The organism is Sphingoaurantiacus capsulatus (assembly GCF_042648405.1).
GTDB classification, from domain to species: Bacteria; Pseudomonadota; Alphaproteobacteria; order Sphingomonadales; family Sphingomonadaceae; genus Sphingoaurantiacus; species Sphingoaurantiacus capsulatus.
The window spans coordinates 1-57,076 of record NZ_JBHRXV010000013.1; the positions used below are offsets into that span (position 1 = coordinate 1).

Below are 57,076 nucleotides of genomic sequence, written 5' to 3' on the forward strand. Positions count from 1 at the left end.
AGCAGAGACCTTGAATCAACAACCAACAAACCGCGCAACCTTATTGGGTACGGAGCCTAGCTGGTCTGCGCGACCTTACTTGTCATGGCCTTCCTGACGCCGTCCCGAACGCCATTCTTGGTGAGTTCAGACCCTACAGCTTCTTCTCGATCCGGTCGGTCAGTGACTGGTCGGTCAGCGCCTCGTCCAGCCGGTTGAGCGCCCCGACCACGCCGCCGGCCGCCGCATCGAGCTCGGCGGCGGCTTCCGACATCGCTCGCCACACCGGCGCCAGCTTGTCGGCGAGGCGGCGGCCGTCGTCGGTCAGCAACAGGAAGCGCTTTCGCGCATCACTGGGGTCGGGGCTGGTGGTGATCAGCCCTTCCGCCTGCAAGCCGCTCGCCGCCTGGCTGACCGCGGCGTGGCTGATGCCAAGCGTGCGGGCGAGCGTACCGACACTCGCCGGGCCGTTGCGATAAAGCTGGTCGAGCGGGCCGAACCAGCGCTGCTCGAACTTCACGCCGAGCCGCGCGTAGACCTGCCCGGCCTCGCGGTCGATCCGCTCCGACAATTGCCGCAATCGCGCCCCGATCGCCGCGCCGCCCTGCATCCGGGGATAATTCACGTCACTTGACATACGTAAGCACTTACGGGATTTTCGGAGCCGGTGGAAGAACGGGAAATCTAGCATGGGTGCGCAGCTATCGCGCAGGCACTTTATCGGCGCGGCGACCAGCTTGGCGGCGGCCTCGGCGAGCGGCGCATTCGCTGCCGAAGCCGACCCGAAAGCCGCGTTGCTGAAGGCTGAGATCGAGCGGCTGGCGCGTGAGGAGGATTTCTCCGGCGCGGTGCTGTTCGCGAAGGGCAACAACGTTCTGCTGCAAGGTGCCTGGGGTCTCGCCGAGCGCAACTTCGCGGTGCCGAACCGCGCCGACCTGCGCTTCAACCTCGCCTCGATGGGCAAGATGTTCACCAGCCTCGCGGTGATGCGCCTCGCCGCCGCCGGCAAGCTCGACCTCGACGCGCCGCTGATCTTCGCGTGGCCCGACTACCCCAACCGCGTGGTGGCCGAAGCCGTGACGCCGGCGCAGCTGCTGTCGCACATGTCGGGCCTCGGCAACTATGTCGAAGCCTTCATGGCCTATGCCGGGCCGCCGCTGCTGACCAACGACGATTATCTGCGGCTGTTCGTGAACGACCCGCTGCCGCAGCCGCCGGGCCAGCGCTTCGTCTATTCGAATTCGGGCTATGTGCTGCTCGGCTGCCTCGTCGAAAAGCTGACCGGCGAGCCGTTGTTCGATCATCTGCGCCGGACCCTCTGGGCGCCGCTCGGCATGACCGCGACCGGCCCGGCGCGCGCCGATCAGTCGGAGCCGGGCCTCGCCTACGGCTATTCGCGCGCGCTCGACCGGCCGGGCCACTGGCAGTCGAACCTCGACCCGCGCGCGCCGGTCGGGAGTGCTGCCGGCGGCATCTATTCGACCGTGGCCGACATCGACCGCTTCGCCGCCGCGCTCGCCGCCGGCACCCTGCTGCCGCCCGCGCTCGACAGGCGCTGGACCACCGGCGCCTTCCCCTATCGGCGCGGCAAATATGCGCTCGGCATCAGCGAGACGACCATCAACGGCCACCGCATCATCGGCCACACCGGCGGCCATCCCGGCATCGCCACCGAGCTGATGGTGTTCACCGACCCCGGCTACCGGCTGACCATCCTCACCAACGGCGAGGTCGACGGCTATTTCGCGCTCGCCGCCTTTGCGAAGAAGCTGCTGACCGGTGGCAGCGACGATGTCACCCGCAACCAGGATTTCGCCCGGTCGCTGGTGAAGGCGTTCGCGGAGGGTGGCGAGACGGCGGCGAGTGCGCTGCTTGCTGCGAAGCCGGCGGGCGTCGTCCCGAGCTACAGCCTGCTCGAGGTGCTGGGCCAGCGTTCCATCCATCGCGGCCAGACCGACCTAGGCCTTGGCGTGCTGCGCTTCGGTATCAGGGTGTCGCCCGACGACCCCTGGGCGCGCTGGAGCCTGGCCGAAGCGCTACGCCTCGCCGGCCGCCGCGACGCCGCGCTGGCGGCTTATCGCGACTATCTGACGAAGGCGCCCGACGACGCCGACGCCAAACGCTGGATCGAACGGCTGAGCCGCTAGTCACCTCAGCGTCATCGCGCAGCCACTTCAGCGCAACGCCCGCTTGGTAAGCGCGACTCGCGGCTTAGGTAGCGAGGGGACAAGCGATGGCGGCGCAGGCCCGGCTGGAGACGATGCGACCCGAGATGCTGGCACGCGGCGGGATGCCGTGGGGCGAACTGCCGGAGTGGATCCACGAACCCGACCATGAACCGACCGAACGGCGCGCGCGGCAGCGCCACCGCACGGTGTGGATTTCCGACATCCACCTCGGCACCGCGGGCTGCAACGCCGACCTGCTCGTCGATTTCCTGAAGTCGATCGAGTGCGACACGCTCTACCTCGTCGGCGACATCATCGATTTCTGGCGGCTGAAGCGGGGCTGGTACTGGCCGCCGCGCCACAACGACGTCATGCGCTGCATCCTGAAGATGGCGAAGAAGGGCACGCGCGTCGTCTACATCCCTGGCAATCATGATGAGGCGCTGCGCGATTATTGCGGCCTCAGCTTCGGCGGCGTCGAACTGGCGCGCGAGGCGGTGCACATCACCGCCGACGGCCGCAAGCTGCTGGTGGTGCATGGCGACATGTTCGACAGCGTCGTGGTGTTCGCCAAATGGCTCGCCCACCTCGGCGACCATGCCTACGAGATCACGCTGAAGCTCAACATCATGCTGAACGCGCTGCGCCGCCGCCTCGGCCTGCCCTATTGGTCGCTGTCGGCGCACCTGAAGAAAAAGGTGAAGAACGCCGTCGAATATATCTCGCGCTTCGAGGAAGCGGTGGCGCACGCCGCCGCCGAGCGCGGCGCCGATGGCGTCGTCTGTGGCCACATCCACACCGCCGAGATCCGCCAGTTCGGCGCGGTCACCTATTACAATGACGGCGACTGGGTGGAGAGCTGCACCGCGCTCGCCGAGGCCGACGACGGCAGCTTGCGCATCATTGATTGGGCCGAGCATCACCGGCGCGCGGTGCTGGCGGAAACGTTGGTGCTGGCCACCGCCTGAAACAGCCCCGCCTGAAACAGGAACGTCACGCGATCTTCGCAAAGCTGTCGCTTGCCGGCGGTACCCAGCCTCCCTGACTCTGGAGGGACCGTCAGATGACCGATTCGCGCGTGCGTCGCATTCCGCCGGCCGTGAAGTCGCGGCTGAAAGTGATGTTCCTCGCCAAGCATGCGCTCGCCGGCGGCCGACTTGACGCCGAGGACGGCAGCCATGCCATCTACCATCACGAGATGCTGACGACGTTGCAGGCGATCGGCCTCGATATCGAGCCGGCGAACAGCTACGAGGCGCTGTGGGCGAAGCCCGACGTCGACTTCGTCGTCCCCCTGCTCAACCGCGGCGGCTTCCAGAACAGCGAGATGCTCGCGCCGTTGCTGTGTGAGCGGCACGGCCTCCCCTATCTCGGCGCCTCGCCGATCATCCGCGGGCTTGCCGACGACAAGCATCTGTCGAAGCTGGTGGCCAAGCGCCACGACGTGCCGACCACGCCGTGGGTCGCCTATCGCCGCGGCCAGCATATCAGCGCGCCGGGCTTCGGCTGGGAGCGGCTGGTGGTGAAGCCCAACGCCTCCTCGGCGTCATGGGGCGTCAAGGTGGTCGACAGCTGGTTCGAGGCGCTGGCGCATGTCCATGACCTGCACGCGCAGGGCCATGACGTGATCGTCGAACCGTGGGTGCCGCTGGTCGATGTCGCGGTGCCGGTTATCGGGGCCGACGGGCCGTGGATGCTGCCGCCGATGGCGTATCTTCCCGACGATCCCGGCCGGGTGCGCAGCTATGAGGAGAAGCGCAACCTCGTCGCCACCAGTGCCGACGATCCGCTGGAGCCGGTGCGCGACGAGGCGCTGCTCGAGCGGCTCGGCGCCTACACCGCCGCGCTGCTGAAGGAGCTGTGGCCGTTCGACTACGGCCGCTTCGAATATCGCTATGACCCGGTGACGGGCGCGCTGAAGTTCATGGAGGTGAACCTCAGCTGCAACCTCTGGTCGAAGAAAACGATTTCGCGCGCCGCCGGCACCCTGGGCATCAGCCATGAGGCGCTGGTCGAGACAATCGTCGCGCACAGCCTCGATCGGCAAGGTATCGGCAAGCCCGCGCGCCGGCTGGCGGTGGCGGCGTGAAGATCACCGCGCTGGTGCTGGCGGGCAAGCGCGACGGCGCGCTCGACCCGCTCGCGGCCGCCGCCGACGTCAGCCACAAATGCCTGGTGCCGATCGCCGGCCGGCCGCTGATCGCGCATGTGCTCGACGCGCTCGACCGGTCGCCCGAGGTCGAGCGCATCATCGTCTCGGTCGACTCAGTGGCGACCCTGGCCGGCGTGCCGGAAGCGCAGCGCCTGCTGGCGACTGGAAAGCTTCAGGTCGCCGAAGCGCAGCCCAATCTCGTCGACAGCATCATCGCCGCGTTGCGAGACAGCGCCTATCCCGCGCTCGTCACCACCGCCGACAATGTGCTGCTGACGCCGGCGGCCGTGGCCGAACTGGCGCGCCAGGGCTTCGACGCCGATGTGCTGGTGGCGATGGCGCGGCGCGAGGAAGTGCTGGCCGCGCACCCCGACGGGCAGCGGCGCTTCTACCGCTTTCGCAGTGGCGAATATTCCAATTGCAACCTCTACTGGCTGGGCAGCCGCAAGGCGCTCGATGTGGCCGAGGTGTTCCGGGGGGGCGGCCAGTTCGCCAAGCATCCGGCGCGCATCCTTGCCGCGTTCGGCGTGATGAACCTGCTGCGCTTCCGCTTTGGGTGGGATAGCATCGGGTCGATGTTCGTGCGGCTGTCGCGCCGCTTCGGCCTGAGCTTGCGCCCCGCCTTGATGACCGACGGCGCGCTGGCGATCGATGTCGACAATGAACGCACCCACGCCATTGCCGGCGAGCTGCTGCTCGCGCGTCAGGCGAAGGCGGGGAAGTCCACCGGCATCAGCGACACCTCGCGCATCGCCGCCGAATAGCCCGCCGCCACCGCCGCCTCGCAGTGGCGCGCCAGCGCCTTGCGGTCGGCAAAGTCGGCGGCACGTACCCCCGGATGCAGCCGCACCTGCGCTTCGACACGCCCGAGCCGCATGAAGTCGAAGGCGTGCGGCCCCAGGGTCATGTCGCCGGTCCAGGCGATATGCGGCAGCATCGCGCGGCGCAGCGGCAGGCCGTTGACGCGGGTGTAGGCGAGCGTCACCGGCTGGATCAGCACATCGTCGAGCCCGTCCGCCACCGCGAACAGCGAGGATTTGAACGGCAGCACACCGACGCCGTCGCCGGTGGTGCCTTCGGCAAACAGGATGACGTTGCCGCCCGCCGCCAGCCGCGTCGCGATGGCGTCGCGCTGTTCGCCCGTCGCCTGCCGGCGATCGCGCTCGACATAGATGGTGTTCTGCAAGCCGGCGAGCCAGCCGACCGGCCCCATCGCGCCGACTTCCGACTTGGCGACGAAGTGCCCGAGCAGCTTCGAGCCTAGCACGGGGATGTCGGCCCAGGACAGGTGATTGACGACGAACAGCACGCCCTGGCCGCGCACCGGCGTGCCGTGCATCGTCGTGCGGATGCCGAGCGCGCGCGACAGCAGCCGGTGGAACAGCTTCGGCAGCCGCGGGCTGCCATCGGGGCGCATCTTCAGCGCGACGAGCTGGGGCGGCACCAGCATCGACAGCGCCGCCGCCGTGCCCAGCATCGTCTTCGCCGGCCCGAAGCGCTGGTGGCGTTCCGGGGCCTCGGCATAGTCGCCAAAGTCCCCTGCGAGAGCAGGCGCGCGCGAGGCCATTATGCGGCGTCGTTCGCGCCGAAGCGGTCGGCGTAGCGGCTGGTGATACGATCGACCGGCATCACCACGAACACATCGACGGTGTTGAACTGGCGGTCGACGAAGGCGCCGTCACCGATCACCGCGCCGACGCGGAGATAACCCTTCACCAGCGGCGGCAGCGCGCGCGAGGCGAGGCGCTGGTCATAGGCCGTCGCCGCGAGCCGGTTCATCTCGACATGATGCTCGGGCAGCGCGCGGGCGCGCATCTCGGGCGGGGCGAGATGATTATGGTAGAGGTAGGACAGCTCGGCGGCATGCACCTCGGGATCGGCGCCGGTCAGCGAGGCGCAGCCGAACAGATGGCTGATGCGGTGCGTCTGCAGATAGCTGGCGATGCCGCGCCACAGCAGGGTGATCGTGGTGTTGTTGCGATATTCGGGTGCGACGCACGACCGGCCGAGCTCGAGAATCTGGCCGCCGGCGGGCGCATTCTCGATCAGCGGGGTGAGGTCGAACTCGCCCGCCGAATAGAAGCCGCGGTGCGCCATCGCCACCGACTGGCGCAGCAGCCGATAGGTGCCGACCACGCGCGGGTTGCCGTCGAAGCCGTGGTCGACGACGAGCAGATGGTCGCAGACCATGTCGTAATCGTCGATGTCGCGGCGGGTGGCGAGGTGGCGGGCGGAGGGCTGGGCGCCCATCTCGTCGTAGAAGATTTCGTAGCGCAGCGCCTGCGCCGCCGCGATCTCTTCCTCCGACCGGGCCAGCCGCACATCGAGCTGGCCGACACGGCAGATATAGGGCGCGTCCGCCAGCGTGCGCGCCGCGACGGCCGTCGAACCGATGGTTTCCAAAAAGCTCATGTCCCGCCTCCTGGCGCGGGACGGTGAGGACCGCCGAATGGGCAAGCGGTACTGCCCCGCGTCCTCGCGGCATTTACGTGACAGAGATGACAGCGGCGGGTCCGAACGATTGCAGTTGCGCGACGGTGGAGCGAAGCGCAGTTTCCCGCGTTGCATTGACATGACGAAACGATTCTCCCTTTTCGCCCTCGGGCGGCGGACGCGCGCGGCCCTCGCCGCCGGCGCGGCGCTGCTGCTCGCCGGCGCGGGGGTGACGGCGTTGCGCGCCGGCGACGGCGCCATGCCGACACCGGGACGCTTCGTCGCGGTCGGGGACGACGCGCTCTATCTCGACTGCCGCGGCGCGGGCTCGCCGACGATCGTGCTGGAGGCCGGCGCCACCGGCTTCGCCGAGACCTGGGCGTGGGTGCAGAAGGATCTCGCGCGCGATCACCGCGTCTGCGCCTACGACCGTGCCGGCATGGGCCGCAGCCCCGGCGGCGCGACGGCCTTCCATCCGGCGGAAAGCGCCGACCGGCTCGACGTGCTGCTGAAGAATGCGCGCGAGCCCGGCCCCTATCTGATGGTCGGCCATTCGCTCGGCGGTGCGCTGGCGCTGGTCTATGCGGCGCGCCACCCTGAGAATACCCGCGCGGTCGTCATGGTCGACCCGCCGCATCCCGACCTGCTGAGCCGCATCCCGCGTGCCGCGGCGGACGATTATGTCGATTTCGCCGCCAAGCTGCGTCTCGCCTCGCGGCTGGCCCCGCTCGGCGTCATGCACGCGGTACGGCCGTTCAGCGGCCCGGCGGCGACCTTGCCCGAGGAGGCGCGCCACGCCGCTGCCATCGTCGAGGTCAGCCCCGACCACCTCCGCCGCTCCTACCGCGAGCTGGCGGCCTGGCCCGAAGTCGAGACGGCGTTCCGCGACGCGATGCGCGACAACCGCCGGCCGCTGATGGTGATCGCCGCCGGCACGCCGACCGACGGGCGGACGCCCGAATTCCTGCAGTCGATGCAGGACATGCAGCGCGAGATCGCGGGCGGCGGCGGCTTCGCCATCGTGCCGCGCGCCGACCATTATTCGATCATCCTCGACCCGAAAAGCGCGGCGACCGTCGCGCATGCCGTTCGGGTGTTGGGCGTTAAGAGCTAACCTCGCGCGAACGCCGCGATGTCGGCATTCAGCCGCGCAACGTGCGTCACGAACAGCCCGTGCGGCGCGCCTTCATAGACGCTGAGCTTCGCCCCCCTCACCAGCTTCGATGCCGGGCCGGCGCTGATCGGCAGCGGCGCCGACGCATCCTTGTCCCCGTGAATGAACAGCACGGGAATCGACAGCTTCGCCAGTTCGGCACGGAAGTCGGCGGCGGTCATCGCCCTGTTGAGCTCGATCGCCGACTGGAGCGTCGCCGACAGCATGATCGATTTGATCCACGTCCGCATCAGCGGCGAGGTCGCCGGCACGACGAAGGGATCGGCATTCCCTTCGATCCAGGCGGGGAAGTCGGTGGCGAACTGGCCGCGCAACTGGTCGAAGAAGGGCGCGGGCACGCCGGTCGGATTGTCGGCCTTCTGCGTGAGGCAGGGCAAGGTGGTGGCGAGGAAGATCACTTTCGCGATCCGGCCCTTGCCGCCATGGCGGCTAAGGTAGCGCACCACCTCGCCGCCGCTCATCGAGTGCGCGACCACCGTCGCGCCCTTCACGTTGAGCGCGTCGAGCACGGCGGCGAGATCGTCGGCGAGCGTGTCATAGTCGTAGCCGGCGCCGGGATCGTCCGAGCGGCCCTGGCCGCGCCGGTCGTAGGCGATGCAGCGGTGGCCGGCGGCGGCGAGCGGCGCCATCTGGTAGGCCCAGCTTTCCGAGGTCAGCGTCCAGCCGGCAAGGAAGACCACCGGCGTTCCCTCGCCCCAGTCGCGCATGAACAGGCGGTGGCCGCTCGGCAGTGTCACCCAGTTGCCCGATGTCTTCGGTTTGGCGGGCGCTGCCACCGCCGGCTGCGCGGCGGCCATCATCACCGTTCCGAGAAGGGCGCCCGCCCCCAGCATGTCGCGTCGGTTCATCTCATCCTCCCGAGTTGCGGGAGGAGAGGTAGCGGGGCCTGCGAGGCGAAGCGATTACCTCGGAGGTAAGGCTTCCTATGCGAGGCTGGTGTCGATGCCGATGCCGCCTTTGAGCGTCAGCGTCACCGGCGTGCGTTCGGCGATGTCGGCCATGCGGGCGCGCTGCGCGTCGTCGACACCCTCGATGTGGAGCTGGCGGATGATGCGCGCGGTATCGCCATCCCGCTGCAACGCGAGATCGACCTCGATGCGCGTCGGGTTCCAGCCCTTGCGCTCGGCATACATGCGCAGGGTGATCGCGGTGCAGGCCCCCAGGCTGCCGAGCAGCAGGTCGTAGGGCGCCGGCCCCTTGTCGCCGCCGCCCAAGGCTGGCGGCTCGTCGGCGGTGAAGCGGTGGGCGCCGACCTCGATCTCGGTGAGGTAGTTCTCGCCCGTGCCGCGGGCCCACACATGCTTCATCGCGTCTCTCCTATTTCGCGCTGGCGAAGTCCGGTTTCCTTTTACCAAGGAACGCGGCGATGCCCTCGCGGCTTTCCGCGCCGGCGCCCGCGGCGGTGATGCCGCGCGCCTCGCGCTCCATCTGCGCCTCGAGGCCCGAGGTGAAGCTGTCGCCGAGCAGGTTGCGCGCGACGCCGAGCGCCGCCGTCGCCGAGGCGGCCAGCGACGCCGCGACGTTGGCGCCCTCTTCCGCCAGCCCCTCGTCATCGACGAGGCGGGTGACGAGGCCGAGGCGCGCCGCTTCCTCCGAGCCGACGCGGCGGTTGGTCAGGATCATCTCCTGCGCGATCCGCAGCCCCGCGAGACGCGGCAGCAGCCAGGTCATGCCCCCGTCGGGTGTCAGGCCGATCGCGGTGTAGGCGGCGGTGTAATGCGACGAGCGCGCGGCGAGCGTGATGTCGCCGAGCAGCGCGAGGCTGAGCCCCGCGCCGGCCGCCGGGCCGTTGACCAGTACCAGCAGCGGCTTCGACATGCGCGCGAGCTTCGCCACCGCCATGTGGACGACGCCCGCCAGCTCGGCGAGGAACGCCGGCGCCTTGTCGCCCGCCGCCGCCATGCCGGCGATGTCGCCACCCGCGCAGAACATCCGCCCCGCACCGGTCAGCACCACGCAACGCACGCTCGGATCGGTATCGATGTCGATGGCGGCTGCCAGCAGCGCCCTGGCCAGCGGCAGGTCGACGGCATTGCCCGCCTCCGGCCGGTTGAGCGTCAGGCGGACGATGCCGCCGTCGCGTTCGACAAGCAGCCCGCTCACTTCGGCGCCATACGGATCGCGCCGTCGAGGCGGATGGTCTCGCCGTTGAGCATCGGGTTGCTGACGATGCTTTCGACGAGCTGCGCATATTCCTCGGGACGCCCCAGGCGGCTCGGGTGCGGCACCTGCTGGCCGAGCGAGTCCTGCGCCGCCTGCGGCAGCCCGGCGAGCATCGGCGTCCAGAAGATGCCGGGCGCAATGGTGACGACGCGAATGCGATGCTGCGACAGGTCGCGCGCGGTCGGCAGCGTCAGGCCGACGACGCCACCCTTCGACGCCGCATAGGCCGCCTGGCCGATCTGCCCGTCATAGGCCGCGACGCTGGCGGTGTTGATGATGACACCGCGCTCCTCGCCGATCGGCTCCGCCTGCGCCAGCCGCGCCGCGACCTTCGACAGGATGTTGAAGGTGCCGATCAGGTTGATCTCGACCGCCTTCCTAAAGGTCGCCAGCGGATGCACCGCGAACTCGCGGCCGACCGTCTTCACCGCCGGCGCGATGCCGGCGCAGTTAACGAGGATTCGCGCGACGCCGTGCGCGGCTTCCGCCTCGGAAATCGCCTTGTCGGCGCCTTCGTCATCGGTGACGTCGACCTTGAAGAAGCGGCCGCCCATTGCCGCCGCGTGGCCGTTGCCGGCCTCCTCATTGAGATCGAAGATCGCGACCTTCGCGCCGCGTGCCGCCAGCATCGCAGCGGTGGCGCCGCCAAGGCCCGATGCGCCGCCGGTGACGATCGCTGCTACGCCCGAGATATCCATGCTCAGCGGCCCGTCCAGTTGCCGGGGCGCTTGTCGACGAAGGCGGTCATGCCCTCGACCTTGTCGGCGGTGGCGTTGAGCGCGTGGAACAGGCGGCGTTCGAACACCACGCCCTGCTGCAGCCCGGTCTCGAACGCGGCGTTGACCATTTCCTTGCAGGCGAGCGCGGCGAGCGGCGGCATCGCGGCGATCTGCGCCGCCACTTTCAGCGCCTCGTCGACCAGCTCGGCGGCCGGCACGACGCGGCTGACGAGGCTGGCGCGCTCGGCTTCGGCCGCGTCCATCATCCGGCCGGTCAGGCACATCTCCATCGCCTTCGCCTTGCCGACCGCGCGGGTCAGCCGCTGCGAGCCGCCCATGCCCGGGGCGACGCCGAGCTTGATCTCCGGCTGGCCGAACTTTGCGGTGTCGGCGGCGAGGATGAAGTCGGACATCATCGCCAGCTCGCAGCCGCCGCCGAGCGCATAGCCGGCGACCGCCGCGATCCACGGCTTACGGGTGTTGGTCACCCGCTCCCAGCCGGCGAAGAAATTCTCGACATACATCGCCGAGAAGTCCTTGGGCTGCATCTCCTTGATGTCGGCGCCGGCGGCGAACGCCTTCTCGCTGCCGGTGAGCACGAGGCAGCGCTGGCTGGCGTCGGCGTCATAGGCCGCGAACAGCTGAATCAGCTCGCCCAGCACCTCGCTGTTAAGCGCGTTGAGCGCCTGCGGACGGTTGAGGCGAACGAGGGTGACGGCGTCGTGCTGTTCGACGATCACGGTGGTGTACGTCATGGGGCGTTCCTCCCGGTGGAAATGCGCCGCCGTCTTTCCACGCGAGGGCGGCCCTCGCAACCCGGCTTTTTGCGCGAGGTCCCGGCAGAAGTGCAGCCGGGCTCAGCGCAGGCGTTGCGCGACGCTCCAGTGCAGCACGGCGGTGAGCAGGAACACCGGCGCCAGCGCCATCATCGCGATCGACAGACCGTCGGGATAGCCGTGGCGGGTCGCGAGATCGCTGATCCAGCCGATGAACAACGGCCCGCACCCCAGGCCGATGAGGTTGGCGACGAGCAGCAGGATCGCCGAGGCCGTGCTGCGCCGCGCCGCCGGGACCGCGTTCTGGACGATGGTGAGGACGGGCGCGAGATACATCGAATAGAGGCCGAGCGGCACGACGATCAGCGCCAGCGACCAGCCCCAGCCGGGCATCAACAGCGCCACGACATAGATCGGCGCGCCGATCAGGAAAGCGACGGCGGGCACCAGCGCGTACATGCGCCTGTCGCGCTGCCCCAGCCGGTCGACCAGCGCGCCGCTCGCCAGCATCCCCGCCGCGAGCGCGAGGCCGGAGGCGAGGCTGTACCAGATCGACAGGTCGCCGAGCGTCATGCCCTTGGCGCGCATCAGCAGCGCCGGCGTCCAGCCCATCATGGAATAGCCGACGAACGCGGAGAAACCCGCCGCCAGCGCGGCGCGGACCAGCAGCGGATCGGCGAAGAAGCCGCGCAGCGCCTCGCCCATGCCGACCTGATCGGCCACGGCCACGCCGCCATCCTGCTGGCCGCGCTTCGGCTCGGGCACCACCAGCAGCAGCAAGAGCGCGAACACCACGCCGAACAGGCCGATGGCAACGAACGCCATCCGCCAGCCCCAGGTCGCCGCGATCCAGCCGCCAAGCGCGGCGCCGGCGGTGATGCCCAGGGGAATGCCGAGCGAGTAGAGCGCCAGCGCGCCGCCGCGCTTCTCCGGCGGGAAATAGTCGGCGATGATCGCATAGGCCGGCGGCGACCCGCCCGCCTCGCCGATGCCGACGCCCATGCGCGCGATGGCAAGCTGCCCGAAATTCTGCGCGAGGCCGCAGCCCGCCGAGAACAGGCTCCACAGCGCGCAGGCGGCGGCGACGATGCGCACGCGGTTATGCCGGTCGGCGAGCCACGCCACCGGCACGCCGAACACCGTATAGAACAGCGCGAACATGAAACCGCCGAGCAGGCCGAGCTGCGTGTCGGAGAGGCCGAGCTCCGCCTTCACCGGCTCGGCGAGGATCGCCAGCAGCTGCCGGTCGAGGAAGCTCAAGGTGTAGACGCCGCCGAGCATCACCACCGCAAGGTAGCGCCGCGCGTTCGATATTTCCGCGTTCGGCTCCCGCATCGCGACGCCCTCCGCTTCCCCTCCCCTTGTGCTATCCGTGCAGGCTGATATTGTCAATCGATCGATCGATCGAGGATTTGAACGAATGGCCTTAGCGGATGCTATGGATGTCGCGGACGAGGTGGCGCGCGCGCATGCCGAGATCGGCCGGCTGCTGACCACCGGCCCCGACGTGTGGACCGAGCGGCAGCCGGGGGTGAGTGCGCACATCAGCCCGCTGCCTTATGCGGGCTGCAACGGGCTCTATGTGTTCGGACCAGAAGCGACCGCGGAGATGATCACCAGCCTCGTCGCACGGGTGCAAGCGTCGGGGCTGCCGTTCACGGTAAAGCTGCGGTCGTCGGTGACCGGGCTCGACGCGATGCTCGACGGCCTCGGGCTGCACTTCCACGAAGACCTGCCGCTGATGGCGGTCGAGCCGGACGCCTTCCGCCCCGTCGCCTGCCCGCCCGCACTGGCGCTGCGCACGCTCACCGCCGATGAGCCGCGCTTCCACATGGACCTGGTCGCCCACGGCCTCGGCAGCCCGCGCGGCGCGCTCGATCTGGTGATGTCGGAGGCCAATCAGGCCAAGCCCTTCTGGGGCAGCTATGTCGGCGAGGTCGATGGTGCGCTGGCGGTGACCGGCTCGTCGATCGCCGGCGCCGAGCATGCCGGCCTCATCGCCATTGCCACCGACGATGACTTTCGCCGCCGCGGCTATGCCGCCGCGCTGACCAGCCGCATGGTCGCCGACGCCTTCGCCGGCGGCGCGCGGCGGGTGTTCCTGCATTCGTCGGAGATGGGCTTCCGGCTCTACGAGGCGCTGGGCTTCCGCAAGCTCGAGGATCTGCGCGTCTGGGTCGGCGGGCCCGCATGATTGTCGCTGCGCCGGCCATGGCGTAAGGGCGATCGATCGTTCAGTCGGTTCGGAGAGGGGAGCCGTTTGTCGCCACCGAAGTCAGGCGCCGCGAAAGCCGGCGACGAGACCACGCAGCAGCGCGTGCTGCGCGCCGCCGTGCGGCTGTTCGCCGAGCGCGGCTTCCACGGCACCGGCATCCGCGACCTCGCCGCCGCCGCCGAGCTGACCACCTCGACGCTCTACCATTACATGACAAACAAGGATGATCTGCTCGTCGAGATCATGATGGGCGCGATCACCCCGCTGCGCGATGCCGCCGCCGCGATCCGCGCCGACATCGCCGACCCGGCGACGGCGCTGTGCGCGATCGTCGAGCATCATGTCTGGGCGCATGCGAGCGATCGGCTGGCCACGCTCGTCACCGACACCGAGCTGCGCGCACTGTCGGGCGATCGGCTGAAGGACGTGCTGACCTTGCGCGACGAATATGAAGGCCTGTGGCGCGGCGCGGTCGAGGCCGGGGTCGAGGCCGGCGTGTTCAGCACCGCGCACCCGAACCTCGCGGCGCGGGCGCTGCTGCAGATGGCGACCGGCGTGTCGCATTGGTTTTCAGCGAAGGGCCGACTGAAGCTCGACGAGCTGTGCCGAACCTATGCCGACAATGCGCTGGCCCTGCTGCGCGCGACGGACCCGGACGGAAAGCCGTTGGTGCGGGCGGATTTGAACGTGCCTTCACCGACAAGGTATCTTTCCCCTCTCCCTTGAGGGGAGAGGGATTCAACCGACCGGCTTGCCGTTCAGGCTCGTCCACTGGCGGTCGAACAGCGTCCGCCCGCCGGTGCTGATCCTGCCCGTCAGGTGCCGCCGTCCCGGCGTCGCATAGCCCGCCGTATCCACCCGGATTTCCTCGCCGCTCGCCAGCAGCAGCTCCAGCTCCGCCTGCGTGGTGATCGCGGCCGAGGCATGCGCCGCTTCGCGCATCTCGGCGGTGACAATGTGGTGGATGCGCATTCGCCCGCCCTGCGGCAGCTCCATTTCCGCCTTCATGCCGGCGGTGATCGACACGCCGTTCTTCACGATGTCGCGATTGATGCGGCAGATCGGTTCGGCGCTGACCATCCACGGCGCGCGATTGACGCCGGTCGGCGGCGCGGGCGGGGTGAAGGCCGTTCCCTCGCCCGCCACCGGCAGGGTGAAGCGGGTCGCGCCGTTCAGGTCGATGCGCTTCTTCCCCGGCGTCGGCCACAGACGCGGGAAGTCGGCGAGCGCCACCGTCCACCGGTAGTGGTGACCGGCGGGAATTTCATAGCCGGTGGGGAACAGCGCGATGTCGGCGGTGACGCGGCGCTTGCCCTCGCCATCGGCACGCACATGCTGCCAGCCTGAGGTGATCAAGGTCGCGCGATCCTGCGGATCGACATGCACCAGCTTCACGCAGAGATCGACGTCGCCCTCCGCCTCCAGACGGAGATCGAGGTGCGCGCGCGGCGTGCCGACCAGCACCAGCGGCGCATCGAGCGGCACCGAGGTGTAGGTGAGCGACTTGGCGTCGTCGGCCCCCTGGTCGAACTCGTTCCCGAAGGAAATGCCCATCGGATACCAGAGCCCCGCCCCGGCGCCGACCAGCGCGCGGCCCTCATAGGGGTCGGACAGGTCGGTCGCGTGCCCCGCCAGCGCCTTGTCGGCGGCCGGATGGCTGACCGTCGCGGTAACTGCCGGCGGCCACACGCCGTCCGAGCACCAGCGCTCGCTGCCCTGCACCCAATACACGACATCGGGCCGATCATCGGCCGGCGCACCACGCATCCAGCGGTCGAACCATTGCCGCAACTCGTCGAGCCAATGATAGGGCGCATCCGGCACCACATCGGGCGCCGCATGCGACCACGGCCCGGCGAGCAGCTGCTTCGGCGCGGTGCATTTGTCGTAGGCATCGAGCATCCCTTGGCAGAGCAGATCGCGCCAGCCGGTCATGAAATAGCTGGGCACCTCGATCTTCTCGACCGGGATGACCCGTTCCTTCCAATAGTCGTCGAAGGTCGGATGCGCCGGCCAGAGCTGCGCCGAGATCTGGTTGTCGTCGAGCCGCCGCAGCCGGCTGCCCCATGCGTCGAGCCACTGCCCGGCAGGGTCTTGCAACCCCGGCGGCGCCAGCTCCAGCGCGACGACGAACGCCGACCAGGCGGCGGCGCCGAGTCCGTTCGGCCCGCCGCCTGGATAGACGAAGTCATGATAGATGTCGGCGGCGCCATAGATGCTGGCGATTGCCTTCAGCGACGGCGGCCGCTTCGACGCGATGCCGAGCGCCTGCGCGCCGCCATAGGAGGTGCCCCAGATGCCGACATTGCCGTCGCACCAATCCTGACGCGCCGCCCATTCGACGACCTCGTAACCGTCGTCGAATTCGCGCGGGTCCCACGCCTGATAGGAGGGGCCGCCCGAGCTGCCGTAGCCGCGGATGTCGACGAGCAGGGTCGCGTATCCGGCTTCGGCGAAGAAGGTCCGCGGATAGGCGGTCGACGCGCCGATGAAATCGTCCTTCCGGTAGGGATAGAAGATTGCCAGCACCGGGAACGGCCCGTCGCCCTGCGGCAGATGCAGGCTCGCCGCGATCAAGGTGCCGTCGGACATCTTGATGGTGACGTGCGACAGATTCTCTTCGCGCGAGATCAGCATGGCGAATCCTCCTTGAGGCGCGGGACGGCGTCGAGCAGCGCGCGGGTATAGGGTTGTGTGGGGGCGCGGGTGATCTGGTCGGCGGGGCCGGCCTCGACCAGCCGCCCGCCCTGCATCACCGCGATGTCGTCGCAGAGATAGCGGACGGCGGCGATATTGTGGGAGATGAACAGCAGGGTGAAGCCCAGCTCCTGCCGCAGCCGGCGCAGCAGGTTGAGGATGGCGGCCTGCACCGACACGTCGAGCGCCGAGGTGATCTCGTCGCCGATCAGCACCTTCGGTTCGGCGGCGAGCGCGCGGGCGATGGCCACGCGCTGGCGCTGCCCGCCCGACAATTCGGCGGGGCGGCGCGTGGCGTGCACCGCCTCCAGCCCGACGAGATCGAGATAGCGCAGCACCTCGTTCGCGGGCCGGCCGCGCGGCAACGCTTCGGCGATGGCGGCAGCGACCGTGAGCCGCGGGTCGAGCGAGGCGGCAGGGTTCTGGAATATCATCTGCACGGGGCTTGGGATTCCGCGCCGCGCACGCAGCGGCTTGCCGTCGATCAGCACTTGTCCGCCGCTGAGCGGCACCAGCCCGCAGGCGGCGCGCGCGGCGGTCGACTTGCCGCTGCCGGACTCCCCGACGATGCCGAGCGCACCAGCCCAGGGCACGCTCAGCGACAGGTCTTCCAGCACGGTGACGCGGCCGTAGCGGACGGTGATGCGGTCGAGATGAAGCGCGCTCATGCGGTCACCGGATGCCAGCAAGCGACATCGTGCATCGCGCCGATCGGAGACAGCGCCGGATCGACCGCGCAGGCGTCGCTGGCGCGCGGACAGCGTGGCGCGAAGGCGCAGCCGGGGGCGGCACCGCCGGCAATCGGCGGCCGGCCGGGGATGGTCGGCAGCGGCGCGGCGACATCGGTATCGAGGTCGATTGCCGAGGCGAGCAGCGCATGGGCATAGGGATGCGCCGGGCCGTCCCGCAGCGTCTCGACCCGCATGTCCTCGACCACCCGGCCGGCATACATGACGAGGATGCGGTCGCAGCTTTGCGCCACCACCGCGAGGTCGTGCGAGATCAGCAGCAGCGCCGCGCCGGTGCGGTCGCAGACCGTGTCGAGCAGCGCCAGCACCTGCTTCTGGATCGTGGCGTCGAGGGCCGTCGTCGGCTCGTCGGCGATGATCAGCTTCGGTTCGAGCATCAGCCCCATGCCGATCATCGATCGCTGCAGCATGCCGCCCGACATCTGGTGCGGATAGGCGCGTGATTTCACTTCGGGCTCGGCGATGCCGACGGCGCGCAGGCGATCGACGGCGCGCGTGTGCGCCTGGTCGCGGGTCAGCCCGCCATGTTCGACGGCGACCTCGGCAAGCTGGCCGCCGATGCGCTTCACCGGGTTGAACGAGCCGAGCGGGTCCTGGAACACCACCGCGAGCGAGCGGCCGAGCAGATGGCGCGTTGCGTCGTCGGCCGGGCCGAGCAGCGAGCGGCCGCGAAAGCTCAGTTCCTCGGCGGTCGAGGTGCAGCGCCCCTGCAGCAGCCGCGCGATGGCGAGCGCGGTGAGCGTCTTGCCCGACCCGGATTCGCCGACGATGCCGACGCGCTCGTCGGGGTCGATGCGCAGCGACACCTCGCGCACCACCGCCGCCGGGCCGTGGGCGGTGGGCACCTCGACGGTCAGCTTCTTCACGCCGAGCAGCACATCGCTCGAGACGGTGGAGCGGCGATCATCGTGGGCCTCGGCGGCGGCGGGCTGCACCTGACGGATGCCAAGCCATACCGCCAGCGCCTCGCCGATCAGGCTGAAGATCAGCCCGGCGAGCACGATGGCGGCGGCGGGCGCCAGCGACGACGCCGGGCTGACATAGATGCGCGTCAGCCCCTGGTTGAGCAGCATGCCCCAGTCGTAACGCGGCGCCTCAACGCCCAAGCCGAGAAATGAGAGCCCCGACAGTACCAGCAGCGCGCCGCTGACCGCGATCATCGTGGTGACCAGCAGCGGCGCGGCGATGTTGGGAATGACGTGACGGACGAGGATGCGGAACGGCCCGACACCGAGCAGCCGCGCGGCGGCGATATAGTCGGCCTGCGCGATGCCGGCGCCGAGCGTCTGCGCCAGCCGCGCGAAGCTCGGCAGGATGGCGAGCGCGATGGCGAAGATCGCACTCGACGCCCCCGCCCCGACGATCGCCGCGACGAACAGCGCGAGCAGCAGCGCCGGGAAGGCGAGCAGCAGGTTGATCGCCTCGGCCAGCAGCCGCCCGATCCAACCGCGCGCGGTCGCCGCGGCGGCGCCGAGCAGCAGCCCGGCGCTGGCGCCGATCACCACCGCGATCAGGCTGATGCCGAGCGAGAGCCGGCTGGCGACCAGCACGCGCGCCACGACATCGCGGCCGAGTTCGTCGGTGCCCAGCGGATGCGCCCAGCCCGGCGGCGTCAGCGAGGCGTCGGGGTCGATGCGTGTCGCGGACGCCTCGAGCACCAGTCCGGCGACGACCATCACCAGCAAGACGCCGAAGCAGGCGAGCAACGTGAGCGCGGCGCGGCGGCGGGCGGGGTCGATCATCTCAATCCACCCGCAGCGACGAGCGCGGATCGACGCTGACGATCAGCAGGTCGACCACCGCGTTGACGATCAGCACGATCGTGCCGAGCGTGAGCACCAGCCCCTGCGTCAGCGGCAAATCCTTCTGCGTGATCGCCAGCACCACCGCCGAGCCGAGGCCGGGCCAGGCGAAGACATGCTCGACCAGCACCGTCCCGGCGATCAGGCTGCCGAGGATGAGCCCGCCAACGGTCAGCGTCGCGGTGAGCAGATTGGGCAGCGCGTGACGCAGGTAGATCGCCGGCCAGCGCAGCCGCTTGGCGCCCGCGGTGCGCATATATTCCTGCTGCAGCACCTTCACGCCCTCGACGCGGACGATGCGCGCGAGCACGGCCGACGGCCCAAGCGACAGGGCGGCGAGCGGCAGGATGTAGGACTTCGGCCCCGTCAGCCCAGCGACCGGCAGCCACGGCAACGCAACCGCGAACAGCGCGGTCAGCGCCACCGCGGTCACGAACTCGGGCATCGCCGTAACGATCCCGCTCGCCGCGTCGAAGCCGGCGTCGGCGCGCGGGCGGCGGCCATGGCTGGTGACCACCGCCATCGCGAGGCCAATGCCGGCGCCGAGCGGCAGCACGATCGCCAGCGCCAGCCCGGCGAGCGACAGGGTCGCCGGCAGCCGCTGCGCGATGATCTGCGCAACGGGCAGTTGCGAGGTGAAGGAGGTGCCAAGCTCGCCGGTGGCGAGGCCTTTGAGATAGGCGCCATATTGTTCATGCAGCGGCCGATCGAGCCCGAGCGCCGTCCGCCGCGCCTCGACCAGTTCGAGCGGCGCGGTCAGCCCGAGCGAGGCGCGCACCGGATCGCCGGGGATCAGATGCACCATCAGGAAAGACAGCGTCACCAGCAGCCAAAGCGCGACCAGCAGCCGCGTCATCCGCCGAGAGATCGCACCGGCGCGGGCGGCGAAGGCGCTCATTCCGCAATCATCCGGATCGAGGTCGGGATGATCATCAGCCCGGCCTTCGCAAAGGTGGCGCGGCGGGTCATCAGCGCATTGTCGGTGTCGGCGATCGGCACCACCGCGGCGGTGTCGAGATATTGCCGCTCCGCCCGGTCCCACGTCGGGCAGGAGGCGTCGCCGACCCTGGTGTTGGCTTCGGCGGCCAGCCGGTCGGCTTCGGGGATATTCGTGTGCGGAAAGTTGAGGCCGTTGGGCGGCGTCGGGCCGGAGACGAAGCCGAGGAAGCGGCTGGGCAGCGACACGACGATCGGCACCCACGAGATGTCATAGTCGCCGGTGCCGAACAGCACCTGGCCGACCTCCGCGCCGCCGACGCTGCGCGAGCCGACCTTAATGCCGAGCGCCTGCCAGCGGCTGATCGCATATTCGGCGGCATAGGCCGACGAGGTCGGGTCGTTGAGATCGCGGTCCCACACCAGCTTCAGCGACAAAGGCTGGCCGTTCTTGCGACGGATGCCATCGCGCCCGCGCAGCCAGCCCGCCTTGGCGAGCAGTGCGTTCGCCGCCGCCTCGTCGCGCGGCGGAAACTGGCCGACGATGTCGGCAGGACAAGCCACCGGCTCGGAGCCCGATAGCCGGCGCGGCTTCAGCCCCATGCCGCCGGTCGCGACCTTCGCCAGTTGCGGCACATCGATGGCGAGCGACAGCGCCTTGCGCACATTCAGGTCGGCGGTGGCGTGGCCGGGCTTCTGGTTGAACCACATGTGGAAGGCGGGCGCGCGGCTGCCGATCGCGCGGAAGCCCGCCGTCTCGAGCCGCCGCCGGTCGGGGCCGAGAATCGGGGCGGCGGTCAGGTCGCCGGCGAGCAGCAAATTCGCCGCCGTCGTCTGGTTGGGGATGATGCGCACCACCAGCCGTTTCGGTACGCCCGGCGTCTCCGAGGTGGTGCCGTCGGCGCCCCAGCGATAGCCGCTGCGCCGGGTGAAGACGTAATGGCTGTTGGCGACGGCTTCAGTCAGCGCGAACAGCCCGGTGCCTTCGGTGCCGTGAACCAGTCGGCTGCGATCCTTCAGCCCGCGCGGGCAAACGATCGTGAGCCCGCCGGTCATGTGAACGAGGAAGCTGTAGGGCGCCGCGGTGGTCAGCTTTAGCGTGCGCGCGGCCCGGTCGACCTCGATCTTGGTGCCGATCGGGATGCCGCCGCCGCCGAGCAGCGGCGACTGGTTCTTAGGGTCAGCAACATAGCGATAATTGGCGGCGACATCGTCGATGGTGAGCGCCTCGCCGCTGGCGCAGGTGAGGCCGTCGCGCAATTTGTAGGTCACGCTGGTCGGTGTCTGCGTCCAGCTTTCGGCGAGGCCCGGCACGAGGCGGCCATCTTCGGTCTTCGCGACCAGCCCTTCATAGGCGAGGCCGGCGAGGAAGGCGGGCGCGAAGGTCGCGGCGTGCTGCGGGTCGAGGTTGCCGGCGTCGGCGGTGAGCGAGATGCTGAACGTGTCCGCATCGCCGCCGCCCTCGGGCGCCGAGCAGCCGGCGAGCACCAGCGCCAGAACCACCGCCCGCATGTCTCGCTCAGGCCAGCCGGTCGAGGACGAAGCGGAGGTAGGCGGCGGTGGCGCTCACCATCTCGTCGACCTCGACCCATTCGTCGAGGCTGTGCGCCTGATCGAGCGAGCCCGGCCCGAAAATCACCACCGGCGCGCCGAAATAGGCCGCGTCGGAGCTGGCCGGAAAGCCGGTGGCGGTGACGTCGGCGACGCCCGCGGCAGCAGCGGCCTGCTGGAAGGCCGCGACGATATTGCCATCGCCATTCTCGTAGGGGTCGACCGCCCACCAGGCGTCGGAAAGCTGCCAGTCGCGGTCGCCGCCGACCGCCTCCAGCTCGCCGAGCACGAGGTCGCGCGCCGAGGCCGGCGTCTCATCGGGCAGCAGCCGGCGGCTGATCTCCGCTTCGCAGCTCGACGGCACGATGTTGGGCTTCAACCCGCCACGAATGACGCCGACGTTGAGCACGCCCGGCCCGAGCAGCGGATGCGCGCGGCAGGTCAGATGATGCGCGTGGCGGCCGAAGGCGGGCAGCAGCTCCGCGGCGCGCAGGATGGCGTTGCGGCCGGCGTTGGGCACGCTGCCGTGCGTCGCCTGCCCCTCGACCGACAGCGTGTAGGCGGCGAGGCCCTTGGCGGCGACGCAGACCTTCATCTCGGTCGGCTCGCCGATGACGACGAGTTGCGTCGGCGGCAGGTGCGGCTTGGCGGCTTTGGCGCCCTCCTGCCGATATTCCTCGTCGGCGACGCCCGCGACGATCAGTTCGCCGTTCAGTTCGATGCCTTCGGCGGCGAGGATTTCGGCAACCTCGATATAGCAGGCGATCGCCGCCTTCATGTCGCAGGCGCCGCGGCCGTAGATGCGGCCGCCCTCTTCGCGCGACGCGAACGGCGCATCGTAGCCGTCGACCTCGACGGTATCGAGGTGGCCGGCGAACACGATCGCGGGGCGCCCGTCGATATTGGCGCCGCGATCGGCGGCGCGGCGGCAGAGCGCGTTGGCGCGGCCCGGCACGAACTCGTCAACTTCGGTCGCCCAGCCGAGCTTCGCCAGCCGGTCGGCGACATATCCCGCCGCCCGCACCTCGCCGAACTCGGGCCCGACATCGCCGTCGCGGCCGAACGGGTTGACGCTCGGAATGGCGATCAGTTCGAGCAGGGTGCGCGACAGGCGCGCGCGGTCGATGCGGGCGGAAATGTCCATCAGCCGGCCATTGTGAGCCCGCCGCTCACGCTCAGGATCTGGCCGGTGACATGGCCGGGCTCGCCCGCGAAATAGGCGACGGCGGCGGCGATGTCTTCGGGGGTCGCGAGCTTGCGCAACGGCGTCGACTTGACGATCGCGTCCATCAGCCGGTCGACCGACTCTTCTTCGCGCATGCCCGTCAGCAGTGGCGTGTCGGTCGGCCCCGGGCAGACGCAGTTGATGAGCACGCGCTCCCGCGCCGCCTCGCGCGCCATCGCCTTGGTGAAGGCGATGGTGCCGCCCTTGCACGCCGAATAGACCGCCTCGCCCGAGGAGCCGACGCGGCCGGCGTCGCTCGCGATGTTGATGATGCGCCCGCCGCGCCCCTTCATCATCGGCAGCACGATGTGGATGGTGTTGAACACGCCGATCAGGTTGATGCGAACGAGCGTATCCCAGAGCGGCGGCTCGTTGGCGAGGAAGGGTTGCACCCGGTCCCAGCCGGCGTTGTTGACGAGGATGTCGATCGGCCCGACCTCGTCGTTGAAACGCGTGAGCGCCGCCGACACCGCCGCATAATCGCCGACATCGGCCTGCGCGCTGGCGACGATCGGCTGGCCCGGTGCGGCTGGATCGCGATCGAGGATGGCGACGCGCGCACCGTCGGCGGCGAGCCGCGCGACGATCGCCGCGCCGATGCCCTTCACGCCGCCGGTGACCACCGCGACCTTGCCGGCCAGCGGCCCTGCGGTTGATGCTGCCATATCGTCCTCCCCGTGTGCTGTCAGGCGCGGCGTCCGCCGGCCTCGAAATCGATGCTGTCGCTGGTCACGCCGAGCGCCTTGAGCTGGTACTTCGCCGGCTTCTCGGTCTCGGTGCGCGGGATGGCGTCGGTGATCCGGACGTAGCGCGGCACCATATGCTTCGCGAGCCGCGCCGCCGCCCAGTCGACGACGTCCTGCGCGGTCACGGCGGCGCCGGTGCGCGGCACGACGGTGACCATCACATCCTCCTCGGTCATCTCGCTGGGCACGCCGTAGGCGACCGCCTCGACGAGATCGGGATGGTTGAGCAATGTCTGTTCGAGATCGAAGGCGGAGATGTTTTCGCCGCGCCGCCGGATGATGTCCTTCAGCCGCCCGACGAAGTAGAAATAGCCCTCGCCGTCGCGCCGCATTAGGTCGCCGGTGTGGAACCACAGGTCGCGGAAGGCTTCGGCGGTCGCTTCCGGGTTGCCGTAATAGTCGCTGAGGATGACGTGCGGCTCGTCGGCGCGGATCACCAGCTCGCCGACCTCGTCGGTCGGCACTTCGATGCCGCGCGTGTCGTGGAGGCGCAGGTCGAACGGCGCCACCGCCCGGCCGCAGCTTCCCACGCGGCGCGGTTCGCCGGGGCGGTTGTAGAGCGGAATGCCGGCGTCGCTGAGCCCGTAGACCTCGACCAGCTCGACGCCGAAGCGCGCCTCGAACGCGTCGGCCCACAGCGGCGCCGGGACGCCCCAGCCGAGCCGCACCTGATGCTCGCGATCACGCGGCGACGGCGGCTGCTTGTAGAGCATGGTCAAGGTCGCGCCCATGTAATCGAACAGCGTCGCGCCGTGGCGGCGGCAATCGTCCCAGAAACGCGTGACCGAGAAGCGCGACGCGAGCGCGGCGGTGCCGCCCGCCGCCAGTGCTGCGGCGACCGTAAAGATCGCGCCGTCGGCGTGGAACAGCGGGAACGGCGCGTAGAGCACGTCGTCGGGGCCGACGCCCAGTTGCGACCCGAAGATCTGCGCCTGCCGGATGGTGTAGCGGTGCGGGATGCGGCAGGCCTTGCTCGGCCCGGTGCTGCCGGACGTGAACAGCAGCAGCGCCGCTTCGCCCGGATCGGTGGCGATCGGCGGGCCGCCGGGCGCGGCATCGAGCAGTTCCTCGAAGCGCAGCACCGACAGCCCGCCGAGGCCCTGCGCGGCGGAGGGGTCGCCGCGCAGGAACACCTGTTTCAGGTGCGGAAGCTGATCGCGGATTTCGGCGACGAGCGGCGCGAGGCTGGCGTCTAAGATGAGCCGCTTCGCGCTGGTCAGGTTGAGCGCATGCGCCAGCGCACCGCCGCGAAAGCCGGTGTTGATCGGCACCTCGAGCGCGCCCAGCCGGGTCAGCGCCATCCAGGCGGCGACATAGTCGCAGCTCGTTTCCAGCAGCACCGCCACCGGCTCGCCACGCGTGACGCCTAGCGTGCCCAGCCCGCCGGCGATGCGCGCCGCGCGCTCGTCGAGTTCGCGGTAGCTGAGGGTGTCGCTTTCGAAGCACAGCGCGAGGCGATCGGGCGTGACTGCCGCGCGGGCGTGCAGCAGATGCGCGAGGTTCTGCGGTTCCGTCATCATGGTCGCGTCCACGCCGGCGGACGTTTGGCGAAGAAGGCGGCGACACCCTCGTCGGCCTCGGCCGAGGCGCGCGCCTCGATGCAGGCCGCAGCCTCGGCGTCGAGCGCCGCCTTCATCGCATCGGCGAACGGCACGTTGAGCAGCGCGCGCGTCGCGGCGGTGGCGCCCGGCGCGCCGCTCGACAGCTCGGCGGCGAGCGTGGTGGCACGCGGCAGCAGCGCTTCGTCGGCGACGATCTCATCGACCAGCCCCACGCTCGCGCACCAGTGGGCCTCGCGCGTCGCCCCCGACATCAGCAGGTGCCGCGCCCTTGACGGGCCGATGAGCAGCGGCAGGATCAGCGATGCGCCGTTGGTGGCGACGAGGCCGAGCCGCACTTCCGGCGTCGCGCAGGCGAAGCGGGGAGTGGCGAAGCGCATGTCGCAGGCAAGCACGAGTTCGAGCCCCGCGCCATATGCCGGGCCATTGAGCGCCGCAATGATCGGCTTCGACAGCCCGACCATCGCCGCCGTCACCCGCTGCAGCGCGCGGATGGTGACGGCGAAATCCTCATGGCTGCCGTCGCGCAGATTCTTGAGGTCATCGCCGGCCGAGAAAGTCGGCCCCGTGCCGGTCAGCACCAGCGCGCGCACCGCCGGGTCGCGGTCGGCGGCGGCCAGCGCCGATTCGAGCTGCGCCAGCAGATCATCGTCGAGCGCATTGTGGACGCGCGGGCGGTTGAGGCGAAGCGTGGCGACGGCGTTCGCGACCGACACGACGAGGCTGTCGCCCTCGCCGTTCGCAGCTGCTTCCGCCCTCACCCCAGACGCCATTTTTCGCTCGCTCCACTCAATTCGATATGTAATAGGCTATCGATCGATCGATCGATTGACAAGGAGGATTTGATGCTGCCCGAAAAATACGCCCGGCTGAACCCGACGATCGACGAGAATGGCGTGCTCGAACTCGTGCTCAACGACGGCAAGATGAACGCCGTCGACGGCGCCATGCACAAGCTGCTCGCCGACGTGTGGCGCGACATCGACGCCGATCCGGAGGTGCGCTGCGTGCTGCTGCGTGCGGAGGGCCGCGCCTTCTCGGCGGGCGGCGACCTCGGCTGGGTGAATGAGCTGGCGACCGACTTCGGCGCGCGCGCCAAGGGCTTCCGCGAGGCGCGCGACCTCGTCCACAATATCGTCAACTGCGCCAAGCCGACGGTGTCGGCGATCAACGGCGTCGCGGTCGGCGCCGGCCTTGCGCTGGCGGTGCTCACCGACATCTCGATCGCCGGCAAGTCGGCGCTGCTGCTCGATGGCCATACCCGCATCGGCGTTGCCGCCGGCGACCATGGCGTGCTGTCGTGGCCGATCCTCTGCGGCCTCGCCCGCGCCCGCTATTACCTGCTGCTCTGCGACCGGCTCGATGGGCAGACCGCCGCCGACATCGGCCTTGTCGCGCAATGCGTCGAGGACAACCAGTTGCTCGCCCGCGCCCGCGAAGTGGCGACGCGCCTTGCCAAGGGATCGCCGACCGCGATCCGCTGGACCAAGCACACGCTCAACCACTGGCTGCGCCTCGCCGGCCCGGCGTTCGAGGCGTCGCTCGCCGCCGAATTCCTCGGCTTCTCCGGCCCCGATGCGCTCGAAGGCATCGCGGCGGTGAAAGAGAAGCGCGAACCCAACTTCACCGGGCCGACCGATGATTGATCGGCTCGCCGTCGCGCTGGCGGCACTGTGCATCGGCGGGGCGGGGCGGGCGGCGGAAACGCCGCGCCCCCTCCCCGGTCTCGCCGCGCCGGCGGAGATCAAGGTCGACCGCTGGGGCATCGCGCATATCTATGCCGCCTCCCCGCGCGACGCCTTCTTCATGCAGGGCTATAACGCCGCGCGCGACCGGCTCTGGCAGATCGATCTGTGGCGCAAGCGCGGGCTGGGCCTGCTCGCCCGCGACTTCGGCCCCGCCTATGTCGCGCAGGATCGCGCCGCCCGGCTGCTGCTCTATCGCGGCGACATGGCGGCCGAATGGGCGTCGTACGGCGCCGACGCCAAGTCGCAGACCGAGGCATTCGTCGCCGGGGTCAACGCCTATGTCGGCGAAGTGCGCGCCGGCCGCGCGCCGCTGCCGCCTGAGTTCGCCCTCGCCGGCTCGCAGCCCGACCTGTGGCACGCCGAGGACATCGTCCGCGTGCGCAGCCACGCACTGACCCGCAACGTCACCTCCGAAGTCGCGCGCGCCCGCATCGCCTGCGCGGCCGACCTCAAGGCCGACGAGCTGCGCCAATCGCTGAAGCCGAAGTGGGAGACAAAAATCCCCGACGGTCTCGACCCCTGCGCCATCCCGGCGGAGGTGCTCGACACCTATCGCCTGGGCGCTGCCGGCGTGACCTTCGACAAGCTGCAGGGCGTGCCGGTGGCGGCGCTCGACATCGAGTCCGAAGGCTCGAACAACTGGGTGATCGCGCCGTCGCGCACCGCAACCGGCCGCCCGATCCTCGCCAACGATCCGCACCGCGACCTCGGCATCCCGTCGATCCGCTATGTCGTGCATATGGAGGCGCCCGGCCTGTCGGCGATCGGCGCGGGCGAGCCGGCGCTGCCCGGCATCTCGATCGGCCACAACGGCCAAATCGCTTTCGGCCTCACCATCTTCGCCGCCGATCAGGAAGACCTCTACGTCTATGTGACCGAGGGCGACCGCTACCGTTACAAAGGCGGGTGGGAGCCGATGCAGGTGGTGCGCGAGACCATCGAGGTCAAAGGCGCAGCCCCGCAAACCGCCGAGCTTCGCTTCACCCGTCACGGCCCCGTCCTGCACCATGACGCCACCCGCGCCTTCGCGCTGCGGTCGGTGTGGAGCGCGCCCGGCACCTCGGCCTATTTCGGATCGATGCGCTACATGCGCGCCAAGGACTGGCCGGGCTTCGTCGCGGCGATGGACGGCTGGGGTACGCCGTCCGAAAACCAGGTCTATGCGGATACCAGAGGGCATATCGGCTGGATCGCCGCCGGCCGGGTGCCGGTGCGGAAGAACTGGGACGGGCTGCTGCCGGTGCCGGGCGACGGCCGCTACGAATGGGACGGCTTCCTGCCCAACGAGGCATTGCCGCGCAGCGCCGATCCGGCGGCGGGCTTCATCGCCACCGCCAACGAGATGAACCTCCCCGCCGGCTATCCGGTGGCCGAGCGCAAGCCCGGCTTCGAGTGGGCGCACACCTCGCGCAAGGAACGCATCGACGAGGTGCTGCACCGCCAGCCGAAATCGACCTTGGCGGATTCGATGGCGCTGCAGAATGACGCGACCAATGTCGTCGCGCGCCAGTTGCTGCCGCTGCTCACCCCCCTCGCCGACGATCCCCAGCTCGGCGCCGACGTGCGGCTGCTGCAGGGCTGGGACGGCGTCGCCGGCGCCGACAGCCCCGCCGCCGCGCTGTTCGAAACCTGGCTGATCAAGCACCTCCGCCCCGCCACCGTCGCCGAACTGACGCCGCCGGCCGCGCGGCCCTTGATCACCAGCGCGGAAGTGGCCGCGGTGATCGACCGGCTGACCGGGCCGACCCCGGCCGACACCCGCCTGCGCATCCTGCGCACCAGCCTCACCGTTGCCGTCGCCGAAGTGACCGCCGCGCTCGGCCCCGATCGCACGACATGGGCATGGGGCAAGCTGCACCACGTCTATCTCGAGCATGCGCTGCAGGGCCTCGCCGGTGACAAGCTCGACCTGTCGACCGCCAAGCTGCCGGGCGCCGGCACCTATCTGTCGCCGCTCGCCGCCGGCTGGCGCGCCGATGGCCGTCGCATGACCGGCGCCTCGTTCCGCATGGTGCTCGACGTCGGCAAATGGGACGACAGCAAGGTGATCAACGGCGCCGGCCAGTCGGGCGACCCGGCAAGCCCGCATTATCGCGACCATTTCGAGCTGTGGGCGACCGGCCGCTACGTCCCGCTTCTCTATTCGCGCAAGGCGATCGACGCCGCGACGACGCAGACCCTCCGCTTCACCCCCGGCCGCTGACAGGACCCACGATGGCGCTCGACCTCGAAACCCGTGACCAACTGATCGACATGGTCCGCCGCTTCGTGTCGGAGCGATTGCGTCCCTTGGAGGCGCACATCTCGGAGACCGACGAGGTGCCCGAGGCGGTCGTCGCCGAAATGCGCGAGTTGGGCCTGTTCGGGCTGACGATACCGGAAGGATACGGCGGCCTCGGCCTGTCGATGGAGGAGGAATGCCTCGTCGCCATCGAGCTGGGGCGCACGTCGCCGGCGTTTCGCTCGGTGTTCGGCACCAACGTCGGCATCGGCAGCCAGGGGCTGGTGATGTTCGGGTCGGACGAACAGAAAGCGAAATGGCTGCCCGGCATCGCCAGCGGCGAGATCGTCACCAGCTTCGCGCTGACCGAGCCGGAAGCGGGCTCCGACTCCGCCGCGGTGAAGACCCGCGCGCGGCTGGATGGCGATGCCTATGTGCTCGATGGGCAGAAGATCTTCATCACCAATGCCGACAAGGCCGGGCTGTTCACGGTGATGGCGCGCACCGACCCCGACAAGGCGGGGGGTGCAGGGGTGAGCGCCTTCCTCGTTCCCGGCGATCTCCCCGGCCTCCATGTCGGCCCACCTGAGAAGAAGATGGGCCAGCAGGGGGCCCATGTCTGCACCGTCAGCTTCGATGGGGTGCGCGTTCCCATCGAGAACCGGCTTGGCGCCGAGGGCGAAGGCTTCAAGGTGGCGATGAAGGTGCTCGACCGCGGGCGGCTGCACATCTCCGCGGTCTGCGTCGGCGTCGCCGAGCGGCTGATCGCCGACTGCGTGGCGTTCGCGGCGGAGAGGAAGCAGTTCGGCAAGGCCATCGCCGAGTTCCAGCTCATTCAGGCGATGATCGCTGACTCGAAGACCGAAAGCCTTGCGGCCAAGGCGCTGACCTTGGAGACGGCCCGCACCCGCGACAGCGGCAAGAGCGTCACGCTCGAAGCGGCGGCGGCGAAGCTGTTCGCGTCGGAGATGGTCGGCCGTGTCGCCGACCGCGCGGTGCAGATCCACGGCGGCGCCGGCTACATCGCCGACTATGGCATCGAGCGCTTCTACCGCGATGTGCGCATCTTCCGCATTTACGAAGGCACCAGCCAGATCCAGCAGATCGTCATCGCCCGCGAAACGATGAAGGCGGGCGGATAGAGCACGACATACCAACCACAGCATCGTCATCCCCGCGAAGGCGGGGAACCAGCACGAACGAATAGGCGCCCGCAGAGCGGGCACGTCATTTGAATGGACTGGGTCCCCGCCTTCGCGGGGAGGACGAAAAGGAAAGGGCGGCGTGCCTTCCGGCGCGCCGCCCTTCGATTGCTCTGCCGCCTAGAACTTGAAGCGGGCGCCGACGTAGAACTGCCGGCCGGTGTGGTGATAGACGCTCAGCCGGTCGGCGGCGCTGTCGATATACTGGTCGGTGTATTCGTCGGTCAGGTTGATCGCCTCGGCGGTCAGCGTGATGTTGTCGGTCAGCTTGAACGACGCCGACATGTCGACGTTGAGCGAGCCGTGCGTCCCCTCCACGTTGTTGAAGGTCGGCTGGCCGGCGTTGGTGTTGAACACCGGCCCCGCCCCCGGCGCGACGCCGTTGCGGCCCGGCACCGTGGTGAGGAAGCCGCTGCGATAGGCGAGCGAGCCGCGCAGCGAGAACACCTCGTCCTCATAATAGAGCGTGGCGTTGGCGCTGTGCTTCGACAGGTTGACCAGCGGGTGGATCACCACCGGCGCGCCGGCCGAGGTCGCCAGCGGATATTCGATCTCCGACTTCACATAGGTGTAGTTCGCCTGGATACCCATGTTCTCGCCGAAGCTGCCGAGGAAGGTGAACGGTGCCTGGAAGCCGAGTTCGAGACCCTTCAGCTCGCCGCCGTCGCTGTCGACCGGCTGGGTGACGGTGAACAGGTCGGTCGGCTGCACCGTCGTGCCGACGAGCAGGCTGTCGGGCAGGCCGAGCTGGTTGAACGGGATCGACTGGACGCTCGTCGCGACGAAGCTCGAGATATCCTTGTAGAACAGGCCGACGACGACGGCGGCGTTCTTGGCGAAATACCATTCGAACGAGAAGTCGACATCGGTCGCCTTGGTCGGGCTGATGAACGGGTTGCCGAGCGTCAGCGTGCGGTTGCCGCCGCTGATCGAGAAGGAGCCGCCCGGGTTGACGGTGCCGAGGTTCGGGCGGGCGATTACCTTCGCCACCGCGGCGCGGAGGACGACATCCTCGCTGACGTCGAGGCTGAGGTTCGCCGAGGGCAGCCAGTTGTCGTAGGTCCGCTCGACTTCGACCAAGGTGTAGCCCGGTGCCGGGCCGCCATTCTGGTAGCCGGTCGAGGTCTGCTTGGTTTCGACATAGCGCAGGCCGGCATCGGCGCGCAGGCGCATGCCGCCGACCTCGCTGTCCAACGCCGCCTGCAGGAAGCCTGCCGTGCTGCGCTCGTCGACGGTGACGAAATTGCCGCGGGCGCTGGCGTTCGGAATGCCGGTCAGCGCGAAGCGGCCGGTGTTTGAATAGATGCCGAGATTGTCGGCGAACGCCTGCAAATTCGGGATGACGAAAGTGCGCGGCGAGCCGTTGATGCTGGTGCCGCTGTCGATCGAATATTGCGAGCTGAGCGGCCCGAGCCCGCCGGCCGGTACGAGGCCCGCCACATCGGTCTCGCTGGCGCGGCGATACTCCTCGGAGTCGAAGCTGTACTTCTTGTAGTCGGCGCCGCCGCGGATCTTCAGCGTCTCGGTCGCGTCGAACTCCAGCTCGGCGCGGCCGGTCTTGAAGGTGTTGTCGACATATTGCGGCCGCAGGCGGATTTCACCGAGGATGAAGCTCGCCGGGTTGGTGACGTCGAGGTTGCCGTAGGTGATCGTCGGGTTGCGGCCGTTGGTGAAATTATAGGCGAAGCCGTTGACGTTGTTCGCATCGAGCGCGACCGTCGTCTGGATCGGGTTGGCGAAGGCCGACTTCGAATAGCCGCCGATCAGGTCGAGGCGCAGCCGCTCGCCGAGCTCCTGCTCGAGGTTGGCGGTGTACTGCTGGAACTTGGTGCGCAGCTTGTCGAAGCGCGATTCGACGCGAACGTCGACGCCGTTGAACGTGCCCGACACCAGGCTGTTTGTCGCGTCGACCTGCGCGCCCGGCAGGATCACCGTCTGCGGCTTGCCGGTGCCCGAGCGGCTGAACGAGATCGCCTCGAGATACTGCTCGGCGCGCTGCGACTTGAAGTCGGCATAGAGCGTGTCGAACGTCAGCAGCGTCGAATCCTGCGGCGCCCACTGCAGCGAGGCGGTGAGGCCGAGGCGCTTGTTGTCATATTTGTAGCTGTCGTAGCGCGGGATGCGCGGATGGAAGAAGGCGTAGCCCTGCGTGGCGCCGGTGGGCAGCGTCGACGTGGTCGCGAAGCCGCCGTTGTCGGTGCCGCGCTCCCAGCGCACCGTCGAGGGGCCTTCCTCGGTGGTGTTGCGCTCGGAATAGGAGGCCGAGAGCAGGATGCCGATCGTGTTGTCGGCGCTCTTGGTCGAGAACACGCCGGCGAGCTTCGGGTCGATCTTGCCCGACAGGTCGTTGTAGCCGCCCTGCACCGAGCCGGCGATCGTCATGTCCTCGCGATAGTCGAACGGACGCGCAGTCTGCAGGTCAACGGTGGCGCCGAGCGAGCCTTCCTCGACATTGGCCGAGGCGGTCTTGCGCACCGTGATCGAGTTGAAGAGTTCGGACGCGAACACGTTGAAGTCGAAGCTGCGGCCACGGTTGGCGCCGCCCGAGGCGTCGGCGCCGCCGGTGGTCGACAGGCCTTCCATGCCGTTGATGCGCACGCGGGTGAACACCGGGCCGAGGCCGCGGACGGTGATCTGACGGCCTTCGCCCTGATCGCGCGTGATCGCGACGCCGGGGATGCGCTGCAGCGATTCAGCAAGGTTGTTGTCGGGGAAGTCGGCGATGTCCTCCGCCTTGATGACGTCGACGATCGAGGTCGACAGCCGCTTTTCGGCGAGCGAGGCGCCGAGCGAGGCGCGGAAGCCCGTGACGATGATCTCTTCGGCGTCTGCATCGAGCGTGCCGGGCGCCGGTTCGGCGGCGGCGCTATCCTGCGCCTGCGCGGCGCTGCCCATCGCGAGCAGCGAGGCGGTGCCCAGCAGCAGCGTCAGCTTCGCCGGATGGACAATGGACGTCGGTCGGTTGCGCATCGATCACTCCCCTAGGCGGCTCTATGGCCGTTTCGACTAGCGATGTCCTCCGGCATCTTTGCCGAATGACACCGGTGTCATTCTTGAGTGGAAAACGACGGCGGCGCAGCCGCTCCCCACCCCGATTTGAATTTGCACTGAGACGGCGAACCGCCTCCTACTCCCCAAAGCGACGACACAACAGGCCGCGCCGACACCGCTTGTTCTTTAAGAGTAACCGGTGTCATAATGAATGTGAAACGAGAGAAGGCCGGTGTCAAGGCCGCTTTGGGGAGAGAAAAAATGCTGCTTTTACGAGCGGTTGCGCTTGGATTGGCGTTGATGACCACGCCGATGGCGCTCGCCGCGACCGCTTTCCCCGGTGCGGTCGGCTGGGCCGCCGCCACTCCCGGCGGGCGCGGCGGGCAGGTGATTCGCGTGACCAATCTGAATGCAGATGGCCCCGGCTCGCTGCGCGCGGCGATCAACGCCAAGGGCCCGCGGATCATCGTGTTCGAGGTCGGCGGCGTCATCGACATGAAGCGCACGACGCTGACCATCGGCGAGCCCTTCGTCACCATCGCCGGGCAGACCGCGCCCTCACCCGGCATCACCCTCATCCGCGGCGGCATCGACGTGAAGACGCACGACGTCATCATGCGCCACATCCGCGTCCGGCCCGGGGTCGACGGGCAGGCCAAGCGCAGCGGCTGGGAAGTGGACGCGCTGTCGACGGTCGGCGCCTACAATATCATCGTCGACCATTGCACGATGACCTGGGCGCTCGACGAGAATCTCTCCGCCTCGGGCCCGCGCTTTACCGGCAAGACGGTGGAGGAGTGGCGGCGCGGCACCTCGCGCAACATCACCTTCTCCTACAACCTCCTCGCCGAAGGCCTCGCCGACGCCAGCCACCCGAAGGGCGAGCATTCCAAGGGCTCGCTGCTGCACGACAACGCCACCGGCATCCTCATTTACCGCAACCTCTATGCCCACAATGTCGAGCGCAATCCGCTGCTGAAGGGCGGCGTCCACGCGGCGGTGGTCAACAATCTCATCTACGACCCCGGCAAGCGTGCCATCCACTATAACCTCATGGCGCTCGAATGGGCGGGGCAGGACTATCAGACCGGCGAACTCGCCGCCGTCGGCAACGTCATGCGCGGCGGCCCCTCGACCGACGAGCGGCTGCCCTTCCTGATGTTAGGGGGCGACGGCGACCTGCGCTACCACGGTCGCGACAACATCGCCGTCGACAAGCATGGCGCCCAGCTGCCGATGTTCGGCCGCTACGGCGAGACGCGCGCCAAGCTGATCGAGGCCGACAAGCCGACCGTGTGGCCCGAGAAGCTCGACGTGCTGCCGGCGCGCGATGTCGAAACCCATGTGCTCGCCAACGCCGGCGCGCGGCCGTGGGACCGCGACGAGCATGACATCCGCGTGCTGTTCTTCGTCGCCGAAGGCCGCGGCGAGATCATCGACGACGAAGCGGTGGTCGGCGGCTACCCCGAGGCCACGCCGACCCGCGCGGCGTTTGTGGCCGCCGAGTGGAACCTCGACACGATGGAGCCGAAATCGGGCCGCTATCCGGGGCAGAAAGGGCCGATCCAGGAAAGCCTGTCGGCGCGCGACCGCGCGATGCGGCGCAACTGATGCTGGCGCTTGCCCTCCTCGCCGCCGCCGCAACCGTCGCGCCGCCAATGGTCGTCGTCGACCAGCAGGCGGTGATGCGCCGCGAGCCCGTGCCGCACGGCGCGATCGGCATGAGCACCGCCTACCGGATCAGCGACGTGGCGCCGGGCCGCACCATGGAATTCCGCCGCCGCGTCCTCGACGTCGGCGCCGCGATCGGCGCGCATGTCATCGACCATGACGAGGTCTATTATGTGCTGGCCGGCGAGGGCGAGGTGCTGTCCGACGGTAAGACGGCGGTGCTGAAGCCGGGGATGGCGGCGTATCTTTACAAGGGCGCCAATGTCGGGATTACGCAGCGGGGCAAGGTGCCGCTGGATCTGATCGTGTCCTACCCGTTGGCGGCGAAGAAGCCGTAATCAGCCACCCACGTCCGTCATACCGGCGAAAGCCGGTATCCAGTCGGCGGGTGGTCTGGATACCGGCTTTCGCCGGTATGACGGTTAGTGGGTTGGGGAAGAGCAGCCGCCCCTACCGCCGAACGTCGAAATTACCCTCGGCAAACGCCGCGAGATCGGCGCGCGTGAACAGCGACGCATCCCCCGGCAGCGAATGCTTGAGGCAGGTCAACGCCAACCCGCTGTGCACCGCCTTCTCCAGCCCCGCGCCATCGAGCAACCCGTGCAGCACGCCGGCCGCAAACGCATCGCCCGCGCCGATGCGATCGACGATGCCCGCGACGATCACCTCTTCGGTCTGCCACTGCCCATCGCGCGCATCGAGCCGCGCCGCGATCCGATGCCGGTCGGCATCGTCGACATGGCGCGCGGTCGAGGCGATCAGCTTGAAATTCGGGAAGGCGTCAAACGCCGCCTGCGCCGCCTCGCGCCGCCGCACCTCGCCGTCGCCCGAGAAGGGCTTGTCCAGCAGCAGCGCGATGTCGCGGTGGTTGCCGAAGAACAGCTCCGCCTCAGCGACCAGTTCGCGCAGGATCGCGCGCGGATCACCGTCCCAGCTCTCCCACAGCTTCGCGCGGTAATTGCCGTCGAAGCTGATGCGCACGCCGGCGGCCTTCGCGGCCTTCACCGCCGCCTTCGCCGCCGCCGCGCCAGCCGGCCCAAGCGCCGGGGTGATCCCCGACACATGCAGCCATTCGACGCCGTCCAGCGCCGCCGCCCAATCGACCTCGCCGGCGGCAAGCGCGAACGCCGACTGCGCGCGGTCATAGACGATGTCCGACGCGCGAAGCCCCGCGCCGGGCGTCAGGAAATAGAGACCCAATCGCCCCGGCCCCGTCGTCACCGTCGAAGTATCGACCCCACGCCGCCGCAGCTCGGCGATGGCGCCGTGGCCGATGACATTGTCCGGCACCCGCGACACCATCCGCGTCGCATGGCCAAGCGCCGACAGCCCAATCGCGACGTTCGCTTCGGCCCCGCCGAAGTGGAGGTCGAGCCGCGGCGACTGGAACAGCAGCTCGCGCCCCGACGGGGTCAGCCGCAGCAGCAACTCGCCGAAGCAGGCAACGCGCGCCATCTCAGCGCGCGAGCCAGCCGCCGTCGACGGCGAGCACATGGCCGTTGACGTAGTCCGACGCCGGCGAGGCGAGGAACACCGCCGCGCCACCGAGGTCCTCCGATGCGCCCCAGCGCCCGGCGGGAATACGGTCGAGGATCGAACGGTTGCGCGCTTCGTCTGCTTGCAAGGCCGCGGTGTTGTTAGTGGCGATATAGCCCGGCGCGATGGCGTTGACGTTGACGCCCTTCGCCGCCCACTCGTTGGCGAGCAGCTTGGTCAGCCCCGCCACACCCGACTTCGACGCGGTATAGCTCGGCACGCGGATGCCGCCCTGGAAGCTCAGCATCGAGGCGATGTTGATGATCTTGCCACGTCGTCGAGCGATCATGTGCTTGCCCGCCGCCTGGCAAAGAAAGAACACCGACTTCAGATTGGTGTCGATCACCGCGTCCCAGTCTTCCTCGGTGAAGTCGACCGCGTCGGCACGGCGGATGATGCCGGCGTTGTTGACGAGGATATCGAGTCCGCCGAGCCCCTCCACCGCCTGCGCCACCACGCCCTCCACCGGTGCGATCGACGACAGGTCGGCGCCGATCAGCAGCGCACGCCGGCCCAGCCCCTCGATCCGCGCCGCCGTCTCGGTCGCCGGCGACCGGCCGACCAGCGCCACGTCGGCGCCCGCCTCGGCGAGCGCCACCGCGATGCCCTGCCCGATGCCGGTGTTGGCGCCGGTGACGACCGCGACCCGGCCACTGAGGTCGAACGCGCCCATTATTGCAGCTGGCAGATGTCGAGGACGGACATGTCGGTATAGTCCTGATTCTCGCCCGCCATCGCCCAGATGAAGGCATAGGCGCGCGTGCCCGAGCCCATGTGCACCGACCAGGGCGGCGAGATCACCGCTTCCTCGTTCGCCATCACGATGTGCCGCATCGCCTCGCCCTCACCCATGTAGTGGAACACACGGTCGTTGGGGCCGTCGAGGCCGAAGTAGAAATAGATCTCCGATCGGCGCTCGTGGATGTGCGGCGGCATGGTGTTCCACACCGATCCGGGCTTCAGAACGGTCAGGCCCATGACCAGCTGCGCCGAATCGCAGACGCCGGGGATGACGAGCTGAAAGATCGTCCGCTCGTTCGATTCCTCGAGGCTGCCGCGCTCCAATGCATTGGCGTCAGCGATCGACAGCTTGCGCGTCTTGAAGCCTTTGTGCGCCGGGCAGGACGCCAGATAGAAGCGCGCCCCCTCGCCGGCGAAGCTGACGTCGGTCGCGCCCATCGTCACATAGACGCAGTCCATGTGGCCGAGCGTGAAGCTCTCGCCGTCGACGGTGACGCTGCCCTCGACCTGCCCGACGTTGACCACCGCCAGTTCGCGCCGTTCGAGGAAGGGATGGCCAGCGGCCGACGGCGGCTCGCTTTGCGTCGGCAGCTTCACCGGAGCGCCCGCCACCTGCACCCCGCCGATCACGAAGCGGTCGGCATGGGTGTAGTTGAGCACGCACTCGCCGGCACGGAACAGGCCGGAGATCAGGTAGCGGTCACGCAGTTCCTCGTTCGACACGCACTCCATCATGTCCGGGTGCGTCGCGTAATAGGTGCGTTCGAACATCGCTTTTCTCCCCAGGATCACCGGCTGCTTTTTCGTTTGGTAACCGGTGTCATTCGCGGCTGCAAGCTAAACCGGCTTTTGCTATCGCCTATTCCTGCGGAGGCGGCGCGACCGAGGCGCGGCGCACTAGCGCCGACGGGAAACGCGACTGCTTCCCCGGCCCGTCATCGTCGCCGGCGTCGCCGATCAGCTTGACCGCGGCCGAATAGGCCATCTGCAGGATTGGCCAGCGGACGGTGCTGAGCGGCGGCCAGATATGCGCGGCGATGGCGGTGTCGTCGAAGCCGACGATCGACAGATCTTCCGGGATGCTCAAGCCCCGCTGCCTCGCCGCATGCAGCACGCCCGCCGCCATTTCGTCGTTCGACGCGAAGATCGCGGTCGGTCGCGGGCTGCGGTCGAGCAGGCGCCGCGCTGCTTCGAGGCCGGAGGCGAAGGTATAGTCGCCCTGCGTCATATACCCCTTCGGGAGGTCGATGCCGGCCTCGGCCAATGCCGCCTCGAAGCCGATCCGCCGCTCCTTCGCCGAGCGGAAGCCCTGCGGCCCTTCGACAAGGCCGATGCGGCGATGCCCCTGCGCGATCAGATATTCGGTCGCGGCCTTCACCGCATCCTGGTCGTCCGACGCCACCATGCGGTCGGGCGTGTCGAGCATCGCCGAGCCCATGCGCGTGTAGCGACAGCCCGATTCCTCGCAGAGCCGCGCCAGCGCGTCATTTTCCGAGATCGGCGGGAGGAGCACGACGCCGAACAGCCGCTGCCGCTCGAGAAAGGCGCGAACATCGTCGAGCATCGCCGGCGAGCGGCGATCGACCGGCCGCACCACCAGTTCGAAATCGGTGCCGTGCAGCGCATCGAGGATGCCCTGCTGCACGCCCAGCACCATCTGCGAGTTCGGGTTGTCGTGGATCAGTCCGATCAGGAAATTGCGTCCCAGCGCCAGCGCCCGCGCCTGCGGGTTGGGCACATAGCCCAGCTCGTCGATCACGGTCTGCACCCGCTCGCGCGTGGCGTCGCTCAGCAGCGGCGAGCGGTTGATGACGCGGCTCACCGTCTTTTTCGACACGCCGGCGAGGCGGGCCACGTCGTTGATCGTGGCCTTCATGCGATCGCTCGCGGTCAGGGGGGCCTTGTCGGTCAAATCATCCTCCAGCGACGCGACCTTAGCGCAAGATTCTCGCTGCGCCATCCGGGCAGGGCTTGCCCCGCGCCGCGCATCGTCGCATGATGACACCGGTTACCTGATAAGAAATGCATTGGGGAGCAGAAAGTGGGAGCCAATTCGGCGCGGGTGGCGAGCCTTGGCGGCATGCATGCCTGATCTCGCGACGATCATGACCGCCGCGCCGGTAATCCCGGTGCTGGTGATCGACGATGTCGCCGACGCGGTGCCGCTCGCCGAGACCTTGGTCGCCGCCGGCCTGCCGGTGCTCGAAGTCACCTTCCGCACCGCCGCCGCGCTCGACGCCATCCGCGCGATGGCGAAGGTGCCGGGCGCGATCGTCGGCGCGGGCACGGTGCTCGACCCCGATCTCTACACCGCGGCGGTCGATGCGGGCGCCAGCTTCGCGGTCAGCCCCGGCCTCACCGACCGGCTGGCGCGCGCCGCCGCCGATGGCCCGGCACCGCTGCTGCCCGGCGTCGCCTCGGCGTCGGACATCATGCGTGCCCGCGATCATGGCTTCAGCCGCCTGAAATTCTTTCCGGCGTCGATCGCCGGCGGCATCCCGGCGCTGTCGGCCTATGCCTCGGTGTTCGGCGACCTGCGCTTCTGCCCGACCGGCGGGATCACCGCGGACAACGCCGCCGACTGGCTGGCGCTTCCCTTCGTCGACTGCGTCGGCGGCACCTGGATCGTCCCGCGCGGGGGTGCCCGCGACCTCACCGCCATCGCCGAGCGCGCTCGCCGCGCCGCTGCGCCGATCGCCTGAAGGACCTCGACAAATGCCGAAGCAGATCAGGCACGTTTGCCAATGACACCGGTTTCCTTTATCGTGACGACCAAGAACAAGAAGGGGGAGCGTCCGTGAGTTCAGAGCGTGATCGCGATGCGATCGCCGGGCGTTTCCGTGCCGCGCGGCGCGCCGCCGGCAGCTTCGCCGACTTCCCCGGTGAGCTTCCCGCCACCCTCGACGAAGCCTATGCCGTGCAGGACGCGGCGATCACCGGCTGGGACCGCCCGGTGCTCGGCTGGAAGGTCGGCCGTATCATGCCGCCGTTCGAGGAAGCGCTCGGCGCCGAACGCCTCGCCGGCCCGATCTTCGATGTGCGCGAGGGCGAACCCGCCATGCCGGTGTTCGCCGATGGCTTTGCGGCGGGCGAGGCGGAATTCCTGTTGCGGCTCGGCGCGGTGCCCGCCGGCAAGACGCGCTTCACGCTCGATGCTGCCGCCGACGCTATTGACGCCGTGCACCTCGGCATCGAGATCGCCAGCTCGCCACTGCGGCCGATCAACGATATCGGCCCGGCGGCGGTCGTCTCCGACTTCGGCAACAACAACGGCCTCGTCGTCGGCCCGGCGATCGAGAACTGGCGGATCAGCGGCTTCGAGGACTGGACCGTCACGACGCTGATCGACGGCGTCGCCGTCGGCACGGGGGCCGCGCGCGGCTTTCCCGACGGCGCGATCGGCGCCGTGCGCTTCTTCCTTGAACTGATGGCGCGGCGCGGCATTGCGATCGTGCCCGGCTGGTGGATTTCATCCGGCGCGGTCACCGGCGTCCACGAGGCAAAGCCCGGCCAGACGGTCGAGGCGCGCTTCGACGGCCACGGCAGCGTCAAATGCCGTCTCGAAGCGGCGCAACCGAGCTAAGGAATACCCTGGGGAGGGATTGAGATGGCGAGTGTGACTGAGGCGACGACGCCGGAAGGCGGCCGCGTCGGGCGGGTGCGCTGGACGATCTGCGCGCTGCTCTTCTTTGCAACGACGATCAACTACATCGACCGGCAGATGATCAGCGTCCTGAAGCCGACGCTGGAGGCGGAGTTCGGCTGGAGCGAGACCACCTATGCCGACATCGTCTTCGCCTTTCAGCTCTCCTACGCCATCGGCTATTTCATCTTCGGTCACGTCATGGACCGCATCGGCGCGCGCTACGGCTATTCGCTCGCCGCGCTGATCTGGGGCACCGCCGCGATGATGACCTCGGCGGCGCGCGACGTCGGCCATTTCATGCTCGCGCGTTTCGTGCTCGGCCTCGGCGAATCGGGCAACTTCCCCGCCGGCATCAAGGCGGTGGCGGAGTGGTTCCCGAAGAAGGAGCGCGCGTTCGCGGTCGGTATCTTCAACGCCGGCGCGAATATCGGCGCGATCCTGACGCCGCTGATCGCGCCGCTGCTCGTCGTCGCCTTCGGCTGGCGCGCCGCCTTCCTGATCACCGGCGGACTCGTGTTCGTGTGGATCGCCATCTGGCTGCTCGTCTATCGCAGCCCGCGCGAGAAGAAGAACCTGTCGGCGGCCGAGCTCGCCTATATCGAGAGCGACCCCGCCGACACGCCCGGCAAGGTGCCGTGGAGCAGCCTGCTGCGCCGCCGCCAGACCTGGGCTTACGCGGTCGGCAAATTCCTGATCGACCCGATCTGGTTCTTCCTGCTGTTCTGGCTGCCTGACTTCTTCGCCAAGCAGCACGGGCTCGACCTGATGACCTTCGGCCCGCCGCTGGTCGCCATCTACATCATCTCCGATGTCGGCTCTGTGGCCGGCGGCTGGCTGTCGTCGGCGCTGATCAAGCGCGGCTGGACGATCAACCGCGCCCGCAAGACGGCGATGCTGATCTGCGCGTTGTGCGTGCCGCCGGTGGCGTTGGCACCCGGGATCGACAATCTGTGGACGGCAGTGCTGCTGATCGGCCTCGCCACCGCCGCGCACCAGGGCTTCTCCGCCAATCTCTACACGCTGCCGTCCGACCTGTTTCCGCGCAAAGCGGTGGGCGGGGTCATCGGCATCGGCGGCACCATCGGCGCGATCGGCGGCATGTTCATGGCGAAGTTCACCGGCTGGATGCTCGACACCACCGGCAGCTATGTGCCGATGTTCATCATCGCCGGCTCCGCCTACCTCGTCGCGCTGCTCGCCATCCACCTGCTGGTGCCGCGGATGGAGCCGGTCGAGGAGGTCTGACCCTCTCGACCGACAACCGATACCCGCCGACAAACCGGCATCGACGCTCGGTCACGTTCCGCCTAGATTGCAGGGCGTGACCGAGCGTGATCGTCAGCCTTTCAGCCGGATGCTCTCCGCCTACCGCAAGCGGGCGGGGCTGTCGCAACTGTCGCTGTCGCTCGAAGCCGCCCTTTCCACCCGCCACCTCGGCTTCCTCGAAAGCAGCCGCGCGCGGCCGAGCGCCACCATGGTGAAGAAGCTCGCAACCGCGCTGGCGCTGACCGACAGCGAGCGCGACGGGCTGCTCGTCGCCGCCGGCTTCGCGCCGTGGCGGATCGACACCGGTCCCGCCGACCAGCCGCTGATGACCGGTGGCGCCATCGGCGCGCTCGCCTTCGACAGCGCGGTGGCGATGGCGACCGCGGACGACGCCGAGACGGTCGTGGCGCTCGCAGCACGCCTGTTCGGGGCCGTCGGCATCGATCAATTCATCAGCGGCACGCTGCGCCGCGGCCTCGACGGCCGCTGGCTGATCGAGCGCGATATCGCCGGCCGGCCGGCGATCGGCTGGCTCAGCCATATCGAGATCAACGACTATCGTGATCGCGACGTGCTGGTCTCGATCACCTCGCGGGCGCATCGCGGCTTCGTGTGGGAGGATGTGACGCGCGTGCCGCTCGCCGCCGACCAGCGCCGCATCCTCGACGAGGCGAACGACTTCGGCATCACCAGCGGGTTCGTGTTTCCGGTGCAACGCGGCGACGGCAGCGTCCGCGCGCTGACCTCCTGGGCGGAACGGCTCGATCCCGCCGACCCCGCGCTGCGCGCCGCGGCCGGGCTGGTCGCCGCCGCGCTGATCGACAATCTCGACCGGCTGCGCGCCGATGCGCATCCGGCGAACACGCCGGCCCGGCTGCCCGACGCCCATCGCGACGTGCTCGGCTGGATCGGCGCGGGCCGCTCGGTGGCCTGGATCGCCGCGCGTCGCAGCCGCACCGAGGAGGAGACGCGCGACCTGATCGGCGCGGCGACCCGCGCGATGGGTGCCTCGTCGCCCGCGCAGGCGACCACGCGCGCCGTCGCGCTCGGCCTGCTGGCGGCTTGACCTACCTGCCAGATAATCGACGCCCCCGCGTCGCTTGACGCATCATCCGTATTATCTAAATAATACACATGGCATTTACGGAGAGCGCATATGGCCCGACTGTTGTTGCCGATCGCCGCCGCCGCGCTGCTCGCTAGCCCGGCCGTCGCCCGCACCCCGGACATTCGCACCGAAGACGTCGAGCGTTTCTACGCGCTCTATGACGCGGCCGGCGGCAAGCCGACCGCCGAGGTGCTCCAGCGCGACTACCTCGACAAGGGCACGCCCGGCCTGAAGGAGTTCGCGCGGCTGCGCCGCATCACCGGCGAGCGCATCGCCGCCGCCATTGCGCAAACGCCGAAGGTTTACACCGACGCCCGCGACTGCGCGGCGCTGTTGCCGAAGATCACGGCACGCCTGAGCGCTTCGCTGACGCGGCTCGGCGAAATCTACCCCGAAGCGAGTTTCCCGCCGGTCACCCTGACGATCGGGCGCAGCCGGCCGGTCGGGGTCGCCAATGCGACGGGCGTCTACATCGGCCTGGAGGCTTTGTGCGCCTGGGAAATGCCCGACCCCGACCGCGAGAACCGCTTCGTCCATGTCATCGCGCATGAATTTGTCCACGTGCAGCAGCCCGGCGCGCAGGTGGAGGATGACAAGGCCTCGGTGCTTCATGCCTCGCTGCTCGAAGGCGGCGCCGAGCTCATCGGCGAACTGATGTCGGGCTCGCTCTCGTACAAGCACCTGCTCACCGCGACGCGCGGGCGGGAGAAAGAATTCGAGACGGCGTTTCTCGCCGATATCGACAAGCCGGCGATGGGCTCCAACTGGCTCTACAACGGCCTCGGCACACCCGAGAATCCGACCGATCTCGGCTATTGGATCGGCTACCGTATCGCGAAGGCCTATTATGCCAAAGCCCAGGACAAGCGCGCCGCGGTCAAGGCGATCATCGAAATGAAGGACCCCAAAGCCTTCCTCGCCGCCAGCGGCTGGACGCCGGGGATGCGCTTCTAACGCGTCTAGCGCGCGTAGGCCCCCACGCGCCCGACGCGCGAAAGCCCTTGCGGGATGCGCGGCAGCCGCGCAACTCGGGGGCGACGGGAAACGGGGAGCAGGCATGAGGATTTCGCGACGGCATTTGGTCGGCCTGATGGCGGCGACGGCGCTGACGCCGCGGCCCGCGCTGGCGCAGGGCGATGCCGCGGCTCGGCTGCGCGACCTGCTCGACGCCAGCGAGGCGGCCGATGTCCGCCGCAATCCGCTGGGTGCCGTGCGGAAAGGCGCCGCGCCCGCCGGCCCGGCCTTCGTCGATCCCTTAAGCGACGGCTATCGCGCCGCGCTCCTCGCCGACAAGACGCGCGAGCTGGCGGCGCTGAACGCGATCGACCGCGCCGCGCTGCCACCCACCGACCGCATCGCCTATGACGTGTTCGACTATCGCACCCGCCAATCGCTCGGGTTCGTCGAGAGCGGGCTGTTCGACGTGACGCGGAAGACGCCGCTCAATGCCTCCTTCGGCCTGCAGGTCGAATTCCCCGACTTCGCCGCCGATGCATCCTACGCGTCGCTCGCCGACTATGAGGCCGGCCTGGCGCGCCTGGAGGGCTTCGCCGGCCACCTGGCCAGCACGATCGACTGGCTGAAGCGCGGGCGCGCCGAGGGCTATGTGCAGTCGAAGGTGATCGCCGCCAACGTGCTGGCGCAGGTCGACGCGATGCTGAAGATCGCGCCCGCCGACAGCCCGTTCATGGCGGTGACGAAGAAGATGCCGAACGCGCTCTCCGCCACCGACCGCGAGCGGCTGGCCAAAGCCTATGCCGAGGTGACCGAGCGGCGCATCTACCCCGGCTACCACCTGTGGCAGACCTATCTGCGCGAAACCTACCTCCCTGCCGCCACCGAGGCGCCGGGCCGCTGGGCGATGAAGGATGGCGCGGCGCTCTACGCCGCCGACCTCGCGCGCCACACCACCACGACGATGAGTGCCGCCGAAATCCACGCGCTCGGCCTTACCGAGGTCACGCGCATCCGCGCCGAGATGGAGAAGGTGCGCCAGGACGTCGGCTTCAAGGGCGACCTCAAGGCCTTCTTCGAGCATGTCCGCACCGACCCGCGCTATTATTATACCAAGCCCGCGGACCTGCTCGCCCGCTTCAAGGCGATCGAGGACAAGATCTGGCCGGCGATCCCCAAGCTGTTCCACAACCGCCCGAAGGCGCCGTTCGAGGTCCGCCCGCTGCCCGCGCTCGGCGACCAGCGCGGCACCGGCTATTACCGCGCCGGGCCGCCCGACGGCGTGTCGCCCGGCATCCTGTTCTTCAACATGTCGATGCTGAACACCCGGCCGATCCCGACGCTCGAAACGCTGACCTTGCACGAAGGCATCCCCGGCCATCATTTCCAGATCACGCTGGCCCGCGAGAACGCGGCGCTGCCGCCGCTGCTCCGCTACGGCAGCTCGACCGCCTACAGCGAGGGCTGGGGTCTCTATGCGGAATCACTCGGGCGCAAACTCTGCATGTTCACCGACCCGATGCAGTGGTTCGGCCATCTCGACATGGAGATGCTGCGCGCGGTGCGGCTGGTGGTCGATACCGGCCTGCATGCGCAGCGCTGGGAGCGGCAGCGGGCGATCGACTATATGCTCGACAACACGTCGATGGCGCCGCGCGACGTGGCGGTGGAGATCGACCGCTACATTTCCCATCCGGGCCAGGCCTGCAGCTATAAGATCGGCGAGCTGAAGATGAAGGCGCTGCGCGAGAAGGCGGCAACGGCGCTCGGCAGCCGCTTCGACGTGCGCGACTTCCACGCCCAGGTGCTCGATACCGGCGCGCTGCCGATGGCGGTGCTGGAAGCAAAGATCGACGGCTGGCTGGCCGCGCCGCCCGCATGATGTAGTAGGGGACGATGGCGGCAGGAGCGTAGCGGATGGCGGATGCGAGCGGATTCGGGGTCGGGCCGGCGGTGGTGCTGCTCGCGGCGGGCGTCGTCGCGGTGCCGATCTTCCGGCGCCTCGGCCTCGGCTCGGTGCTCGGCTACCTGAGCGCCGGGCTTATCATTGGCCCGTTCGGCCTCGGCCTGTTCAACGATGCCGAAGCGCTGCTGCACATCGCCGAACTGGGCGTGGTGCTGTTCCTGTTCATCATCGGGCTTGAGATGCGCCCATCGAAGCTGTGGAAGCTCCGAAAACAGATCTTCGGCCTCGGCGCCGCGCAGGTGCTGACCTGCGGCGCGCTGCTGACCGGCGTCGGCGTGCTGGCCGGCCTCGCGCCCGCCGTCGCGGCCGTTGCGGCGATGGGCTTCGTGCTCTCCTCGACCGCGGTCATCATGCAGATGCTCGAGGAGGAAGGCGACAAGGCCGAGCCCGAGGGGCAGCGCGCCATCGCCATCCTGCTGCTGGAAGACCTCGCCATCGTACCGCTGCTCGCCCTCGTCGCGCTGTGGGCGGCGTTCAACGGCCAGGCGGCCGAGGCGTCGATGCCGTTCTGGCAGAGCGCCGGCATCGCGATCGGTGCGCTCGCCGCGCTGATCGCCGCCGGCCGCTGGCTGCTCGATCCCTTCTTCGGGCTGATCGCCCGCGCCGGCGCCCGTGAGGTGCTGACCGCCGCCGCCCTTCTGGTGGTGCTCGGGTCGGCGCTGTTCATGCAGACGGCGGGCCTGTCGATGGCGATGGGCGCCTTCCTCGCCGGCGTGCTGCTCTCCGAATCAAGCTTCCGCCATCAGCTTGAGGCCGACATCGAGCCGTTCCGCGGCATCCTGCTCGGGCTGTTCTTCCTGTCGGTCGGCATGTCGCTCAACCTCACCATCGTGTTCAGCGAGGGGCAGCTGGTGCTCGGCGGCGTGCTCGCCTTCATGATCGTCAAGGCGATCGGCATCTACGGCATCGCCCGCGCCGCGCATTCGGACCACCGTGCCGCCACTCACCGCGCCGCGCTGTTCGCACAGGGCGGCGAGTTCGCCTTCGTACTCTATGCCGCCGCGCTCGCGGTCGGGCTGTTCGACGCCCGCATCTCCGCGATCATGACCGCGATCGTCATCCTGTCGATGGCGCTGACCCCGCTCGTCCTCATCGCCCAGAAGCGGATGCGCCGCGACGCGCCGGTGTCGATGGAGGGGATCGACAAGGCGGAAGATCTGCGCGGCCGCGTGCTGTTCATCGGCTTCGGCCGCTTCGGGCAGGTGGCGAGCCAGGCGCTGTTGTCGCGCCGCGTCGAGCTGGCGCTGATCGAGACCGACGTCGAGATGATCCGCGCCGCCGCCAATTTCGGCTTCAAGATCCACTATGGCGACGGCACGCGCTTGGACGTGCTTCATGCCTCGGGCGCCGCCACCGCCGAGGCGATCCTCGTCTGTGTCGAAAAGCCCGAGATCGCCGACCAGATCGTCGCGCTGTGCAAGGCGGAGTTCCCGCTGGCCCAGCTCTACGTCCGCTCCTTCGATCGCGGCCATGCGCTGCGGCTGATCCAGGCCGGTGTCGATTTCCAGATCCGCGAGACCTTCGAATCCGCGCTGGTGTTCAGCGAGGCGGTGCTGACCGGCCTCGGCTTCGAGGAGGAGGATGCCCGCGAAGCCATCGCCGAGGTGCGCGAGCGCGACGAGCAGCGGGTCGAGCTGGAGCTGGTCGGCGGCCTCACCGCCGGCCGCGTCCTGTTGCGCGGCAACATGGTGACGCCCGAGCCGGAGCCCTTCTTCCCGCGCGCCAGATCGGCCGCGCCCGCTGACAGCTGAGCCTCAGCTCATCGCGCGGTAGACGAGGTTCCGGCCGGCGCCCTTCGCGCGGTAGAGCTGCTGGTCGGCGCGGCGAACCAGCTCAGCGAGCGTCTCGCCGGGGCGAAACTCCGCGACGCCGCCGCTGACGCTGATGATCGGCGAGCCGCCCTCGCGCTCGGTCAGCACCGCCAGCCGGATCGCTTCCGCCGACAGCCGGCAGGGTTCCGCCGTCGTTTGTTCGACCAGTATGGCGAACTCCTCGCCGCCGGTGCGCGCGATCAGCGCCGAGGACGGCGCGGCGCGCTTCAGGATCGCGGCAAAGGCGGCGATCACCTCGTCGCCGACGTCATGGCCGTGCGCATCGTTGATCGCCTTGAAATGATCGAGGTCGAACAGCGCGATCGACAGCGGCTGGCCCTCGTCGGCCGCGCGTTTCAGCGCCTGTTCGGCGCGCCGGTCGAAGCCGCGGCGGTTGGCGATACCGGTCAGCGCATCGGTCTCCGCCTCGCCGCGCGACCGGTCGGTAACATCCTTCACCAGCACCAACAGGATGAGGAGGCCGACGCCGAGCATCATCACCGCGCCGCCCGCCTGTGAGATCAGCGCATAGGTGCTGCCGGCATAGGCCTTGGCGGTCGGCCCGGACCCGAAGGCGACCGCGAGGAACGCCTTGGCGATGAAGAAGGCCGACATCAGCACGAAATAGCCGGCGACGAAGCGGTAGAGCGGCGCGGGGCGCGGCACCCGCGTCATCACCACCACCGTCCAGGCGCAGGCGAGCGCTAGCGGCAGCTGGAAGAACAGCTCGTAGGGCATGCTGTCCCGCTCGCCGCCCCAGATCGCAGCGCGGAGTGCCAAGCCGGTGACGAAGATGGTCAACGGGATTCCGCGCGTCGTCGCGACGCCGCAGAAGCGCGCGAAGGCGTGACCGATCAGCAGCATCGCCGCTAGCGAGGTCGCATAGCTCGTCGCGCTGAACAGCGTCGTGTAGGGGGTCAGCCGCACCAGGATTTCGCTGAGCGGGGTCAGCGCGCCGACCGAATAGGCGAGCGCGAACCACAGCGCCTGCCGCTGTGCGCGGAACACGAGGGCGAGCGCCGCGAAACTGCCTGCGAACAGCAGCGCGATGCCGACGTTCACCGCCATCGAGAAGATTGCGCCCGTCATTTTGCCCCTGTCGCCACCTTGCCGATTGGCGCGGCGGCGGCAAGGGGCGATGCGACGACCTGCGGCTAGGCGCTCGCCATCCAATCCCGCTTGATCTTCTTGGCGAGGCTCCAGCGGTGGACTTCGCTGGGGCCGTCGTAGATGCGGAAGGCGCGGACTTCGCGGAAGATCTGCTCGACGATCGTGTCGCCCGAGACGCCGGCCCCACCCATCACCTGCACGCAACGATCCGCGATGCGGAACAGCGCTTCCGACACCGCCACCTTCGCCATCGAGCTTTCGACGGTGCCGAGCGCACCGGTGTCGAGCACGTCGGCGCACCAGTCGATCATCAGCCGCGCCTGCTGGATGTCGATGAGATTGTCGGCGAGCATGAAGCCGACGCCCTCGTGATCGACCAGCGGCTTGCCGAACGCCTGGCGCTTGCAGGCATAGGCGGTGGCGATCTCGTTGGCGCGGATGCAGCCGCCGAGCCAGCGCATGCAGTGGGTCAGCCGCGCCGGGGCCAAGCGGATCTGCGCATATTTGAAGCCCTCGCCGGGCTCGCCGAGCATCTGGTCTGCGGGCACGCGCAGGCCATCGATGCTGATGATCGCGTGGCCGCCGGGCATCGAGCTGTCGATGGTGTCGAGCACCCGGTCGATGCGGATGGCGGGATCGGGCAGGTCGACGAGGAACATCGACGCGCCCGCCTCGGTCTTCGCCATGACGATGCCGACCGACGCGCCTTCCGCCCCGGTGATGAACGCCTTGCGGCCCGAGATCACCCAGTGATTGCCGTCGAGCACGGCGGTGGTCTGCATCATCGACGGGTCGGAGCCGGCGCCATTCTCCTCGGCGGGCTCGGTCATGAAGAAGGCCGAGCGCGCGCGGCCCGACACCAAAGGATCGAGGAAGCGCGCCTTCAACTCCGGCGTGCCGACCTTGCCGAGCAGGTACATATTGCCCTCGTCGGGCGCCATCACGTTGACCGCCAGCGGCCCGAGCGGCGACAGGCCCGAGGCGATCAGCACCTGCGCGGTGCCGCGGTGGCTCAGGTGGGAGCCGTCGTCGAAGATGTGCGGGGTCAGCAGCCCGGCGTCGCGCGCCAGCCCGCGCAGCTCCTGGACCAGCTCGTCGGAAGGGCCATGCGCGCCGCAGCGCGGGTCCTGCTCATAGGGCGCGACCACCTCGCGGACGAACGCTTCCACACGGGCGGCAATGGCGGCGGCGTCTCGACCCTCGGCGTGCATGCGCTCTACTCCTGTTCGGCTTGCGCCTCATGCCACCCCGGTAGCGGAGCGTCACCCGTCAAGCCTGACAGCCGCGCTTTCCTCCTCTACAGGTTCGGGAAGGCAGGGAGGATGCATGGCCGACGACATCGTCTGGTTCGAACGGATGACGTACTGGAATCCGCAGGCCGAGGACGCGCGCGAGGGAGATGACATCGACTATGCCCGCATCGTCCATTCGGGCTCTTTCCGCAGGCTCCAGGGCAAAACCCAGATTCTTAACCTCGGCGACAGCGACTTCTATCGCACCCGCCTGACCCATTCGCTGGAAGTCGCGCAGATCGGCGGAAGCATCGTCCGCCAGCTCGCTCGTCACGAACGCCACCATCCTGGTCACGGCCATTTGCCGAGCCGCAGCATGATCCATGCGATCGGCATGACGCATGATCTCGGCCACCCGCCTTTCGGCCACGGCGGCGAAGTCGCGCTCAACTATTGCATGCGCGATCATGGCGGCTTCGAAGGGAACGGCCAGACGCTGCGCATTCTCACGAAGCTGGAAAAATTCTCTGCCGACAACGGGGCAAATCTGACGCGCCGAACACTCTTGGGTGGTCTCAAATATCCGATCCCGTTCAGCCGCGCGGCCAATCCGGAGCTCTTGCCCCGCCTCGACCCCTCGCCCACGGCGATAAGCCTGATCGACCGCAAGGCGTCGAAGCCGCCGAAGGCCTATCTCGATTGCGATCAGGAAGCGGTGGACTGGATTCTGTCGCCGCTTTCCCCCGGCGACCGCAACCGCTTCATCGAAATGAAGATGCAGGCCGGCAAGCACGGAAAGTCACTGCACAAATCTTTCGACTGCACCATCATGGACCTCGCCGACGACATCGCGTTCGGCGTTCATGACCTTGAGGATGCGCTGGCACTACGCTTGATCAACGAAGCTGAATTTCGACGTTTCGTACCGGAGAACCGTTGCAGCGACTTTCTCGACAAGTTGGCTGAGAAAAGTCGCAAGAAGGGCGAGCCCGTCAACAACCAGTATGAGCGCATGGTCACAGCGTTGTTTGGCGACGGCAACAGCCGAAAGCACTTCATAAGCCAGCTGGTCGGCCACTTCGTTACGCACTGCCGCCTCGCCACGAACGAGGAGTTCGAAGAGCCTCTGCTTCGCTATCGCGCCATCATGGATGCCGGCCCGTCCGAATTCCTCGCGGCCCTGCAAGAGGCAGTGCGCGAAACGGTGATCCTGAGCCCGAGCGTCCAGCATCTCGAGTTCAAGGGGCAGAAGATGGTGGTGTCGGTGTTCGAAGCGCTAGCCTCCGAGCCGAGGCTCTTTCTGCCGGGCGACACGCGCAAGCGCTACGAGGCCAGCGATCAGCCGATGCGCGTCATCTGCGACCATATCTCCGGCATGACCGATCACTTCCTGCTGAAGACCTATGAGCGGCTGTTCAGCCCGCGCATGGGGTCGGTGTTCGACCGGCTCTAGTCGCCCAGTTCTCGCAGGATGCGCTCGGAAAGCTGGATGTCGCCCGCATTGGGCGGCCCCGCCACCGGGGACGGGGACGGCACCGGGCGATACGCCGGGCGGGGCGGGCGCACATATTCGACCAGCGGCGTGCGCGGCAGCCCGACCGGGTCGGCGGTCTTGTCGTGAAACGGATTGCCGTCGAACAGGTGGCGGAAGGCCGGGTCGAGCCGGTAGTTGGGCACCTTCGCCACCACCGCCTCGTCACCCGCGATCTGCAGCAGCATCTCGTCGGGCGGCAGCGCCAGCACCGCCACCGGGTCGGCATGGCCGACGATCTGCGCCATCGCCCGCGCGGCCAGCAGCGTGTTGGCGCCGAAGCACTGCAGCACCTTGCTGTTGTTGACCATCGTCGGCCAGTCCTCGGGGTAGAGGTGCTGGAGCTGCGACGCGTCCTGCCAGAAGCTCCAGGTCTGCAACCCATAGCCACGCAGCAGGGTTACCGCTTGCCGCAGCTCGTTGAAGTTGCCGAGCTGCGCGGCCTCGTCGAGCACGAACAGCGTCGATCGCTCAGGGCGTGATCGGCGCCGCATGATCGCGGTCATCAACGCACCGACCCACAGCCGCAGCAGCCGCCCGTGCGAGGCGAGCATGTGCGGCGGCATGACGATGTAGAGGGTGATCGGGTCGCCGCGGGTGATCGCGTCGAAGTCGAGGCTCGACCGCGCCGTCGCCGCCTGCACCGCGGGGCCGCGCATGAAGTCGATGGCCTCCTGCGCGAAGGCGACGATGCCGCCGATCGTCTCGGGCGCGTTGATGCCGAACAGCTGCCCGGTGTTGCGCGCCTCCGGGTGGCGTGAATCCTCCAGCGCGCTGACCAGCCCCGCCGCATCGCCCGCGGCGCGGTTCACCATGCCGCGCAGGTGGGTGAGCGTGTGCGCTTCCTTCGGCAGGTCGGTGAGCAGGTGGAGCAAGGTGCCGACGAGCAGTTGCCGGGCGCGCCCCTGCCAGAACTGGTTGCGCGGGTCGCCGCCCAGATCGAGCAGCAGCTGGTTGACCAGTACATGCGCCTCGTCGACCGCCGTCGCGCTCATCGGGTCGATCAGGTCGAGCGGATTGAGCGCGGCGCTGTCGAAGCCGGTAATGCCCATCGGGTCGAGCACGCACACCTGCTGCCCCAGCTCTCGCCGCCGCCGCGCGGTGATCGCGGCATTCTCGCCCTTGGGGTCGATGACGATCGCCGGCCCTTGATGGCGCAGCAGCGCCGGCACCACGCAGCCGATGCCCTTGCCGGCGCCGGTCGGCGCGATGGTGATCAAATGCCCCTCGCCCGACAGCAGGATCGGCAGTGCATCGCGGCCGGCGGCATCAATCCGGTCGCCGAAACTGAAGCCGATCGCCTCATGGACCGGCTGCTTTTCGAGCGACCAGCCGACAAGCAGCCCCTCGCCCTCGATCGACTGCGGCAGGCTGAGTTTGGCGGGCGACTGCGTCCCGAACTGGTCGGCGGCGACACTCATGCCGGGGCTCCCACGCGCGGACGGCTGCGCATGCCGTCAAAGACGATGTTCATCGGGTCGAGGCCGGTGGACAGCGGTTCGTCGTCGATCATCTCGATCTCGCCGCTGAAGCCGATGGCGAAGCGGGTGCGGAACAGATCGTTCGCGTAGATGACAGTCGCATCCGCATGCCAGCCGCTGTCGATCGGGGTGATCGCAATCGGCGCGGCGTGGGTGGCGACCACCTCGGGCACCGGGCCGCCGGTCAATTCGGCGAAGCGCGCGCTGTCCTCGATCAGGTGGAACGGCCCGTCGGTGCCGCGCACCGCGCTGCAGAAGAAGCGCAAATAGGCGATGACCGCGCCCTCGTCGGCGAGCTTCAATATGCCGGTGTCGTTGATGTCATGGACGAGCGCCGACGCCCCCTCGATCGGCAGCGCGCCGAACGGGCCGTAGAGGAAGGCAGCGCTGGCCAGCCCCATCTCGGTCTCCTGCAACGCATCGGCCCACATCCAGCCCGGCCAGAACGGCAGCGGCTGCACCCGATAGGCCAACATCTTCCCCGAATAGACCAACGGCCGGCAACGCACCTCGGTCCCGACCAGCCGGTCGCGCAGCGCCACGGTCAAGGTCGCGTCGAGCTGATGCCAGGTGCCGGTCATCAGCGGCGGCGTCGGCCAGGGCGGCGGGCTTTCCATGCAGGCTCCTCGAAGGCTCAGGCGCAGCCGCGCGCGGCGCGGGCGGCGGCGATGCGCGGCAGCAGATCGGCCAGGCGGCCGGCGGCGACGGCGGGAACGTCGGCGGTGGCGAGCGCCTCCGCCTTGGCAAGCGCGGCGCAGGCATCGGCAACCACCGCGCCCTGCTCACCGTAGAACAGATGTGACTCGGCGAGCATGCAGCGAACGGCGGCGGCCACCTCGATGTCCTCGGGCGACGCCGCACCCAGCCCGACCAGCGTATCGGCATGATCGAGCGCCCGCGCGATCGGGGCGAGTGCCGCAAAGGACGCCGCCTCATCCTCCTCGCCGGCCTCGTTCAGCAGGCACACCCCGCTCTGGAACGCGCAGTTGCGGAGCGCCTGCAGCCGCGCCTGCGGCGGCAACAGCGCGGCATGGGCGGCGACGATCGCCTCGACGCCCGCGAAACGCGTGCGCGCGGCCGGGAAGTCGCCCCGCTCCATCAGCGCGTCGGCGCGCAGCAGCCCCGCCTCGATCAGCGGCCGGACCTCCACGGCGGTCGCGCCTGGCATCGGCCGCTCGGCGGCGATCGCGACGGCGCGGTCGATCCAGGCGCCGCCATCATTCCCCACCTGCCCGGCCAAGTCGCCGATGCCCTTCAGCAGCAACGCGACCTCGATGCGCAGCTCGTCATTGGGGTCGAGCGCCAGTTGCGTCTCGAAATAATGCAGCGCCTGGACCGCTTCGTCGAACGCCCGCGCGGGCACGCCCTCGGTGATCGCCGCTTCAGCGAGGTGCTTGAACACCCGGTAGGCCCAGTGGCAGGCGACCGGCGAGCGCATGCCGTCGGCGAAGCGCCGTGCCGCTTCCTGCACCGCCATCAATTCCGACCCGAGCGCACCCGGCCGCCCCCGCGCCGCCACCGCATCGGCCGCCCGCACCACCGCCTTGATCGCGCTGGCACGCACGTCCTGGTTGTCCTCGGCGGCAAGGTGACGGCGCGCGTCGCGGCAGATGTCGGCGAGCAGCGCGGCTTCGGCGGCGCCATCGAGCGCTGCGACGCCCTGCTGCGCCAGCGCTAGTGCGCGGGCAAGGATGTCGAGCCGGTCGTCGTTGAGGATCGGGATCATCGCCAGCGGCAGCGAGCCGGTTTCCGCCAAGGTCTCCTTGCGCCGCAGCAGCGCGAGACGCGCCGCGATCTCGCCCGGCCCGTCGCTGCGCGCGACCGCCTCGGCAAGGGCATCCTCAAGCTGCCGGCCCTTCGCCAGCTCGTCGGCCAGCGCCTGCCGGTGCGTCGCGTCGCCGTGCCCGATGGCGCCACGCAGCGCGCCCTCGATCATCGCCTTGTCGCGCTCACCGCGCGGGCTGCCCTGGCCGTCACGCTTGTCGATCGCCGCGAACAGCAGGCTCAGCGGCACCACCCGCTCGACATCCGACACACCGCTCGCGCGCACCTGTCGCCACATCGCCTCGGCAAGCTGGCGGGCCAGCGCGGTGCGGCGCATCTCCAGCAGCGCATGGCCGACCGACGAGACCCGCTCGCTGCGCAGCCAGCCGGGCAGTTCGTCGAGCCCGCCTGGCACCGCCGCCGCTTCCTCGGCGTAGCGGACGGCGGTCAGATAATCCCAGTCGTCGGCAGCGTCGGCGCCCAGCTCGATAAACAGCGCGGCGCTCAACCCCCGGTCGGCGGGATCGGGCGAGCCGTCGAGCAGCGCCACCGCCGCCTGCCGCGCCTGCCGCCGTGCCGGTCGCGGGCGGGCCGCGAGTGCGACCGGATCGGCGGCATCGGCACGCACCAGATCGGCGAGCACCTGCCGCACCTCATTGGGGTCGAACAGATTGGCGAGATCGGCGCGCGCCACCTCGCGATAGGCGCCCTGCGCAAAGGCATAGACGCCTTCGTCGACCGGGAAGATCAGCGCATGCGGATCGACACCGGCACGAATACCCTCCGCCACGCCCTCGGCGCCCAGCCGCTGCGCGGCGGCGACGGTGAAGGCTTCGGCGAACTGCAGCCCCTGCGCCGCCGACAGACCGGCGGCGGCGCGCACCGGGCGGGGCGCGGCGGCAAGGCGGCGGGCGATCAGCTCGTGGAGGTCGAAGCGCGCGGCGCGCAGCTCCGCAAGCCCTGCCTCGCTCAGCGCCGCCGCGGGGTCGCGGCCGACGAACAGCCGCTCGTTGATCCGCGCATGCTGCACAATCTCCTCAAGCAGCCGCGGGTTGCCGCCGGCGCGGTCGAGCAGCACGGCGCGCTGTTCGGGCGGCAGGCCGGGCAGCGCCTTCCGCACCAGCGCGTCATACACATCGCCCGGCTGCGGCCGCACCGGCGTCGGCGCCCAATCAGGGTCGCGCGCCGTCGCCCAGCGTGACGCGACGCCCGCGAACGATGCGGGATCGGCGATGCGGTCCTTCCATTCGCGCTCCCAATGGGTGGCGATCAGCAGCAGCGGCCAGCCGCGCTCGGCGGCGCGCGCCAGCAGCCGCTCGACGAGCTGGACGATCGCCGGGCTGCGATCGGCCCATTGCGCATCGTCGACAACCAGCACCGCCGGCACGCGCCGGAAACCCGCGGCGCTGCGTTCGACCGCCCGCGCTGCGCCTTTCACGTCGAGCGCGCCCGCCGGCGCATCGAGGAAATCGCCGAGGCTTTCGATCAGCCGGTCGACCGCCTGCCGGTGCCGCGCCTTGTCGGCATCGGCAAACCCCGCCGCGCTGCGTTCGGTCCCGCGCTTCCACACCTTGGCGCCACCGCCGACCTTCAGCAGGTCGAACAGCATCGCGATGATCGGGCCGATGATCGGCACCATGCCGATGCCCTTTTGCGCCACCTCGCCCGCCCAGTCGCGCCGCTCGCGCAGCCGGCGCAGCGGCTCAAGGTGCGGCTGCAGCTTCGCTGCATAGCCGTCGAGCCCCTCGATCTGGTCGCGGCACGGCAGGCCGAGCCACAGAAAGGGCGGCGCCACCGCGGCATTGCAGGGGGCCGCCGGGTTCACATCGCGGTAGTTCTCGTCCGCCGACAGCCGGTCGGGCCAATAGCCCGCCGCCCCGGCGCCATCACGCTGAGCCGACAGCCAGGCGTAGAACTCCTGGACGATGCGCGTCTTGCCGAGGCCGGATTCGCCCGACAGCACGACGAGCTGCGGCGCCGGCGCTTCGGCTTCAAGCCGGGCGTAGGCGCGCTGCAGGGTCGCGAGTTCCTCGGCTCGGCCGCAGAACGGTCG

At 69.1% G+C, this 57,076-nt stretch carries 48 protein-coding genes (1 of these 48 cut by a window edge); 20 read left to right on the forward strand and 28 right to left on the reverse strand.

Annotation, left to right across the window (positions count from 1 at the left end; all coding sequences use genetic code 11):
* Positions 1-133: 133 nt before the first annotated feature.
* Complete coding sequence (locus ACFOMD_RS16940; RefSeq protein ID WP_380863574.1) at positions 134-604, reverse strand: MarR family winged helix-turn-helix transcriptional regulator; 471 nt, start codon at positions 602-604, stop codon at positions 134-136.
* A gap of 64 nt (positions 605-668) precedes the next feature.
* Between ACFOMD_RS16940 and ACFOMD_RS16945 the strand changes: the two genes are divergently transcribed.
* From ACFOMD_RS16945 to mobA, 4 genes are all read left to right on the forward strand, one after another.
* A complete protein-coding gene (locus ACFOMD_RS16945) occupies positions 669-2,126 on the forward strand; it encodes a serine hydrolase (protein ID WP_380863576.1) in 1,458 nt (485 codons plus the stop codon).
* 143 nt (positions 2,127-2,269) lie between these two features.
* A complete protein-coding gene (locus ACFOMD_RS16950) occupies positions 2,270-3,115 on the forward strand; it encodes a UDP-2,3-diacylglucosamine diphosphatase (RefSeq protein WP_380863680.1) in 846 nt (281 codons plus the stop codon).
* 95 nt (positions 3,116-3,210) lie between these two features.
* The gene (locus ACFOMD_RS16955; protein WP_380863578.1) at positions 3,211-4,236 is read left to right on the forward strand and encodes a D-alanine--D-alanine ligase family protein; all 1,026 of its coding nucleotides are present in this window, start codon (positions 3,211-3,213) and stop codon (positions 4,234-4,236) included.
* Positions 4,233-5,063, forward strand: a complete 831-nt coding sequence (gene mobA, locus ACFOMD_RS16960) for a molybdenum cofactor guanylyltransferase (protein ID WP_380863580.1) — start codon at positions 4,233-4,235, stop codon at positions 5,061-5,063. Before ACFOMD_RS16955 ends, mobA begins: the two co-directional genes overlap by 4 nt.
* Here the strand turns inward: mobA and ACFOMD_RS16965 are convergent.
* Positions 5,003-5,866, reverse strand: coding sequence for a lysophospholipid acyltransferase family protein (locus ACFOMD_RS16965; RefSeq protein ID WP_380863582.1), 864 nt, complete (start codon positions 5,864-5,866; stop codon positions 5,003-5,005). The two genes, mobA and ACFOMD_RS16965, sit on opposite strands and share 61 nt — an antisense overlap.
* The gene (locus ACFOMD_RS16970; protein WP_380863584.1) at positions 5,866-6,711 is read right to left on the reverse strand and encodes a GNAT family N-acetyltransferase; all 846 of its coding nucleotides are present in this window, start codon (positions 6,709-6,711) and stop codon (positions 5,866-5,868) included. The genes ACFOMD_RS16965 and ACFOMD_RS16970 overlap by 1 nt, the downstream gene beginning before the upstream one ends.
* A 160-nt stretch (positions 6,712-6,871) precedes the next feature.
* On the opposite strand from ACFOMD_RS16970, the gene ACFOMD_RS16975 reads away from it, so the two are divergent.
* Positions 6,872-7,846, forward strand: a complete 975-nt coding sequence (locus tag ACFOMD_RS16975) for an alpha/beta fold hydrolase (protein ID WP_380863586.1) — start codon at positions 6,872-6,874, stop codon at positions 7,844-7,846.
* Here the strand turns inward: ACFOMD_RS16975 and ACFOMD_RS16980 are convergent.
* From ACFOMD_RS16980 to ACFOMD_RS17005, 6 genes are all read right to left on the reverse strand, one after another.
* Positions 7,843-8,754 (reverse strand): alpha/beta fold hydrolase, encoded by a 912-nt coding sequence (locus ACFOMD_RS16980; RefSeq protein ID WP_380863588.1) that lies wholly within the window; start codon positions 8,752-8,754, stop codon positions 7,843-7,845. The two genes, ACFOMD_RS16975 and ACFOMD_RS16980, sit on opposite strands and share 4 nt — an antisense overlap.
* 75 nt (positions 8,755-8,829) lie before the next feature.
* Positions 8,830-9,213 (reverse strand): OsmC family protein, encoded by a 384-nt coding sequence (locus ACFOMD_RS16985; protein WP_380863590.1) that lies wholly within the window; start codon positions 9,211-9,213, stop codon positions 8,830-8,832.
* A 10-nt stretch (positions 9,214-9,223) separates the two neighbouring features.
* Entirely contained in the window at positions 9,224-10,009 is a 786-nt protein-coding gene (locus ACFOMD_RS16990) for an enoyl-CoA hydratase/isomerase family protein (RefSeq protein ID WP_380863592.1), read from the reverse strand.
* Positions 10,006-10,767 (reverse strand): SDR family NAD(P)-dependent oxidoreductase, encoded by a 762-nt coding sequence (locus tag ACFOMD_RS16995; protein WP_380863594.1) that lies wholly within the window; start codon positions 10,765-10,767, stop codon positions 10,006-10,008. The genes ACFOMD_RS16990 and ACFOMD_RS16995 overlap by 4 nt, the downstream gene beginning before the upstream one ends.
* A gap of 2 nt (positions 10,768-10,769) precedes the next feature.
* Entirely contained in the window at positions 10,770-11,543 is a 774-nt protein-coding gene (locus ACFOMD_RS17000) for an enoyl-CoA hydratase-related protein (RefSeq protein WP_380863596.1), read from the reverse strand.
* A 102-nt stretch (positions 11,544-11,645) separates the two neighbouring features.
* Positions 11,646-12,899, reverse strand: a complete 1,254-nt coding sequence (locus ACFOMD_RS17005; RefSeq protein ID WP_380863598.1) for a spinster family MFS transporter — start codon at positions 12,897-12,899, stop codon at positions 11,646-11,648.
* Positions 12,900-13,002: 103 nt separating this feature from the next.
* Here ACFOMD_RS17005 and ACFOMD_RS17010 point away from each other — a divergent pair, with 103 nt between their 5' ends.
* Both ACFOMD_RS17010 and ACFOMD_RS17015 read left to right on the forward strand, forming a co-directional pair.
* Positions 13,003-13,758, forward strand: a complete 756-nt coding sequence (locus ACFOMD_RS17010; protein WP_380863600.1) for a GNAT family N-acetyltransferase — start codon at positions 13,003-13,005, stop codon at positions 13,756-13,758.
* 66 nt (positions 13,759-13,824) lie between these two features.
* Complete coding sequence (locus ACFOMD_RS17015; protein WP_380863602.1) at positions 13,825-14,505, forward strand: TetR/AcrR family transcriptional regulator; 681 nt, start codon at positions 13,825-13,827, stop codon at positions 14,503-14,505.
* Positions 14,506-14,517: 12 nt separating this feature from the next.
* On the opposite strand, the gene ACFOMD_RS17020 is transcribed toward ACFOMD_RS17015, so the two are convergent.
* From ACFOMD_RS17020 to ACFOMD_RS17060, 9 genes are read right to left on the reverse strand one after another with little or no spacing between them, the layout of a single operon-like run.
* The gene (locus ACFOMD_RS17020; protein ID WP_380863604.1) at positions 14,518-16,416 is read right to left on the reverse strand and encodes a CocE/NonD family hydrolase; all 1,899 of its coding nucleotides are present in this window, start codon (positions 16,414-16,416) and stop codon (positions 14,518-14,520) included.
* Positions 16,410-17,144, reverse strand: a complete 735-nt coding sequence (locus ACFOMD_RS17025; RefSeq protein WP_380863606.1) for an ABC transporter ATP-binding protein — start codon at positions 17,142-17,144, stop codon at positions 16,410-16,412. Before ACFOMD_RS17025 ends, ACFOMD_RS17020 begins: the two co-directional genes overlap by 7 nt.
* Positions 17,141-18,967, reverse strand: coding sequence for a dipeptide/oligopeptide/nickel ABC transporter permease/ATP-binding protein (locus ACFOMD_RS17030; RefSeq protein ID WP_380863608.1), 1,827 nt, complete (start codon positions 18,965-18,967; stop codon positions 17,141-17,143). Before ACFOMD_RS17030 ends, ACFOMD_RS17025 begins: the two co-directional genes overlap by 4 nt.
* Position 18,968: 1 nt before the next feature.
* A complete protein-coding gene (locus ACFOMD_RS17035) occupies positions 18,969-19,925 on the reverse strand; it encodes an ABC transporter permease (RefSeq protein ID WP_380863610.1) in 957 nt (318 codons plus the stop codon).
* Positions 19,922-21,475, reverse strand: coding sequence for an ABC transporter substrate-binding protein (locus ACFOMD_RS17040; RefSeq protein WP_380863612.1), 1,554 nt, complete (start codon positions 21,473-21,475; stop codon positions 19,922-19,924). Before ACFOMD_RS17040 ends, ACFOMD_RS17035 begins: the two co-directional genes overlap by 4 nt.
* Before the next feature lie 7 nt (positions 21,476-21,482).
* A complete protein-coding gene (locus ACFOMD_RS17045; protein ID WP_380863614.1) occupies positions 21,483-22,658 on the reverse strand; it encodes a M20 family metallopeptidase in 1,176 nt (391 codons plus the stop codon).
* The gene (locus ACFOMD_RS17050; protein ID WP_380863616.1) at positions 22,658-23,404 is read right to left on the reverse strand and encodes an SDR family NAD(P)-dependent oxidoreductase; all 747 of its coding nucleotides are present in this window, start codon (positions 23,402-23,404) and stop codon (positions 22,658-22,660) included. Before ACFOMD_RS17050 ends, ACFOMD_RS17045 begins: the two co-directional genes overlap by 1 nt.
* A gap of 20 nt (positions 23,405-23,424) precedes the next feature.
* Positions 23,425-25,005 (reverse strand): AMP-binding protein, encoded by a 1,581-nt coding sequence (locus tag ACFOMD_RS17055; protein WP_380863618.1) that lies wholly within the window; start codon positions 25,003-25,005, stop codon positions 23,425-23,427.
* Positions 25,002-25,805, reverse strand: a complete 804-nt coding sequence (locus ACFOMD_RS17060; protein WP_380863620.1) for an enoyl-CoA hydratase/isomerase family protein — start codon at positions 25,803-25,805, stop codon at positions 25,002-25,004. Before ACFOMD_RS17060 ends, ACFOMD_RS17055 begins: the two co-directional genes overlap by 4 nt.
* An 84-nt stretch (positions 25,806-25,889) precedes the next feature.
* On the opposite strand from ACFOMD_RS17060, the gene ACFOMD_RS17065 reads away from it, so the two are divergent.
* Genes ACFOMD_RS17065 through ACFOMD_RS17075 form a run of 3 tightly spaced genes read left to right on the forward strand, consistent with a single transcriptional unit; the run spans position 25,890 to position 30,155 of the window.
* On the forward strand, positions 25,890-26,690 hold the full coding sequence (locus ACFOMD_RS17065; protein ID WP_380863622.1) for an enoyl-CoA hydratase/isomerase family protein: 801 nt from the start codon (positions 25,890-25,892) through the stop codon (positions 26,688-26,690).
* The gene (locus ACFOMD_RS17070) at positions 26,683-28,995 is read left to right on the forward strand and encodes a penicillin acylase family protein (protein ID WP_380863624.1); all 2,313 of its coding nucleotides are present in this window, start codon (positions 26,683-26,685) and stop codon (positions 28,993-28,995) included. The genes ACFOMD_RS17065 and ACFOMD_RS17070 overlap by 8 nt, the downstream gene beginning before the upstream one ends.
* An 11-nt stretch (positions 28,996-29,006) precedes the next feature.
* Positions 29,007-30,155 carry an acyl-CoA dehydrogenase family protein gene (locus ACFOMD_RS17075; RefSeq protein ID WP_380863626.1) on the forward strand — a complete coding sequence of 383 codons (1,149 nt, stop codon included), beginning with the start codon at positions 29,007-29,009 and terminating at the stop codon, positions 30,153-30,155.
* A 180-nt stretch (positions 30,156-30,335) separates the two neighbouring features.
* On the opposite strand, the gene ACFOMD_RS17080 is transcribed toward ACFOMD_RS17075, so the two are convergent.
* The gene (locus tag ACFOMD_RS17080; protein ID WP_380863628.1) at positions 30,336-33,185 is read right to left on the reverse strand and encodes a TonB-dependent receptor; all 2,850 of its coding nucleotides are present in this window, start codon (positions 33,183-33,185) and stop codon (positions 30,336-30,338) included.
* 282 nt (positions 33,186-33,467) lie between these two features.
* Here ACFOMD_RS17080 and ACFOMD_RS17085 point away from each other — a divergent pair, with 282 nt between their 5' ends.
* Together ACFOMD_RS17085 and ACFOMD_RS17090 are read left to right on the forward strand one after the other, a co-directional pair.
* On the forward strand, positions 33,468-34,817 hold the full coding sequence (locus tag ACFOMD_RS17085; protein ID WP_380863630.1) for a pectate lyase family protein: 1,350 nt from the start codon (positions 33,468-33,470) through the stop codon (positions 34,815-34,817).
* Positions 34,817-35,215: a cupin domain-containing protein gene (locus ACFOMD_RS17090; RefSeq protein ID WP_380863632.1), complete on the forward strand. Its 399-nt coding sequence runs from the start codon at positions 34,817-34,819 to the stop codon at positions 35,213-35,215. Before ACFOMD_RS17085 ends, ACFOMD_RS17090 begins: the two co-directional genes overlap by 1 nt.
* Before the next feature lie 112 nt (positions 35,216-35,327).
* Here ACFOMD_RS17090 and ACFOMD_RS17095 read toward each other — a convergent pair whose 3' ends face one another.
* The 4 genes from ACFOMD_RS17095 to ACFOMD_RS17110 form a co-directional block, all read right to left on the reverse strand.
* Entirely contained in the window at positions 35,328-36,332 is a 1,005-nt protein-coding gene (locus ACFOMD_RS17095; protein ID WP_380863634.1) for a PfkB family carbohydrate kinase, read from the reverse strand.
* A gap of 1 nt (position 36,333) precedes the next feature.
* The gene (gene kduD / locus ACFOMD_RS17100) at positions 36,334-37,089 is read right to left on the reverse strand and encodes a 2-dehydro-3-deoxy-D-gluconate 5-dehydrogenase KduD (protein ID WP_380863683.1); all 756 of its coding nucleotides are present in this window, start codon (positions 37,087-37,089) and stop codon (positions 36,334-36,336) included.
* On the reverse strand, positions 37,086-37,925 hold the full coding sequence (kduI, locus tag ACFOMD_RS17105) for a 5-dehydro-4-deoxy-D-glucuronate isomerase (RefSeq protein ID WP_380863636.1): 840 nt from the start codon (positions 37,923-37,925) through the stop codon (positions 37,086-37,088). The genes kduD and kduI overlap by 4 nt, the downstream gene beginning before the upstream one ends.
* A gap of 88 nt (positions 37,926-38,013) precedes the next feature.
* Positions 38,014-39,030: a LacI family DNA-binding transcriptional regulator gene (locus tag ACFOMD_RS17110; protein WP_380863685.1), complete on the reverse strand. Its 1,017-nt coding sequence runs from the start codon at positions 39,028-39,030 to the stop codon at positions 38,014-38,016.
* 208 nt (positions 39,031-39,238) lie between these two features.
* Here ACFOMD_RS17110 and eda point away from each other — a divergent pair, with 208 nt between their 5' ends.
* The 7 genes from eda (at position 39,239) to ACFOMD_RS17145 (ending at position 47,845) form a co-directional block, all read left to right on the forward strand.
* Complete coding sequence (eda, locus tag ACFOMD_RS17115; RefSeq protein WP_380863638.1) at positions 39,239-39,856, forward strand: bifunctional 4-hydroxy-2-oxoglutarate aldolase/2-dehydro-3-deoxy-phosphogluconate aldolase; 618 nt, start codon at positions 39,239-39,241, stop codon at positions 39,854-39,856.
* Between the two features lie 95 nt (positions 39,857-39,951).
* Positions 39,952-40,737 (forward strand): 2-keto-4-pentenoate hydratase, encoded by a 786-nt coding sequence (locus ACFOMD_RS17120; RefSeq protein WP_380863640.1) that lies wholly within the window; start codon positions 39,952-39,954, stop codon positions 40,735-40,737.
* Between the two features lie 24 nt (positions 40,738-40,761).
* Positions 40,762-42,045 carry an MFS transporter gene (locus ACFOMD_RS17125; protein WP_380863642.1) on the forward strand — a complete coding sequence of 428 codons (1,284 nt, stop codon included), beginning with the start codon at positions 40,762-40,764 and terminating at the stop codon, positions 42,043-42,045.
* A gap of 76 nt (positions 42,046-42,121) precedes the next feature.
* Positions 42,122-43,132 carry an autoinducer binding domain-containing protein gene (locus tag ACFOMD_RS17130; RefSeq protein ID WP_380863644.1) on the forward strand — a complete coding sequence of 337 codons (1,011 nt, stop codon included), beginning with the start codon at positions 42,122-42,124 and terminating at the stop codon, positions 43,130-43,132.
* A 90-nt stretch (positions 43,133-43,222) separates the two neighbouring features.
* Positions 43,223-44,128, forward strand: a complete 906-nt coding sequence (locus ACFOMD_RS17135; RefSeq protein WP_380863646.1) for a DUF2268 domain-containing putative Zn-dependent protease — start codon at positions 43,223-43,225, stop codon at positions 44,126-44,128.
* A 103-nt stretch (positions 44,129-44,231) separates the two neighbouring features.
* A complete protein-coding gene (locus ACFOMD_RS17140; protein ID WP_380863648.1) occupies positions 44,232-46,010 on the forward strand; it encodes a DUF885 domain-containing protein in 1,779 nt (592 codons plus the stop codon).
* Positions 46,011-46,045: 35 nt separating this feature from the next.
* On the forward strand, positions 46,046-47,845 hold the full coding sequence (locus ACFOMD_RS17145; RefSeq protein ID WP_380863650.1) for a monovalent cation:proton antiporter-2 (CPA2) family protein: 1,800 nt from the start codon (positions 46,046-46,048) through the stop codon (positions 47,843-47,845).
* A gap of 3 nt (positions 47,846-47,848) precedes the next feature.
* On the opposite strand, the gene ACFOMD_RS17150 is transcribed toward ACFOMD_RS17145, so the two are convergent.
* Together ACFOMD_RS17150 and ACFOMD_RS17155 are read right to left on the reverse strand one after the other, a co-directional pair.
* A complete protein-coding gene (locus tag ACFOMD_RS17150) occupies positions 47,849-48,994 on the reverse strand; it encodes a GGDEF domain-containing protein (protein ID WP_380863652.1) in 1,146 nt (381 codons plus the stop codon).
* Positions 48,995-49,059: 65 nt separating this feature from the next.
* The gene (locus tag ACFOMD_RS17155; RefSeq protein WP_380863654.1) at positions 49,060-50,226 is read right to left on the reverse strand and encodes an acyl-CoA dehydrogenase family protein; all 1,167 of its coding nucleotides are present in this window, start codon (positions 50,224-50,226) and stop codon (positions 49,060-49,062) included.
* Positions 50,227-50,341: 115 nt separating this feature from the next.
* Here ACFOMD_RS17155 and ACFOMD_RS17160 point away from each other — a divergent pair, with 115 nt between their 5' ends.
* On the forward strand, positions 50,342-51,700 hold the full coding sequence (locus ACFOMD_RS17160) for an anti-phage deoxyguanosine triphosphatase (RefSeq protein WP_380863656.1): 1,359 nt from the start codon (positions 50,342-50,344) through the stop codon (positions 51,698-51,700).
* On the opposite strand, the gene ACFOMD_RS17165 is transcribed toward ACFOMD_RS17160, so the two are convergent.
* The 3 genes in view from ACFOMD_RS17165 to ACFOMD_RS17175 are tightly spaced (at most 17 nt apart) and all read right to left on the reverse strand, a layout consistent with a single transcriptional unit that may run on beyond the window.
* Entirely contained in the window at positions 51,697-53,199 is a 1,503-nt protein-coding gene (locus tag ACFOMD_RS17165) for a type IV secretory system conjugative DNA transfer family protein (protein WP_380863658.1), read from the reverse strand. The genes ACFOMD_RS17160 and ACFOMD_RS17165 overlap by 4 nt on opposite strands.
* Positions 53,196-53,876, reverse strand: a complete 681-nt coding sequence (locus ACFOMD_RS17170; protein ID WP_380863660.1) for a hypothetical protein — start codon at positions 53,874-53,876, stop codon at positions 53,196-53,198. Before ACFOMD_RS17170 ends, ACFOMD_RS17165 begins: the two co-directional genes overlap by 4 nt.
* Before the next feature lie 17 nt (positions 53,877-53,893).
* Positions 53,894-57,076: the 3' portion of an AAA family ATPase gene (locus ACFOMD_RS17175; RefSeq protein WP_380863662.1), read on the reverse strand. The gene runs 18 nt beyond the window's last position; the window shows 3,183 of its 3,201 coding nt (coding positions 19-3,201); the start codon falls outside the window, past its right edge; its stop codon occupies positions 53,894-53,896.

Coding starts and splice junctions, on each gene's coding strand:
- ACFOMD_RS16945 (WP_380863576.1), top strand. CDS start 669: ATGGGTGCGCAGCTATCGCGCAGGCACTTTATCGGCGCGGCGACCAGC.
- ACFOMD_RS16950 (WP_380863680.1), top strand. CDS start 2,270: ATGCCGTGGGGCGAACTGCCGGAGTGGATCCACGAACCCGACCATGAA.
- ACFOMD_RS16955 (WP_380863578.1), top strand. CDS start 3,211: ATGACCGATTCGCGCGTGCGTCGCATTCCGCCGGCCGTGAAGTCGCGG.
- ACFOMD_RS16965 (WP_380863582.1), bottom strand. CDS start 5,866: ATGGCCTCGCGCGCGCCTGCTCTCGCAGGGGACTTTGGCGACTATGCC.
- ACFOMD_RS16970 (WP_380863584.1), bottom strand. CDS start 6,711: ATGAGCTTTTTGGAAACCATCGGTTCGACGGCCGTCGCGGCGCGCACG.
- ACFOMD_RS16975 (WP_380863586.1), top strand. CDS start 6,872: ATGACGAAACGATTCTCCCTTTTCGCCCTCGGGCGGCGGACGCGCGCG.
- ACFOMD_RS16980 (WP_380863588.1), bottom strand. CDS start 8,754: ATGAACCGACGCGACATGCTGGGGGCGGGCGCCCTTCTCGGAACGGTG.
- ACFOMD_RS16985 (WP_380863590.1), bottom strand. CDS start 9,213: ATGAAGCATGTGTGGGCCCGCGGCACGGGCGAGAACTACCTCACCGAG.
- ACFOMD_RS16995 (WP_380863594.1), bottom strand. CDS start 10,767: ATGGATATCTCGGGCGTAGCAGCGATCGTCACCGGCGGCGCATCGGGC.
- ACFOMD_RS17000 (WP_380863596.1), bottom strand. CDS start 11,543: ATGACGTACACCACCGTGATCGTCGAACAGCACGACGCCGTCACCCTC.
- ACFOMD_RS17005 (WP_380863598.1), bottom strand. CDS start 12,899: ATGCGGGAGCCGAACGCGGAAATATCGAACGCGCGGCGCTACCTTGCG.
- ACFOMD_RS17010 (WP_380863600.1), top strand. CDS start 13,003: ATGGATGTCGCGGACGAGGTGGCGCGCGCGCATGCCGAGATCGGCCGG.
- ACFOMD_RS17020 (WP_380863604.1), bottom strand. CDS start 16,416: ATGCTGATCTCGCGCGAAGAGAATCTGTCGCACGTCACCATCAAGATG.
- ACFOMD_RS17025 (WP_380863606.1), bottom strand. CDS start 17,144: ATGAGCGCGCTTCATCTCGACCGCATCACCGTCCGCTACGGCCGCGTC.
- ACFOMD_RS17030 (WP_380863608.1), bottom strand. CDS start 18,967: ATGATCGACCCCGCCCGCCGCCGCGCCGCGCTCACGTTGCTCGCCTGC.
- ACFOMD_RS17035 (WP_380863610.1), bottom strand. CDS start 19,925: ATGAGCGCCTTCGCCGCCCGCGCCGGTGCGATCTCTCGGCGGATGACG.
- ACFOMD_RS17040 (WP_380863612.1), bottom strand. CDS start 21,475: ATGCGGGCGGTGGTTCTGGCGCTGGTGCTCGCCGGCTGCTCGGCGCCC.
- ACFOMD_RS17045 (WP_380863614.1), bottom strand. CDS start 22,658: ATGGACATTTCCGCCCGCATCGACCGCGCGCGCCTGTCGCGCACCCTG.
- ACFOMD_RS17050 (WP_380863616.1), bottom strand. CDS start 23,404: ATGGCAGCATCAACCGCAGGGCCGCTGGCCGGCAAGGTCGCGGTGGTC.
- ACFOMD_RS17055 (WP_380863618.1), bottom strand. CDS start 25,005: ATGATGACGGAACCGCAGAACCTCGCGCATCTGCTGCACGCCCGCGCG.
- ACFOMD_RS17065 (WP_380863622.1), top strand. CDS start 25,890: ATGCTGCCCGAAAAATACGCCCGGCTGAACCCGACGATCGACGAGAAT.
- ACFOMD_RS17070 (WP_380863624.1), top strand. CDS start 26,683: ATGATTGATCGGCTCGCCGTCGCGCTGGCGGCACTGTGCATCGGCGGG.
- ACFOMD_RS17075 (WP_380863626.1), top strand. CDS start 29,007: ATGGCGCTCGACCTCGAAACCCGTGACCAACTGATCGACATGGTCCGC.
- ACFOMD_RS17080 (WP_380863628.1), bottom strand. CDS start 33,185: ATGCGCAACCGACCGACGTCCATTGTCCATCCGGCGAAGCTGACGCTG.
- ACFOMD_RS17085 (WP_380863630.1), top strand. CDS start 33,468: ATGCTGCTTTTACGAGCGGTTGCGCTTGGATTGGCGTTGATGACCACG.
- ACFOMD_RS17090 (WP_380863632.1), top strand. CDS start 34,817: ATGCTGGCGCTTGCCCTCCTCGCCGCCGCCGCAACCGTCGCGCCGCCA.
- ACFOMD_RS17095 (WP_380863634.1), bottom strand. CDS start 36,332: ATGGCGCGCGTTGCCTGCTTCGGCGAGTTGCTGCTGCGGCTGACCCCG.
- kduI (WP_380863636.1), bottom strand. CDS start 37,925: ATGTTCGAACGCACCTATTACGCGACGCACCCGGACATGATGGAGTGC.
- ACFOMD_RS17110 (WP_380863685.1), bottom strand. CDS start 39,030: ATGAAGGCCACGATCAACGACGTGGCCCGCCTCGCCGGCGTGTCGAAA.
- eda (WP_380863638.1), top strand. CDS start 39,239: ATGCCTGATCTCGCGACGATCATGACCGCCGCGCCGGTAATCCCGGTG.
- ACFOMD_RS17125 (WP_380863642.1), top strand. CDS start 40,762: ATGGCGAGTGTGACTGAGGCGACGACGCCGGAAGGCGGCCGCGTCGGG.
- ACFOMD_RS17135 (WP_380863646.1), top strand. CDS start 43,223: ATGGCCCGACTGTTGTTGCCGATCGCCGCCGCCGCGCTGCTCGCTAGC.
- ACFOMD_RS17140 (WP_380863648.1), top strand. CDS start 44,232: ATGAGGATTTCGCGACGGCATTTGGTCGGCCTGATGGCGGCGACGGCG.
- ACFOMD_RS17145 (WP_380863650.1), top strand. CDS start 46,046: ATGGCGGATGCGAGCGGATTCGGGGTCGGGCCGGCGGTGGTGCTGCTC.
- ACFOMD_RS17150 (WP_380863652.1), bottom strand. CDS start 48,994: ATGACGGGCGCAATCTTCTCGATGGCGGTGAACGTCGGCATCGCGCTG.
- ACFOMD_RS17155 (WP_380863654.1), bottom strand. CDS start 50,226: ATGCACGCCGAGGGTCGAGACGCCGCCGCCATTGCCGCCCGTGTGGAA.
- ACFOMD_RS17160 (WP_380863656.1), top strand. CDS start 50,342: ATGGCCGACGACATCGTCTGGTTCGAACGGATGACGTACTGGAATCCG.
- ACFOMD_RS17165 (WP_380863658.1), bottom strand. CDS start 53,199: ATGAGTGTCGCCGCCGACCAGTTCGGGACGCAGTCGCCCGCCAAACTC.
- ACFOMD_RS17170 (WP_380863660.1), bottom strand. CDS start 53,876: ATGGAAAGCCCGCCGCCCTGGCCGACGCCGCCGCTGATGACCGGCACC.